Here is a 55519-nt window from a genome sequence, read left to right on the forward strand (position 1 = left end):
TGTGACTTCTAACGGTAAAAGCGCTAGCGCTAAGAGCCTGTTCAAACTACAAACACTAGGCCTAGTAAAAGGTACTCAAGTTACTATTTCTGCTGAAGGCCCACAAGCTCAGCAAGCAGTTGACCACCTAGTTGCTCTAATGGACCAACTACACTAATCCGGTCTCCTACTCCAGAAGCCATTTTGTGAAAGCAAAATGGCTTCGTTGGAAATAGGCTCAAAACTAAGCTAAAACTATTCGTTAGCGCACCCATTATTCTCCCGTTTTATAAAGTTGACCAAACTTAAGGTAAGGCTATGATTTCAGGCATCCTAGCATCTCCTGGTATTGCAATCGGTAAAGCACTACTACTTCAAGAAGATGAAATTGTCCTAAACACAAACACTATTTCTGACGATCAAGTAGAAGCTGAAGTTCAGCGTTTCTTTGACGCTCGTAACAAATCTGCAGCTCAGCTAGAAACTATCAAGCAAAAAGCGCTTGAAACGTTTGGCGAAGAAAAAGAAGCGATCTTTGAAGGTCACATCATGCTTCTTGAAGACGAAGAGCTAGAAGAGGAAATCCTAGCACTTATCAAAAACGACAAGATGACTGCTGATCACGCTATCCACTCAGTGATCGAAGAGCAAGCATGTGCTCTTGAGTCTCTAGACGACGAATACTTAAAAGAGCGTGCAACTGACATCCGCGATATCGGTTCTCGTTTTGTTAAGAACGCACTAGGCATCAACATTGTTTCGCTTAGCGATATCAACGAAGAAGTAATTCTTGTTGCTTACGACCTAACGCCATCTGAAACTGCACAAATTAACCTAGACTATGTGCTTGGTTTTGCTTGTGACATTGGTGGTCGTACATCTCACACTTCAATCATGGCTCGCTCACTTGAGCTTCCAGCTATCGTTGGTACTAACGACATCACGAAGAAAGTTAAGAATGGCGACATGCTGATTCTTGACGCAATGAACAACAAGATTGTTGTTAACCCATCAGAAGCTGAGCTAGAAGAAGCAAAAGCGGTTAAAGCAGCATTCCTAGCTGAAAAAGAAGAGCTAGCGAAACTGAAAGACCTACACGCAGAAACGACTGACGGTCACCGTGTAGAAGTTTGCGGTAACATCGGTACAGTGAAAGACTGTGACGGTATCCTTCGTAACGGCGGTGAAGGTGTTGGTCTGTACCGTACTGAATTCCTATTTATGGACCGTACTGCGCTACCAACTGAAGAAGAACAGTACCAAGCGTACAAAGAAGTTGCGGAAGCAATGAACGGTCAAGCTGTGATCATCCGTACTATGGATATCGGCGGCGATAAAGATCTCCCATACATGGATCTTCCAAAAGAGATGAACCCATTCCTAGGCTGGCGCGCTGTACGTATCAGTCTAGATCGTCGTGAAATCCTTCGTGATCAGCTACGTGGCATTCTACGTGCTTCTGCACACGGCAAACTGCGTATCATGTTCCCAATGATCATCTCTGTCGAAGAAATCCGTGAGCTTAAGAAAGCGATCGAAGAGTACAAAGAAGAGCTACGCGCTGAAGGCCACGCGTTCGACGAAAACATCGAAATCGGTGTTATGGTTGAAACTCCTGCTGCTGCTGCGATCGCACACCACTTAGCGAAGGAAGTATCTTTCTTCTCTATCGGTACAAACGACCTAACTCAGTACACACTAGCGGTTGACCGTGGTAACGAGATGATTTCTCACCTATACAACCCACTATCACCTGCTGTACTTACTGTGATCAAGCAAGTTATCGACGCTTCTCACGCAGAAGGTAAATGGACTGGTATGTGTGGTGAACTTGCAGGTGACGAGCGTGCAACACTTCTACTTCTAGGTATGGGTCTGGACGAGTTCTCAATGAGCGGCATTTCAATCCCTAAAGTGAAGAAAGTAGTTCGTAACTCTAACTTCGCAGAAGTGAAAGCAATGGCTGAAGAAGCCCTTTCTCTACCGACAGCAGAAGAAATCGAAGCCGTGGTAGAAAAGTTTATTGCTGAGAAAGCTCAGTAATCGGTAGTACCAAGTAATTCAATACTTAATGGCCATTAGACGGCGAAAAAAGTCGTCTAATGAGCTATATTGGTATACTATAATTCGACAGAATAAAACCAAACCTTAGGAGCATGACACAATGGGTCTGTTTGACAAACTTAAGAAGCTTGTATCTGATGACAGCGCTGACGCTGGTGCTATCGAAATCATCGCGCCACTTTCTGGTGAGATTGTAAACATCGAAGACGTGCCAGATGTTGTTTTCGCTGAGAAAATCGTTGGTGACGGTATTGCTATCAAGCCAGCAGGCAACAAAATGGTAGCTCCTGTAAACGGTACTATCGGTAAGATCTTCGAAACTAACCATGCGTTCTCTATCGAGTCTGACGACGGTGTTGAGCTTTTCGTTCACTTCGGTATCGACACAGTTGAACTAAAAGGCGAAGGCTTCACGCGTATCGCTGAAGAAGGTCAAACTGTTAAAGCTGGCGACACTGTAATTGAATTCGATCTAGCTCTTCTAGAAGAGAAAGCGAAGTCAACGCTAACTCCAGTTGTTATCTCTAACATGGACGAAATCAAAGAGCTAAACAAGCTTTCTGGTTCTGTAACTGTTGGTGAAACTCCAGTTCTACGTGTAACTAAGTAATTTTTACTTAATCGAACACGAAAAAAAACGCTGCCAATGGCAGCGTTTTTTATTATCTGACTTTTTTCTGAGCGATGTGCATCGCTGAAACACGTTCAACTGAGCAAGCCTAGTGCTGAGCTCGGCCTTTGCTTCGCTTGAGCGAGTAATGCAGTTGTCGCATCTTGGAGCACTTGAGAACGCACCATTTCCGTAGATTCTCTTGCGAAGTCTGTATCTCTTATTCGACTCTTGGACTCTGTAACACTCCGATTCACAGTATTTAAGTTATCCATCGAGCCGTTTACACGGTTCTGAAAGCTGCCAATTTCACTTCGGTGCGAATCAACGTACTTAATTGCTGCATCAATCACCCCAACTGAAAGCTGAGCCTTACCTGCCGTCGACATATCAATGTCATCCATTGTGACTAATTGACCAGCGCTCACATCAAGCTCATCCGCTAAACTCCCTTCGAGAACCACACCCTCTGGCGCCTTCATCATAGAAGCGAAGAATTGCAGTTCGTTGTTTTCCGTTACTGAAGCATTCACTATCGATTGTTGAGCATTGATGTAAGTGGCGACCTGTTCTATACGGTCACCCAATTTGAGTCCAATGGATTCCGTTTGGGTTTGCCCTTTACTGTCTTGGTATTCGACTTTTAGGGTTTGGTTATCTTTAGTGACTCGCCAATCTTTATCGACCGCATCACCAACATAATGCTGCCCTCCCATCTCTGGGATATGGCTACGCATGTTACGTAACGTCAAAGAGATTGAATTAGCGTTCGCGCCAATATGGAAACTTTGTGAACCGTAAGATCCATCAAACAGGTTTTTATCCGCAAATGTTGTCGTGATCGCGACACGATCAAGCTCATCTTGCAGCGCTACGACCTCATATTGAATACTTTGCCGATCACTTGAGTCATAACTGCCGTTTGCTGCTTGAAGCCCCAGAGAGCGTAAGCGTTGCAATATTTCACTGCTTTCGTGCAATGCTCCCTCCGCTGTTTGAGCAACAGAAAAAGCGTCGTGCGCATTTCTTAAGGCGACATCAAGCCCTCTCGTTTGTACATGGAGAGTATTCGATATCTGTAAACCTGCCGCATCATCGCTCGCCGAGTTGATTCGAAACCCCGAAGTTAGGTTGCGTTGTGACTCAACATTTTGCGCAGCTGCTTGACTCAGGTGTCTCTGCGCCACCATCGCAGAAACATTGGAATTTAAAGAGATCATCTAATCGATATGAATGCCTTATCGAACATACTGTCAGGACACATCTGAATCGTTATAGCCAATAAGCAAAAAGCCAGGGATGAGCCTGGCTTTGGTTTCTTGCTTTGTTAAAGTGATTAACCTAGCAGACTTAGCGCTGAGTTAGGCGCTTGTTTCGCTTGCGCAAGGATTGAGCTTGACGCTTGCGATAGAATTTGTGATTTGGTCATTGCCGTTGTTTCTTTCGCGAAGTCAGTATCTTTGATACGGCTCTTCGACGCATTCACGTTCTCGTTAATGTTGTCCAAGTTGCTGATTGCGTGGTTGAAACGGTTCTGGAATGCACCCAGCTCTGCGCGGTGGCTGTCTACGTATTTCAGTGCCGCATCGATGATAGCAACAGATTCTTGTGCGCCACCAACTGAGGTTACGTCGATAGTATCTACCGTTACCTTTTTGCCTTCGCCCAAACCTAGTTCACCAGATAGACCACCTGAAAACTCGACCTCGCCCTCAACTTTGTTGTTGCCAGCGAAGATTTGCAGTTTACCGTCTTGGTCTACTGACGCTTTCACTAGGTCAGTTTGACCGTTAATGTAAGTCGCAAGCTCTTCGATATCGTCACCCGCTTTTGCGCTGATGTTGATTTCTTGCTCTTGGCCGTAGCTGTCCGTTAGGTTGATTTTTAGGTCGTTCTTACCTTCAGCAACGTTCCAGTCTTTACCTTTACCACTTTCAGCTTGGTAGCTCACACCGCCCATCATTTTGTTGTCTGAACGCATGTCTTTTAGCTCAAGCATCACTGCTTCACCGTTATCTGCACCGATTTGGAACGATTTCGCACCGTGTGTGCCGTTTAGTAGCTTGTTACCACCGAAAGAGGTGGTTTCTGCGATACGGTTTAGTTCGTCGTTTAGCGCGGTCACTTCTTCTTGAATCGCAACGCGCTCTGCTTTCGAGTTTGAACCGTTTGCTGATTGCAGAGACAAGTCACGCATACGTTGAAGAATATTAGTGGTCTCATTCATTGCACCTTCAGCAGTTTGTGCAATCGAGATACCGTCGTTCGCGTTGCGAACCGCTACATCCAAACCACGGCTTTGTACGTTCAAACGGTTCGAGATTTGTAGACCCGCAGCGTCATCTTTTGCGCTGTTGATTTTAAAACCTGAAGACAAACGCTCCATAGAAGTTTGTTGAGCTGAGTTTGCGTTGTTTAGGTAACGCTGAGCGGTCATCGCTGATACGTTAGTGTTTACATTCACTGCCATGGTGATTTCTCCAATTGATTTTCCGGTGTAGCGGTTTCCGACGTCTCGGAAAACCAAGTAGTTCTCTCAAAGTTACCTCTATTAACGACACCAAATTCAGAAGCTTTAGAAAAAAGTTTAAAAAAATAACATTGCGAGATTTAGCTAATAAAATTGAAGAAAAGTAAGAAAGAGTACTCAAGTTTCCACAAATCGAGCCGAGAGGGCCAAATTGTATAGAAAACCAGCAAAAGGAAACAATTAAAGGTTAGTTCGCAGACGATAGACGTGAAAATTAGAAAAGAAAAAGCCCCTTTTCCTTTGAGAGAACTGGGGCTAGGTTGGTCGCCAGAGCCTATGTGGAGATCAAGAGAAATGAACACATTTCCGGCATACCGAGTGCAACTTTACATTGAAAATGATTGGCAGGTGAGAGATGAGAGAGCCGCTCATTCTATTGTAAAGTTGCTTGCCAAAAGCCTGCATTCCCATCCACGTCTGAATGTATTGAGTACAGGCTAAGTAAACTACTGCAATAGTGACATTGCAGAGTTTGGCAACTGTTTCGCTTGAGCAAGAATCGATGTACCTGCTTGTTGCAAAATTTGTGCTTTGGTCATTTGCGTGGTTTCTTTCGCAAAATCTGTATCTTTAATTCGGCTGTTCGATGCGTCAACGTTTTCTTGGATATTCGCCAAGTTGTTGATGCTGTGACTCAAACGGTTTTGCTTCGCACCTAAGTCTGCACGTTGCGAGTCTACGTATTTCAGTGCCGAATCCAGCACAGAAATCGCGTTTTGAGAACCTTGTACCGTGGTCATATCAATATCTTGTACTGACGTTCTGATAGGTTCATCACTCAGGCCAAGCTCAGATGCTAATCCACCAGAAATAGAAATCTCACCCTGAACGTTTGGATGCGCGACAAAAACTTGCAACTTGCCATCTTCACTTACAGACGCATTAATCATATCAGACTGACCATTAATGTAAGTGGCAAGCTCTTCGATGTCGTCGCCCGCTTTGGCATTAATGTTGATTTCTAGATCATCAACATTGCCGTCTTCGTCTTCACCCATACCTGGTAGCGTGATCTTCAAGTCAGATTTAGCTGGGTCAACGCTCCAGTTTTTATCTTTACCATTTTCAGATAAGAAGGTCACACCGCCCATGCGAGTATCGTCCGCACGAATGCTGGTGAGTCCCATGATCATGGCTTCACCTGAGCTCGCACCAATCTGGAATGCTGCTTCACCGAATGAGCCATTCAATAGACGACGACCACCAAATGAAGTGGTTTCTGCAATACGGTTTAGCTCGTCAATCAATGCCATTGACTCTTCGTTGATCGCCTGACGCTCAGCCGGAGAGTTAGTACCGTTCGATGATTGAATCGCAAGGTCACGCATTCGTTGCATGACAGAGGTTGCCTCATTCATCGCACCTTCAGCGGTTTGTGCAATCGAGATACCATCGTTCGCGTTACGCATTGCGACATCTAGGCCACGAGACTGTGCAGTTAAGCGGTTAGAGATCTGTAGACCTGCCGCATCATCTTTTGCACTGTTAATCTTATGTCCTGAAGATAAGCGCTCCATCGACGTGTTTAATTCATCAGTCGCTTTGTTTAGGTAACGCTGCGCGGTCATCGCGGAGACGTTAGTACTAACTGTTACAGCCATTTTGCTCTCCTGTTGAGTTCGCAAGCTTTTGCGAAGCGGCCAGCTTTACTCTCATTTGGATAAGCACTGACCGTAAAAGTTACTTGCTAAATCTGCCTTAAACGCAGGGTTTAGAATCTCTAAATCTGTTCTGATATTTTCAATACAATTTGTGTGCCAACTTTCGTAAATTATTTAACCACTTTTAAAAGAATCAAATAAACAATAAGTTAGCTTTATCATTAAGCTATTTCCGGTTTGTCAGACTCATCTTAGCCCAAGGGTATTGAACGCTGCCCTGTTGCCGCCCGACTTGCCTCCCGCATCATTGCCGCTTTGGGTAAAATCGTGCCGCATGACATCTCAGACTCTCAGGTTACGTCGACTTATCGCGCTTAAGGCTTTGCACATAAGGCATCAAAATCAGACAATGTGTATGAGTGTCATACTAGATGTAGTTAAACAACGTTAGATCTTTGGTCTTACCGAATGCTTGTTGCGATGCCTGTAACGCTCGCGAGTTTTCACTGAACTCGATCACGGCTTTGGAGTAATCCAAGTCCTCAAAGTTGCTCTTCGCTTTTGCCAGAGACAAATTAAAGTCTTCATGATTTTGCTCTTGGATATCCAGCGTACTCAATCGAGCACCGGCATCTGTACGCGCTTTATTCAAATGGATAAAAGCAGCGTGGAATTCTTCTGTCATTTGGTGCAATTTAGCAGTCGCCGACGTATCCGAAACCGATTTGTCTGACCATGCCATTGCATCCTTGAAGGTATCGAAAATGCTGAACTCTGCCCGCTTTTCGATCTCAATACTGTCACCAGGCGTAATTTGGCCTTTTACGTGCACTTTCAGGCCTTTGTATTCAACCCCTTTCTCTGGAGAAAACTCATCGGCATCCACTACTTTGCCGTTACGCTCTAATTGGTAACCAAATTTGCCGTTATTCATATCGACAAATGTCACGCGATACGCCGCATCATCCTTAGCGTCAACGTTAGTAGCTTTGTTTAGCAACAGCTCAGAGCCGTTTTGTAGATCGTAATTCGGCTGATAGTCGCCAAATGGGTTTGGTATCTCCATAAACAGCTTGCTGCCGGGATCGTTCATTGGCATCTCAAGCATGCTGGAGACTTTCATTTTGCGCTGATAATCGTCCCCAGCGTATTGCACGCTACCATCTTTATCGCGATAAAATGGTTGGCTTTTTGGCTTAGTGCCAGCAAACACGTAGTTACCAGATTCATCTTGCGAGTTCACCAAGTTAAGGAAGTTGTTCGCAATCTCCTCTAGCTCACGCTTCTTTGCTTGTCGGTCTTCCGCAGAAAACGCACCGTTAATCATCTCCATCGTTAAACGCTTCGACTCGTCGGCAAAATTCTCCGCATTGGCGATATTAACTTCGTGGTTTTCTAGACGATTACGCACCAACACTATCGAGCTAAGATATTGTTGTAGCTGTTCTTGTTGCTGACTAATATTTTGAATGTAATGCGACGCAAGGGGATCGTCGCTAGGTTTCAGTAACTTTTTCCCTGAAGCAAGTTGCTCTTGGTTATGGTGAACCTTATTCTCTTGACGACGCAAATCATTTTGTACGGACTGATAGTTATGGAAACTAGAAATTCGGGTTAGCACTTATCTCTTCTCCTTACCTCAGTTGTAAAATGGTATTGAAGGTATCATTCGCCGCTTGCATCACACGTGATGAAGCCATGTACGCTTGTTGAAACTTCATCATGTTGGCCGCTTCTTCATCGAGGTTAACGCCAGAGATAGAAGCAACGCGCTCTTGTGCCGCCTCATGCTCTAAGCGAGCGACAGAGGCTAATCGGTTTGCTGTAGAAGATTTCAATCCGACTTCGGTATTGAGGTTGTGATAAACATCGATCAAAGTACTGGATTTTCCGTCCATCATCTTATCTGTTTGGATCTTCTGCATTTTTCTCAAGTTGCCATTACCACCTTCCGAAGGCACCAAGTTCGCGGTGAACTTGTCATTCATCAGCGCACCTTCGCTCAGCTCAAATACAGTCGCATCGCCATTTTTATACAGCGGATGACTTTTCGGCACTGAGATTTCAATCATCGGGTTATCTTTGTCTAGCGGGTATGAGTATTTGTCCGATAGCAAATTGCCTTTGTTGTCCGTGATCTTTAACCATGGCTTATCATGTTTCTCGTCGGCTGGTTGTACGGTGACCTCAAACTCTTTAACATCCCCCGCCTCACGAATTTTGAACTTGGCGTTACCTTGAGCAAAAGTGGTTGAAGCTTCATAACTTTGCGCGGCAATGGCTTTTGCATCATTGGTTTCCATCTTGATGATGGCTGCGCCACTTCGTGTTGGGCGCAATAATACGCGCTCACCAGCGGCAAGACCTTCACCGATTTGCACTTTCATACCATCCAGAACAAACGAAGAATCTGATTGATCAATGTTCAACGACATTTGCTCACCTTTCGGTGTTGTCACGCTGTATTGGTCGCCATCATAACGCAGCGAATATTCACCACCTTTGATCGCGGAAATATCCTCGATGTAAACCGCAACATCAGCTTGTGAGTCAGGTGCAGCAAAAACTCGAGATTTTGCCACCAGCTCAGAGTTCACGTCGGTAAATACGTCTTTACCTATCTTGCCGTTGAGATCCAGACCTTGAGATTGCAGCTGATTAATTTTGTAGGAGAAACCCGTCGCTAAACGGCCCATTTCATCTTGCAGTTGTGGGATGTGTTTGTCGCGCATTTCAAGTAAAGCGCCGATTTTGCCATCCATATCATCAGACTTGATCGCTTTAATGCCATTCCCTTCCACCATTGCTAATCGTCTTTGATGAACATCCGGATAGCCATCGATCATTTTGAGCTGGCTTGCTTCCGTGCCAGAAACAAGAGTGTGTCCATTGCCGATATGAACATTAAACCCTTCCGCATTTTTGCGTGGGGTTACGGTAACTTTGGTGTATTCTGACAGCTCAGTAACCAGCTTTTCATGCTGATCCATCAGGTCATTATGTGGACCGGGAGTACGCATCATCAGTCGATGAATATCGCGAATTTCCAACGCAAGTTGATTAACGCGCTCAATGCCCATATCCAATTTTTTATTGGTGACATCAGATTGCAGTCGCACGGTTTCGTGGAAATCATTTAATGTATCAGAGAAGATTTTTGCCTTTTCCAATACCACTTTTCGTGCCCCTAAATCGTTCGGGGTATCTGCCATGGTTTTTACCGCATCGAACCACTCATTCAGGTTCTCGGGAATTTTCTTCGATGCCACTGAACTCAACATGCTAGAGAGCATATCAAGATTGTCTTGGGTATCCGTTTTGTTGGCATTGTTGGTCGACGACAGGTTCAGTTCATTCACGGCAAACTGATCCCACGAGCGGCGAACATTTTCCACATGCACACCCATGCCGTAGGTAGAACCACCAAACATGCGCGGATCATTCGTGCCTTGGATAACAGACTGACGGCTATAACCCTCTGTATTAACATTAGAAATGTTATGACCAGTGGTGTTTAATTGTCTCTGAGCAGTAAGCACACTTTGAGTACCTACATTCAGAAGATCTGACGCCATACATGCCCCCGAAAACGAAATATAAATCGGCAAAACCGATCACCTAGACACATTAAAAGCAAAAGATGTGCCAAGTGATAGAAAGGCGTAGATGTTCAGATAAAGTGAAGGCTTGCACTATGGCAAGCCTTCGAGAACGTCATAAATTGTCGCAGAGACATTACATACTTTCGATTTTATCCTTCACCTGCAGGACTTTATCTGCGTAATTCGGATCGGTCGCGTAACCCGCACTGTGGATACCGCGAATAAACAACTCTGAATTCCCGCGTTTCTGCAATGCTGTCTCGTAACGTGGGTTGTCATTCAAAAATCGTACAAAGTCATTAAAGCTGTCTTCGTAACTTGAGTAGGAGCGAAACGCTGCCGTCTCTTTCACTGGCGTGTTATCGTGGAACTCTAAAGTTTGAGTCGTCACTTTGTCACCCTGCCAGCTTCGATCTGCTTTGATATTAAATAAGTTGTTGCTGCTGCCACGCGCGTTCTTCACGACCCTTTGTCCCCACCCCGTTTCCAAAGCGGCTTGCGCAAGTAGCAGAGATGGCTCGACACCTAAGGCTTTCGCAGCTTTCTCCGCGTATGGCTTCATCGAGTTAACAAAGGATTCTGGTGAATCGAATCGAGTGGGTTCATTGCTTGGTCGAGATAGCTGACCAGATTCAATCAAGCGCTGTTCAATCTCGCGCGCTTTTTTCGGGTCAACACGACGATATTCCGCAGCATTGTTTGCCGCATCACGCATAGCCGTTTCTTTTTTGTCGTTCCCTTGCCCAGCCGTTAATTGCTTAACAATCATATCGGCCAGTCCCATTGAACCAGACGAACTCAATTCACTCGCCATCTGTTCATCCAACATTTGTCGATAGAACTTCTCGTTTTGGCTGTTCATCATGTTGGACTCAAAGCCCTCATTGGCTTCTCGCATGGATTTCAACATCATGGAGGTGAAAATAGATTCGAACTGACGAGCTGCTGCACGCAGTGCTTCTTGCTCGCCATCTTTACCTTCCTTCACTGCTTTTTGACGCAAGGTATCCAGCGAACTGATGTCATGAATAAAACCAATGTCGTTAGGATTGTTCATTATACCTACCTCCTAACCATTAAATGATGATCAACTGGCCTTCAATGGCACCAGCTTGTTTCAATGCTTGCAAGATAGCCATCAAATCCGACGGCGCTGCGCCGACTTGATTCACTGCACGGACCAAATCATCCAACGTTAAGCCTGGCTCAAACTTAAACATCTTGCCCTGCTCTTCGCTGACTTCGATATCCGAGTCTGGTACGACAACGGTTTGCCCACCAGAAAAGCCGTTAGGTTGGCTAACATTCAGGTTTTCTTTGATCGCAACCGTCATGCCGCCATGCGTTACTGCTGCAGGTTTAAGACGCACATGCTTACCAACTACGATGGTGCCCGTTCGTGAGTTAACGATGATTTTGGCTGCACCATCTGCTGGGTCGAACTCTAGGTTTTCGATTGCCGATAAGAACGCAACACGCTGGCTGACGTCACGAGGAGCACGCACGCGCACTGATGTCGCGTCAACAGCGCTCGCCATTTGTGGGCCAAGGAAGTTGTTTACAGCATCCGCCATACGTTGAGCCGTTGTGAAGTCTGACTCAAGCAAGTTGAACGTGATGTAATCACCACGACCAAATGGGTTTGGAATTTCTCGCTCTACTGTCGCACCACTAGAGATAAGACCAACGGTTGGATTGTTACCTACGATTTTAGAACCGTCAGCGCCTTCAGCACTGAAGCCGCTCACTACTAAGTTACCTTGAGCAACCGCGTAAACTTGACCGTCGAGACCTTTGAGGAACGTTTGCAGCAAGGTGCCACCACGCAAACTTTTAGCACTTCCGATGGAAGAGACAGTCACGTCCACTTGCTGACCCGGTTTAGAGAAAGGCGGCAATTCTGCCGTAACCATGACTGCGGCAACGTTTTTAATTTTTGGCTTTGTGCCCGGCGGCATCTGAATGCCGAAGTTTTGCAGCATGGCGGCGAAACTTTGCTCTGTAAACGGGTTCGCTTCACCCGTACCAGGTAAGCCTGAAACCAAACCATAACCCACGAGTTGGTTGCTTCGTACACCTGCCACTTGCGCGACGTCTTTGATACGTGCGGCTTGGGCTACGGTAGAAAACAGAGCAACGCTCATCAGTACTAAAAGGAGTTTTTTCATGCTTACTTATCTCTTGCAGTCAAATTGCCGTCAGCACGGCGTGTTATAGCGCTACATTAAAGAATCGTGCCAAGAAGCCTGGCTCTTGCATATCTTGTTGCAAACCAGTGCCAGAGTACTGAATTCTTGCGTTAGAAACGCGATTTGATGCAATGGTGTTGTCGAAATTAATATCATCCGGACGAATAGTGCCACTTAAACGTATGTACTCATCACCCGTATTTAGCGTCATCCACTTCTCACCGCGGATCACGAGGTTGCCGTTTGCCAGTACTTCGATCACCTCAACAGTGATGTAACCACTGATGCTGTTGCTCTGCTTTGCAGAAGAGTCACCTGCAAATGAGTTGGAGTTGTTTAAGTCATAAGAGAAATTATATTTTCCGCCAATTTGCAGCTCTTCTCCGCCCACTTGAAGCGGGTCCATTTGCGCTTCATTGGTTTTCGATAAATCGGCATTTGCGCTTTTCGTCGCACTGGTTGTCTCATCCAGTGTTACGGTAATAATGTCGCCAATACCACGTGGTTTAGAATCGTCGTAGAGATCGGTAATGTGCTCGGCGCTAAACAACGAACCTGTTGCAGCAGCGTAATGCTCAGGCTTGTTTTTCGGATGAATTGGAGCCCAAGCAGGGTCGCCAGCAACCGGATCACTTCTACCACGTAAAGTATCTACAATACCGCTGCTCTCTTCTTTCGATTTATCGCCTTCTACTGCGTCGACCACAGTGGTTGCTTGTGTCACTTCATCCGTTTCAATCGGTTCCAACATGGCACAGCCCGACATCGTAGCAATCAAAGCGAGTAGGCAAATACGTTTCATCGTGAGCTCCTCAAATCTTGCTCTTAATCGTTACAATTGCTGGTTAACGAAGCTCATCATTTTATCGACTGACGAGATCACTTTTGAGTTCATTTCGTAAACGCGCTGGGCTTCGATCATGTTGACCAACTCTTCCGTTACATTCACGTTGGACGCTTCCAGCATGGATTGACGAATTTCCCCCAAACCGTCCAAACCAGGAACACCCTCTTGTGGATCGCCACTGGCACCCGTTGGTAAGTAAAGGTTCTGACCAATTGGCTCTAGGCCACCCGGGTTAACAAAATCTGTAATGGTTAGCTGACCAACGACTTGGTTGTCTTGCTGACCTCGGACGCGAACCGACACTTCACCATCCGTACCAACAGTAATAGAAATCGCATCTTCTGGAATCACAATTTCAGGCTCTACAGGGTAGCCAGAACCCGACGTGACTAACGTGCCTTCACCATTGAGCGTGAACTGACCGTTACGGGTATAACCGATGTTGCCGTCCGGCAATGTCACTTGGAAAAAACCGTCGCCTTCCACCATCATGTCCAGTGCGTTAGTCGTTGTCTGTGCATTGCCGTGCGTGTGCACTTTTTGCGTCGCAACCACTTTAGAACCCGAACCTAACATCAAGCCACTTGGCAGTTCCGTGTTCTGAGATGACTGGCCGCCAGGCTGGTTGATGTTCTGATAGAACAAATCTTCGAATACTGCACGGCTCTTTTTGTAGCCGACAGTAGAGGCATTCGCCAAGTTGTTCGAAATTGTGGCAATGTTGGTTTGTTGGGCGTCTAAACCTGTTTTACTTACCCATAGTGCTGGATGCATAGTGAACCTCTAACTCTGTTAACTCATACGAAGCAGTGAATCTGAAGATTTATCCATTTCTTCAGCTGTGCTCATCATCTTGACTTGCATTTCAAACTGACGTTGTAAGTCAATCAATGCGGTCATTTCACCTACGGCATTCACGTTACTGCCCTCTATCGCTCCCGTCTGGAGGCTAACAGTCGCGTCTGCTTCGTAAGGTTGGTTTGGAGTTTTATGGCGAAATAAGCCATTGGTGTCTTTAAACAAGCTTTGGTCATTAGGCTTAACAAGCTTAATGCGATCAACCGCTTGGAATTCTTCTGCCGGGGCACCTTGAGGAAGCACAGAGATGGTGCCATCCCGACCGATTTCAATTTTGGAGAGAGGAATAGGCAAAGTAATCGGCGCATCGTTTTCACCCAGCACCAAATGACCACTTGCGTTGGTAAGCATGCCATTTTGATCGACTTTTAGGTTGCCGTTACGAGTCAACCCTTCTTTCCCTGTGTGATCGAGTACCGATATCCAACCGCGGCCTTCAATCGTCACATCCAGATCACGCCCTGTTGTAATCACGCTACCTTGAGCAAAGTTATGCCCTGGACGCTCTGTCATGCTGAATACACGTGAAGGATGGCCTTCACCATAAGCCTGCATTGAGCGAGCCTGTGCTAAATCAGCCCGAAATCCGGTCGTGCTTACGTTAGCCAAGTTATTAGCGCGCAATTGTAGTGCCTGCATATTTTGCTTGGCGCCACTCATTGCGAGAAACAGTGCGCGATCCATAAATTACTCCAAAAATCTCTCTGAACACGGAGTAAAAGCAATAGTTATGCCAAAATAAAAATAGACTTATTAATCAATACCTTGAATTAATAACAAACTATTAAAAGAGGTCAATAGAGGCAGAAAACTGTAACGAGAGGCAAGGTTTTGATCCAGACGGCGGCAACAGCGGCAAATCGTAGATCAAAGCATGCTTAGCCTGAGTGAGGTGTATTCAGGCTAAGCATCAGATGAATGTCATGATGAAAGTGAACAAAGCGGTAATTACTAAGAAGCAATCACACGCCATTGCTTACTCAAGCAGAGTATCGAATGACCCAGCTAGTGCTCTAGCGGATCTGTAAGATATTCTGTTGTAGTTGGTTGTGTACTTCTAGCGAACGTGAGTTTGCTTGGAAGTTACGCTGAGCAGAGATCAGGTCCACCAACTCCTGCGTCATATCAATGTTTGACTGTTCCAGCATACCGTTATTGATGGTGCCGAAAGAGCCTTTATTTGATTCACCCCAGATCTTGTCACCAGAGAACTGCGTTGAATCCCATTGAGTGCCGCCTTTCTTATCCAGGCCTTGCTCATTTGGAACACGTACGAGAGCAACACGACCCAATGTAACGTTTTCACCGTTTGAGTAAGTTCCCAATACGCTGCCGTTTTCATCGAAGTCAACTTTGGTTAGGAAGCCCGTTGTTGCACCGTCTTCGTCAAACTTAGTCAGTTCGAACGGAGCCGCAAACTGTGTTGCTGAGCCTAAGCCGAAGTTAAGCGTCTGCGCAGGATCGGCACCATTCATATCGACTGGTGTCGTGTTCGTCGCCGGATCGCCCAGAGCCACAGAAGTGATTGGCTGACCATTGTTCAAGCTCGCCAACGTACCATCGTTGTTGAACTTCATGGTATGCCCCACATGACCTGTTGGCGTTTGCGCATCACCAGCCGCAACATTTAAAGGCTTTTCACCTTCTTTATCTGTCACGGTGTAGTAAGTGTTCCATGTATTTGGCTGAGTCTGATCTTTCAAGTAATACGTCGTTAGCTTGTAAGACTGACCCATCGAGTCATAAATTGTCGAAGAGGTTGAACGGTTGTATGTATCTGGGTCTGAAAAATCAAACTGCGTTGGATCTTTCAAATCGCCGTTCGCTGGCAAGTTCACACCCACTTCAATGTTTGCTGTTTGTTTTGGCTTACCAAATTCAGCAGGAATATTGATGGGTTGTGGCTCGTATGAAGAAACCTCACCAGAGCTTGGGTCCACTTGGTAACCTAATAAGAACTCGTCGTTCGCGGTCACCATGTAGTTTTCTTTATTTAAGTGAAATGCACCATTACGTGTCAGTTCATTCTGTTGTGGAGTTAGACGCTCTTTCGCTACAGCGAAAAAACCTGTCCCCGAAACACGCAAATCCATTGGGTTGTTGGTGTAAATGCTAGAGCCTTCATGGAACTGCTGTGCCACTTGGCTTGCTTGTGCACCACCACCCGGTGTGGTTTTTGCGTTAGTAAATAAAGAGTTAGAGTAGACATCAGCAAACTCAGCACGGGACTCTTTAAAGCCGTAAGTGTTGGCGTTCGCAATGTTGTTACTGGTGGTGTTCAAATCCAGTTGGGCGGCGGACAAACCGCTTAAAGATACATATGACATTCCAAAATCTCCTAATCTAGCGAGCTATGACTACGCTTTGCCGACTTCCAATACTTCTGCAAGTCGAACTGGCGATTCAAAACCAGCCAGATTGAGTAATACGTTTCCGTCACCTTTGCCAAGCAATACGCTGTTTACGTTGGCATACGTCGATACTGGGAACTCTTGCGACTCCCCCTCAACTAAGCCAGACGCTTTCACTTTGTATTTGCCAGCTGGCAGTGGATTTCCGCTTTCATCTTTACCGTCCCAAAGCACACGCGTGTCGCCGGCTGGTTTCGCCCCTACCTCAAAGGTACGAACCAGTTGGCCAGCTTCATCCTCTACACGAACAAACAGATTATCGATAGATTGTGAAAGCTTAACCATTGCCGCCATTGGTGCGTCGTCCTGCTTCACACCTGCTGCTCCTGGGACCAATACGTCACGCCCTACCAAAGAGGAAGCTTGTAACGCTTGATTTGATGTCATTGACGAATTCAAACTCTCAAACTGAGTGTTCATCTTGCCAATGCCATCAACGGTCGCAAATGAAGCCATTTGCGCAATCATCTGGTCATTACTTACCGGCTTAAAAGGGTCTTGCTGAGACAGTTGCTTCGTGAGCAATGATAAGAAGTCTTCCTGTTTTAGGTCCTGCTTACCCGTGCTCTCTTCCGCTTTCTTGTTACTCTCTTGTAGACTTTTAAGCTGGTCGATATAGGACAAGCCGCTTTGACCAACGTTGTTAATTCCGGCCATACGCTACCCCCTTATCCTTATTGACCCATCTGCAGCGTACGCAGCAGCATTTGTTTACTAGAATCAGCGACCTGTACATTAGTTTGGTATGCACGAGAAGCTGAAATCATGTTTGCCATTTCTTCCATTACATTGACGTTAGGCTTGTAAATGTAGCCTTCTTCGTTTGCAAGGGGATGGTCTGGGTTGTACTCCGCACTCAGCGGTTTATCACTTTCTACAATACCCATCACTTTCACTGGCACCGTATCACCGCCACGCATGGCGTTACTTAACTCTGCACCAAACACGGCATGACGCGCTTTGTAAGTGTCTTTCGCAGAGCTGCTGACACTGTCGGCATTCGCCAAGTTGCTTGAGGTAGTATTCAGACGAACGGATTCAGCGCTCATTGCGGAACCTGTCACATTGAAAACGTTAAATAAGCTCATCTAAATTATTCCCCTTTGATTGCTTTGGTTAAGTTCTTGAATTTGCTGCCTAGAAAGTCGAGTGATGCTTGGTGTCTGATTTGGTTTTGCATAAACAAGTTACGCTCTAAATCCAAGTCTACCGTGTTGCCATCTCCCGTATCTGGTTGCGTAGGAAGACGATATAACTTGTCCCCAACCAACGTCGTAGTGGCAGGAATATGCCGACCATCTGTGCGACTAAGACCAATGCTTGCCCCAGATGTTGCCGCTTGCAATTCCTTCGCAAAGTCTAAACCTCTTGCTTTGTAACCAGGCGTGTTTGCTTGTGCGATATTGGTGGAAATCACCTCTGCATTGCGCTCACGTACGCCCACCGTGTGCTGGTGGATGCCTAGTGCATTGTCAAAAGATATAGCCATGTTTGCCTCTACAATTAAGAACTGACCGTGATTGATAACCAAAAAGCAATTAGCATGCCAAGACCTAAAGCATTACACCAACCTAGTGGTTACCGTGAATTGAAATAGCAATAAGTGAGCCAAAGTAACTGGAATGTCATGTCGTATCACTTTGCTCACTTAATAAAGATACACCGTGTTGAGGGCACAAGGCAAAAACGCGCTTCAACTAATTGAGTGATACATGAAGCGCTCGGCACAGTAACAAACAAAAAAGCCTGACACGAAGTCAGGCTTTTCTATCAATGAAGAGATACCGCTATTTAAGCTTGTAAATGATGCCCGGATTACAGCGCACCATTTCAAATTTATCAGTCAGACCAGTTAGCGACTCTGATGCCCCTAACAGCAAGTAACCACCAGGGTTTAAACTGCTCGCCATTTGGTTAAGCACTTTAGATTTCATTTCTGGAGAAAAGTAAATCAATACGTTACGACAGAAAATGATGTCGAACTTACCCATCAGTGCGTAACTGTCCATCAAGTTTTGTGGACGAAAGTTCACCAAACGCTTGACGTTATCTTTGACTTTCATGCGACCACCGTCCGCATTTTCAAAGAAGGTGCGACGACGTTCTGGTGAAAGCCCGCGACCCAAAGCCAAGTTGTCGTACACCCCTGCACGACACATCTCGAGCATACTTGCCGAAATGTCTGTGGCTGTAATGGACACGTTTGGTAACAAGCCCGGCTTGCGCTGTTGCGTTTCCAGGATCGTCATTGCAATAGAATACGGTTCTTGGCCCGATGAACTGGCAGCAGACCAGATCTTAATTGGGCGCTTGCTTGCCGCTACTTCTGGCAATAATTTGTCAGCTAAAACCGTGAACGGATAAGTATCTCGAAACCACAAGGTTTCGTTAGTCGTCATCGCATCCACAGCGGCGACTCGTAATTCTCGATTACGCCCTGTAACAACATCACGTAGCAAATCTGATAACGATGCGAGCTTAAACTTCGTCACTAAAGGACTCAGTCGGCTACGCACGAGGTATTGCTTGCTATCACCTAACACGATGCCACATTGCGATTCTAGAAAACGGCTAAAGTCACGATACTCTTGATCACTGATTGTAATAGCAGTCATTAATGTCTCTTTTATTGTGTTAATGCAGATTTAACCGCGTTACCCAACTCATCTGGGTTAAATTTCGCAATGAAGGTGTTGGCACCTACACGCTCAACCATAGCTTGGTTGAATACACCACTTAATGAAGAATGGAGGATAACATAAAGGTCTTTCAAATCGGCATGTCTGCGAATTTCAGCCGTTAAGGTATAGCCGTCCATTTCTGGCATTTCAATATCGGAAATAACCAACGAAATTTGATCGTAGATATTGCCTTCTTGAGCCATTTCAATCAACTTATTGTACGCTTCTTTGCCGTCTTTGACAGATACGACCTCAAAACCGATGGATGTAATCGCACGCTCTACCTGTTTACGCGCGACCGTCGAGTCATCAGCAATCAGTATGCGGCGTACAATAGGCTTTTCTTGTTCTGCTTGTGCGATTTCTTCGCCAATAGCGGAATCCATCGTTTCATCAACTGGCGCAATTTCTGCCAGGATTTTTTCAACGTCAAGGATTTCAACCAGCTCATTGTCAATGTTTGTCACGGCAGTCAAGTAGTGCGCTTTACCTGCGCCGTCTGGCGGTGGCAAAATCGCTTCCCAATGCATATTGATAATACGCTCAACCGATGATACCAAAAATGCTTGGATCGTACGGTTAAATTCTGCAATAACAACAAAACATTTATCTAAATCAGTGGTTGGGCGGCCACCAATTGCCAGGCTCAAATCAATAACGGACACGGTATGGCCGCGGATATGAGCGATACCTTTAACCAGAGGGTGTAGATTTGGCATTGAAGTCAGCTTAGGGCACTGTAGTACTTCTTTCACTTTGAATACGTTAATGCCGTAGCGCTGTCGGCCCATCAGTCGAAAGGTCAATAATTCCAATCGGTTCTGACCGACGAGTTGCGTACGCTGATTCACCGAGTCAAGAATCCCCGTCATATGCTCATCTCCATCTCAAACTTTTTGTTTTTAAATGATACTCTACCACTGGCAAGCACGATACCAGGGAGACAGTATGGCGTATTTCACTTTCACTTCGACACCATTGACTATGACAATATGTAGAGCGCTAATTACAAAGTACGCTAAGTCTATCGGCATTTTGCTCAGTATGTTTAGCTTTTTTGTTCATTCAGCTTCAGATAATCAGATCGAGCAAATAAAAACAGCAGCAGAACAACATATTCTTGCTACGGTTGATCAGCCTGATGGTGGCGAGCTATCTGTTAATGCGGCAGAGATCGACTCGAGAATAAAAGCAACGGATTGCCCTGTTCCGTTAGATACATCTGCCTCTTCCACCAGCAGCACGAGAAGTAACATCAATGTGTTAGTGGAATGCCAACCGGATGACTGGAAAGTCTATGTCCCTGTGAGGATCTCGGTATCAGTACCAATGATCGTCGCGACACGAACATTAGGGAGAGGAGAAATCGTCAGCGCATCGGATGTTACCACTTCCATGATCGAGCTACAGCGCTTTCGTAAAGATGGATTTTCTAGCTACGATCAAGTGGTTGGGGCAAAGCTAAAGCGTAATGTTCGTTTAGGCGATGTCGTAGAGAGAAATGATGTTTGTGTGGTATGCCGAAATGAAAAGGTCATTATCAAAGCGGTGAATTCTGGCATGACGATCACAACGCAAGGCACAGCATTGCAGGATGGTTCAGCTGGCGATCAAGTAAGAGTGAAAAATGATAAGTCACAACGTATAATAGAAGGCATAGTGACTGACATTGCGGAAATCACTGTTAATTTTTAATACCCACTGGTAGCGTGTTTAAACTGATCAATAAAAATGCAAAAAATGACTAAAGTTATTTTTGCGCTGGTCGATAGTCTGGATACCAGTATTACGATACAAGGCAAAGGTTAAACATGGCAGGTATAGATAATATACGTTCAGGGCAAATGATGACGACAACAAGTCGCGCACCTGCACGTAACGATTCCAATGCTACCAGCACGACAGAATCAAAAAAGGCGCCAGCGCAACAAGACGCAGTATCACTCAGCCAGCAAAGTAAAGCCGTCAGTAAACTCCAGAAGGATATGGCAGCTTCTCCGGCATATGACAGCGCCAAAGTTGCAGCAATCAAAGAAGCTATCACAAACGGTTCATACAAAGTCGATCCTGAAAAATTGGCTGACAACATGATTAAGTTTGAAAACGAATTGCAAGGCAAAAGCTAACTGACTTAGGCCGAAGGTAAGTATTTTATGGCAGCATTAGTCGATCTCGTTAATTTCCAGCTAGAAAATGCTAAGGCACTTTCCGCTGTTTTACGCCAAGAAACACAAGCAATAACGGCGCGTGTCTCTACCGAGATTGAGAACATTGCCAAACAGAAGATGACGCTCATTGATCAGCTCAGAACAACTGATCAGCGAATCGCCTCTCACCCGCACGTCAATCAACTTACTGAAGATGAGCACCTAAGTCAGGTTGTTGCTCAGATCCAATCGATCGTCCTCGACTGTCAACAAGTTAACCAAGTAAATGGCGAATCGCTTAGTCGCGCACAGCTGAGCTTCAATAAACTCAACAACATGCTTCAGCGAACTCATGGCAAAGTTGGCATGACCTACAATGCGGGCGGAAAAACCCACACCATCTCGACGCTTGGCACCAATATAAAAGCTTAAACGTCACTCTTACCCTCAATTCCCGCGCTCACGTAGATATAAAAAAGCGACTCATTGTTACCAATCAGCCGCTCAAAAAGATTATCTGTCTAGTGAAATGGTTTAAAACAAGGTTTGCTGACGCTTCTCAGGCACCTGCTGAACTTCTCCATAATCACGTAGCTTATCCATCTTACGGATATCCAGACGCAGCTCAGTCACATAACTGTCTTCAACAAGATAACTACGCACAACTTCTGCACCACGAATTACACCATCGACGGCACCAGTGGTGCTTTCAATACCCAAACGCTGGTCTTGCAGCTCTGCTCGTCCACTTACACGCATGCCATAAACTTGCTCTGCTAGCTCACGATAAGCATCAATTTTTGATGCGCGCATTGCTCGTACACGCTTTTCTTCTACTGTGCGGCCTGTCTGCTCACTGACGCTGGCGTAACCCACCGCCACTAAGATTTCATCTTGACGCATCTGTTGTAATGGCTGACACCCCACCAATATCAGTGTGGCAACAATAAATAATAACTTCTTCATGCTTCTATCCTATGGACGGAGAATCACAGTGTACGGCTGACGAATGGTAGGGTCAGAACGAATCAACACACCATCTTGTGTACGGATGCTATTTAACGTATCTAAGTCACGCCCAATACGGTCAGCCGGAAGGAAACCTTGCGCTGTCGCTACAACTACACGGCTTTGCATGCCAACCACGCGTGCATTGACAAGCACTCCACCCTCTTGACGCAGCATTGTTCCGGTCAGTACATACTGAATTTGCTGCTCTTGAGCTAAATCTTGCCAATCACGACTTAAAGCAAAATCGCCCTGCTGCGTCACTTGAATAGAGCCCGTAGTTTTGAAATCAACCACTTTAAACCCTCGGCGCTGAAACTGATGGATAAAACCTTCAGAGACCGAGTTACCTAACCAGTTTGTTGCATCCATATTTTGTAGATCAACAAACGAGGTAATCGCAATCGGTGTCCGCGCTGATACTGCCACATTAGAAACCATCAGGTCTTCTGTCATGCTCTCAATGAAAAAGTCCATCGTATGACGCGGACTATCCATCAGCATGAACTGGCTTCCCGAGTACGGTTCTTTACCATTGTAAATCGGTGAGTACGCGCACGATGTCAGAAGCGTCATCATCGATGCGGCGACAAGCCACTTTTTCATGGTTTGATTCTCCAGATAATCTTAGGTGATACCGTTCTTTATTAATTCCTTTCCAAGAAAGTGAATATTGGAACAGTCTTTGCTTTTCTTTGTTTGCCTAACGAAGAAAAACCCACCAAACTTCACTGAATTTGTTAAAGCAATATTTATACCCGAACGGTTGTAACCAATGAAAAAAATATTAAACAGTCTGTTTTCAATCACTTTAGTGATGCTTGTGCCTTTTAAGGTCATGGCATCTTGGTATGAAGTCACAGGCGTTGCCACCATCGTTTCTTCAGAAGAGACGGCAAGGCTCCATGCGTTGGAAGACGCGCTGTTCAAAGCCGTCAATTTTTCGGGCGCAGATATTGGCAGTATTAGCAACTTGATGCCGCTATTAGAAGAAAGCCGCAACGAATACCAGTTTACCAATCATGAAGTCCGTTACATTTTGGTCGAGTCTGAACGCAAACGTCGCGGTAAAGTCGAGGTAAAAATCCGCGTTGATATTTATCCATCGGCAACGGGTTGCCACACCGATCAATACAAAAAGACAATGCTGGTCGGCAATATTGAGGTCGCATCACCACAACAAGCAGTGATGGGACAAATTTATCAAGTTGGTGACGATTTTAGCCACGTAGTGAACCGTCAACTTGATCAAACCTCACGCAGCTTTGTGTCTGTTGGTACAACGGACTACTCAATAAGCAGCAACTATCCTGCTCGCACTCAAATGATCGCGCAAGACAATGGCGCACAATACATCATTGGAGGGGTCATTACCGATCTCACTGCAACGGTCGAATCTCAACTATTGCAAGATGACATCATCAATCGTCAGTTTGCGTTAGAAATGAAAGTATTTGATGGTAAAACTGGCCATGAAATCTTCAACAAAGCCTACCGTGAGGTCGCGCGTTGGCCATTTGCTAAGACGAGTCAAGTGGACACTCGTAGTGCACGTTTTTGGGCATCGACCTATGGCGAGATGATGCTTCGCGTTAGTCGCAATATTATGTTGGATCTGGAGTCGGAGCTATCTTGCAAAATTACACTGCCAGAGGTTGTGGCAGTCTTCGGTAATACCGTAACGATGGATCTCGGCCGTATGCACGGCGTAAAAGAGGGAGACAAATTACAGCTTTGGCACACCGCGTCGTTTATCGACCAAAATGGATTGCCAAGAAACAAAGTCTCGCAAAGCGAAATTACATTAACGGTATCACGCATATACGAACACGAAGCGGAACTGACGATTGATCAGCCAAATTTAGCGTCTAGCGTTCAAATTGGCGACGTAATGAACAAGATCCTATAAAAGCAAACATTAAGTCTTGAGATATGCTCACTTTTGAATATCATAGGCAGCGCATCTTATTTGATTATACCAATGACCGTAGCGAATCGTTCAACGTGATGCTGATACAGATCTGGTAGATTGCTAGATTTGAACTCAGTAAAACAGTGCAATGAACTGCAACTATTGGTATTACGCCCCCATGGCACAGCTGGATAGCGCAGTCCCCTCCTAAGGGACAGGTCGTAGGTTCGAATCCTACTGGGGGCGCCATATCATAGCCTTAGCTCCCACTTGAGCTAAGGCTTTTTTGTATCTTCAATTTCAAGCCTCGCACTGCTCCCCCTAGTACACCGTGTTAGATAATCTTCCCAGTAATCAATATGATCGGATCGGGTGTTTCGGTTACGGGATAAACCCTTCTACTGATCTGACTTCTTCCCCTTGAAATCATTTCAACAAGCCCTATTTACAGTTTTGTATTTTATTACTTTAATTATCTATGAGTTTTGCTTACCCTTTTAGCTATTAATAAAATTATTAGTTAGCACTATGTCTAAGAGCAATTTAATAACTAACACTGGACACCGCTTTATTTCTAAAGGCAAGACAGCCTTTAAGATACATATACATACCCCCGAGGATACGGTACTACACCGCTCGGTAGGATTTGTTCGTATTGGAGAAAAGAAAGGCTTACAAAAAGCCATTAAGCTGAGAAACGAGTTAGGCCGGCAAATGTGGGGCAAATTCTGGCGACGTCTTTTGAAAGACCCTTACTTAATGACCAGGCTTCCACATAGCGTTGAGCCTAAAATCGTTCACAAGCCTAACCCTACTCTTGAAAGCCCTGACAACCGAGATACGTGTTACATCGCCAAGTGGCGAGAGTTCAATGGTGACGGTGAGTATAAATATAAAACGGTGGTTCGCTCTATTAGTAAGTACGGCAAACTTGCCGCCTACATGCAAACCAAAAAAGCGTTGTTAGAAGCACATAAAGATAACTTGGAGATCCTGACATTTATGGGGCGTTTAAACAGCATTGATCTTAAGTAATACCTAGCCACTTTGAACATTTCAGTCAGTTTTTAAAGAGAAATAAAAAGCCCCAAAGAGCGAACTCTTTGGGGCTTTCAGCTTCAGTCTTCTATACTACGGTCGAATAGGAGCTTATTGCTGAACTTGGTATTCAAATTCTGGAACAACGATTTCTACGCGACGGTTTTGTTGACGACCTTCACGAGTGTCGTTTGAAGCGATTGGGTTGTTTTCACCTTCGCCACGAGCTTGGATACGTGATGAATCAATACCTTTTTCAACGAGCGCGTTAGCAACAGACTCAGCACGTTTTTCAGAAACCTTTAGGTTGTAAGCTGCTGGACCAGACGTATCTGTGTAACCTACAACTTCAACGTTCGCTTGTGGGTGCTCGTTTAGGAAAGCAACTAGGTTATCAAGTTTTGCAGCGCTCTCTGGTTTTAGAGTTGTGCTGTTTAGATCGAAGCTACCTGTGCCAATTGTTTGAGTTTCGAATGTTTTCGTAACTACAACTGGCTCTTCTACCACTTCTTCTACAACCACTTCTTCAACAACAACTGGCTCTTCTACGATTACTGGCTCATCGTTGCCGCCGAATTTGAAAGAAACACCTAGTGTTGCAGTGTTACCTGTCGCACGAGTTACATCGTTGCTGATGTCAGTCAGTGTTTGGTATTCCGCACGAGCTGTTACGTTTTGGCTTAGGTTGAATTCAAGACCAGCCGCGCCTAGGTAAGAGTAATCATCTTTGCCATCAAACATTACGTAAGCGCCACCCACTTTACCGTAAAGTGCGATGTCTTCAGTGATTGGTAGGCTAAATTTAGGAGCAAGAGTGATTGCTTCTACGTGGCCACCGAAAGAAGTTTGGTTAAAATCACCGATGTTGTCGAAACCCGCTTCTACTGCGAAGTATTTATTCATTTCGTAACCAACAAAAGCGCCAAGAGTAGAATCGTCTTTGTCACAAGCCTGGCCCGCTACACACGCGTCTTCCATCCATGACTTACCCATCTTACCACCAACGTATACTTCTGCTTGTGCTGCTGAAGCCATAAGTAGAGACGCTGAAATTACCGCTGCTAATTTTTTCATTATTGATTCCTCTAAAGAAGTTCTTTTGTTAGATGCCGAAATGCGCCGTCTGACTGACATTGTATTTCAATTCTTTTTATTCATTCCTTGAGTGAGATACTTAGTCAGCTTCTTTTTATGCACATGCATTTTTTTTATGGAAGCAACTTACGTACATTTCCTGCTCAGTGATACATATCGCCATCTCGGTATCGCTGACGGGATGAACTATAACGCTAAGAAATCGCGAGAAAAATCCCAATTCTGTCAATTTATTGTCATCAAAAATCTCGACAACATGTGATCTTAAGCAAAAAAATCCCCACGCAATCACTACGCAAACGTTTGCTTTATTTTTTGGAACAACATAGCTAAAGCAAAGATTTTTCTTAAAAATGAGACAAACAAAATGGAACTTTAAGGAACATGGATAAAAATCAATCAGATATTTGATATATAATCGCTCGTTTTTTATTCATGCCAACGATATTTGGATTAAAAAATCTTATCCATATTGAGGTAAATTACAGGTGAAACCATCTCTTCATTCACCAATATGAGAGAAAGTTTCTCGTTATCTAAATTGAAGATACAAAAAAGCCGCGGTTGCTCACCGCGGCTTTGTGACTATTTATTCAAAAGAACGTTCAGTTCAAAGCAATTATGCGTTTGCTTCACGCTCAGCAATGAACTCAAGCGCCATCTTAATGCGAGCAATACAACGCTCTTTTCCAACCAGCTCCATTACTGCATCGACAGAAGGAGACTGACCGCCGCCTGTTACAGCAACACGTAATGGCATACCGATTTTGCCCATGCCGATTTCCAACTCTTCACATACTGCTGCGATAACGCCATCTTTGATGTTCGCTGTCGTCCACTCAGTTAGTGCTTCCACTTTCGCTAATGCAAGTTCTAGAGGCTCTTTAGCCACTCCACGTAGATGTTTCTTCGCTGCGCCCGCTTCAAACTCAGAGAAATCTTCATAGAAGTAACGGATTTGCTCAGCTAGCTCAACTAGCGTGTTGCAACGCTCACCCACTAGCTTGATCACGTCAGTGATAGCAGGACCATTCGTTACGTCTAGTTTTTGTTGATCTAGATGCCATTGCAGATGCTCAGCAACGTACGCAGGATCTGAGTTCTTGATGTAGTGGTTGTTCAACCATTGCAGTTTGTCAGTGTTAAAAGCAGACGCTGACTTAGATACTGCGTTTAGGCTAAATAGATTGATCATCTCTTCTTGAGAGAAGATTTCTTGGTCACCATGAGACCAACCAAGGCGCACTAGGTAGTTGTTTAGTGCCGCAGGCAGGTAGCCCATATCGCGGTATTGCATGACTGATACAGCACCGTGACGTTTAGACAGTTTCGCGCCGTCATCACCCAGGATCATTGCACAGTGTGCAAATGTTGGTACTGGCGCACCTAGTGCTTCGTAGATGTTGATTTGACGAGGCGTGTTGTTGATGTGGTCTTCGCCACGAACAACGTGAGTGATACCCATGTCCCAGTCATCCACTACTACACAGAAGTTGTAAGTAGGTGAACCGTCTGTACGACGAATGATTAGGTCATCCATTTGATCGTTGCGGATTTCAATGCGACCACGGATTTGATCATCAAATACTACGCTGCCTTCTTTCGGGTTACGGAAACGGATAACACATGGATCGCCATCTTTTGCCGCTTCGTTTGCTGCTTTGATTTTTGGATGGTTAGCATCGTAGCGAGGCATTTCTTTATTTGCTTCTTGCTCTGCACGGATTTCATCTAGCAGCTCTTTAGACGCGTAACATTTGTAAGCTTTGTCTTCAGCAAGAAGCTTATCAACCATTTCGTTGTAACGGTCAAAACGTTGAGTTTGGTAGTAAGGACCTTCATCCCACTCCAAGCCTAGCCATTCCATGCCTTCAAGAATTGCATCAACCGCTTCCTGAGAGTTACGCTCAAGGTCTGTATCTTCGATACGTAGAACGAATTCACCACCTTGGTTTTTAGCGTATAGCCAAGAGTAAAGTGCAGTACGCGCACCACCAACGTGTAGATAGCCAGTTGGGCTAGGAGCAAAACGAGTTTTAACCGTCATTTGAGTTCCTTAGGGGTAATGAGCAACGAGAGATCTCTCGTTGTAATGTCAAGGATAAAAGTGGCGACATTTTACCACCGTAAGTCAATTCTACAATCGGTTTGACAACAGAAATAAAAACAGGGCAGAACCAAAAAGGCACAGCCCTGCTATTTACTGTTAAAGCACGAGACGAAATTACTTCAGGTTACGCATTGCCCATTGCATAAATTCTTGCTGCTCTTCACGGCTCAATTCATTAAACGATGCTTTGATTGTTTTGGTTTCCGCTGGAGAAGACGCAATGCTTGCCTTAGTCGATTCTTTATTCATTGCGTTATTATAGTCGGCAACTTCTCGTTCGTAATCACGAAAACCTTGCAAACCACCTTTACGAAGTTGAACCATAGAGAATGCCACTTCTTTTCCGTTTTTGTCTTTCAATACCACTTTAGGATCGAGTTCGAAGGCTCTCGCCTCTTCAATAGTACGGAATGTTTGATAAGTCAGAGAAAGCTCGGTGTCTTTTTCTGCATCAAACTCTAATACCAGCGGCTGCGAATCGAATTTACGGCGCTTTCCATCTTCAAATACGATTTGTCCAACCGTTACCGCCAATTGGTTTTCCCCATCCTTTAACTCGATGCTGTTGTTCTTGGATATCCACTCAGGGTAGACGAACTCGCCGTTGAGAACGCGAGGAACTAATTCAGATTGCAGAGTGAGTTGAGCAGCAAAAGCTGGCGCTGAAAGCATTGCGCAAAGTCCGAGAAGTGTCGTTGTTTTTTTCATCATGGTTTCTCACTTTATACCAATTTAGATAAGCCTCTAAAATTTACAGGCCAGTCATTTCAAAGGCTTATTTGAATAAGTATCAAGATAAAAAGGGCGTTTCCGCCCTTTTAGCTGCTTCTTTAATTAGAAGTAGTATTCAACACCTACAGAGAACTCGTCGTAGTCAGCAGACTTCCAACGTGCTTCTGTTGGTTTATCTAATTGAGACGCACCGTCTCCAAAATCTAGAGTACGAGCACGCACGTACAGCACTGCCGATGGGTCTACGAAATACATAACTTGTGCTGATAACACATCATCCGCTGTATCGTTAATTTTCTTACCATCACGCTCTAGATCAAAGTTAGCGGCGTAAGCCAGTTTGTATTGCCAATCACCCGTGGTGTACATGATAGCGGCAGACATTGCATCTTGCTTTTCACTCACACCATTGCTTGCGTCCGCCTCCATGTATTTGTATTGCGCGAAGAAAGAGATTCCGTTATCAAACCAGCCTTGTGCCCCTACCAAGTACGTGTTGTTTTCCCACGTTTGGCTTTCCATCTTGATATTACGGTTACCTTCATATGCCGCATCTAACTGGATAGGACCAATTTTGTAGTGTGCAGCGATACCACCCCAGTAGTCATCCCCTTCACCTAGACCTGCTTTATCACCTGCACCAGCTGCGATATCTAGGGAGAATTTGTCAGCAAACATTGGAGAGTCCCAGCGGATAGTGTTTGATTGACGGTCTTGGTACTTGGCGCCACCAATAGCACCACCCCAGTCGTATACATCGCCCAGGCCAGGGTTAGATGCTGGCCAGTCAACCAATTCGTACATAGGTGTCAAAACGCGACCCAGGCGAATTTGCCCCCAAGATGCACTTTCAAAACCGACGAATGTGTCACGTTCACCAAGACCTGCGCCCTCGCCACCAAAGCTAGGGTCTACATAACCGCCTTCGATTTGCCAAATAAAAGTAGGGTCGAAGTTAGCAAATTGTTTCTTACCACGGAAACCGATACGAGATTCGTTGTTTAGCTGCATGCCACCCAAGTCATCGTCCGTTGCTTTGCTGCCAGAATCGTAATCGCGGTACGCGGCCTGCATCGCGATGATCCCGTAAACTTCATAAGAAAATGAATCTTTGGTTAGAAACTCTTTTGCTGCGTCACTGTTTGCACCATCAGCAAATGCAACACCACTGAACATCATGCCGGTAATTGCCGTGGCAAGTAGGCTTTTCTTTAGGTAAGACATTATAAACCCCTATATTTTTAGTTTTTTCCATTTTCAAATTCACTAACTAGGACATGGCAGGAACTTGAAACAGTGTTTGGACGGGGCAAATATGACAAACTTTTTTCGCACTAAAAAACTTTCCCTACAGCAATCTGAGCGGCTTCAAAATGAGAAGATCAAAAATAAAATAAATCAATAAAAAACAATTAGTTAAAATCAAATATAAAAAATAAAAAACGTTAAAAGTACGTTTTGACACTGAACTGACATTGAGAGCATCTAAAAAACGTGAGCGACTTCATTCATCTTTTAGGTGTTTTAACGGAACTTTATATTCAAAGAGAAAAAACCTTGAGATCACTCGCAAGTAAAATGACCGTGCACTTGTGGGATTCGAGAGATTTTGACGAAATTGTTGTGAGTAGCAAATGGGTATTGACCTTACCCTTGCAGGAAGGTTTAAGCTCATAGCATCACTACTATTGAGGTGCAGATTATGTATCAGTTAGTTATACCTTTATCAGGGCTCAACTGCATGGGCTGTGCGAGAAAAGTTGAGAATGCTTTACATGCGAATCACGATGTGGAGATCCTCAATTTGTCCCCGACGCAAGTAGAGGTCAAAACCGAGTCTTCTCTTAAAGAGCTCGTCTCGTCGATTGAATCTCTTGGTTACCAAGCAGGAAATCACTACGAACTAAACCTTTCAGGCTTAAGCTGTGGCGGTTGCGTCAAAAAACTTTCATCTTTATTAGAATCTAATCAAGACGTTATTTCTTTTGAGGCTTCAACAACGCACTTAGAGATTCGTACCCTCCTCTCCGAGCAACAAGTGATCGACTTAATAGCAACACTCGGCTATACCGCCAACCTTGATTCTGTTGAAGTAGAGAACGAAAGCTCACCAGAGACCGAACAGGTAGAAAAGCAAAGCAATATTAAAGATACGCAGGTGCCACCAGCGAGTATTCAATTGCAAATGCTGATTCAAGGCATGACGTGTGCGAGTTGCGTATCTTCAGTAGAGAAAGCACTTACTAACGTAGAAGGCGTTGAGAAAGCACAGGTCAACCTTGCAGAACAAAGCGCACTAATATTCGCAAGCCAAGACTCTGATGACCTCCTTAACGCAATTGTTGAATCGGTAAAACAAGCCGGTTACCAAGCAGAGATCCTACAAGGCGCCGCAACCCAGCAAGAAAAGCAAGCTCAGCAACAACGTCAGCAGCAAAAACGCTTCAAACTGGATGCTATTGCTGGCCTTGTCGTCGGTGCCCCTTTAATGATTTGGGGCGTTGCTGGCGGCAATATGATGATTCGCAACACCAACGACCAATTAGCTTGGGGCGCGATCGGTATCGTATGTTTACTCCTTCTTGCCACAGCGGGGAAACACTTCTTCAGTAACGCTTGGTTAGCAGCTACTCACAAGCGCGCCACCATGGACACGTTAGTCGCGCTCGGTACTGGCGCAGCGTGGTTCTATTCGATGCTTGTGGTGATTTTCCCAGACTGGTTCCCTCTTGCTTCACGCCACGTGTACTTTGAAGCGAGTGCAATGATCATCGGCTTAATTTCTCTTGGTCACTATATAGAAGCAAAAGCCAAAGCAAACACAACACGCTCATTGCAAGCTCTGATTAACCTGCAACCTCAGCAAGCTACGGTAATCACGGAACAAGGCGATCAACAAATCGCGGTTGAGCAAATCACGCTAGGCATGAAACTGCGTATCAAACCAGGCGAGAAAGTGCCTGTTGATGGTGTTGTGATTCAAGGTGAATCATACATTGATGAGTCGATGCTCACTGGTGAACCAGTACCAGTGTTAAAAGCGCAAGAGGCTCAAGTGTCTGCTGGGACATTAAATACCGATGGTGGATTAGTCATTGAGGCAACGGGCATTGGCGCAAATACCATGCTGGCTCGTATCATCCGCATGGTGCGCACAGCGCAAAGCAGTAAGCCAGCCATCGCGAAACTGGCAGACCAGATTTCATCGGTGTTTGTCCCTGTCGTTGTTGGCATAGCAATACTGGCCGCACTCGTTTGGTTTGCCGTTGGCCCAGAGCCAAAAGCGAGTTATATGCTGGTGGTCACCACAACCGTCCTGATCATCGCCTGCCCTTGCGCTCTAGGCTTAGCAACCCCACTTTCTGTCACGGTGGGAGTGGGTAAAGCCGCAGAGCTCGGCATTCTGATCAAAGACGCCGACGCCCTTCAATTGGCAAGCAAAGTCGACACGATTGTATTCGACAAAACTGGCACGCTTACCCAAGGTAAACCTAGCGTTCAGCAAGTGTTTACTCACGCCACCAGCCAAGAAGATCTATTGGCTTTAGCGTATGCAGCAGAGCGTCAGTCTGAGCACCCACTGGCAAAAGCGGTATGTGATTACGCCAAACGACACGACGCAAAGGATGTCTCATTAGACAAGTTTGAGAACGTTCGCGGGCGCGGCATTTTGGCGACGTATCAAGATAAACCGCTGCTCATTGGTTCGCTTCAATTTATGCAAGCAGAGAACGTCGAGACTAGCGCACTAAAATCTGCCATCGATGAATGCGCAAAAAATGCGTGGACTCCGGTAGCTGTGGCATTGAACGGCGAACTGATCGGTCTGATCGCCATTGCCGACCCGATCAAATCAGATGCGAAACAAGCGCTCTCTGCATTAAAATCGCAAGGCATCAAAACGGTAATGCTGACGGGCGATAACCAACACGTTGCCAATGCTATCGGCCAAGAACTTGGTATTGATGAAGTGATTGCCCAAGTAATGCCAGATGAGAAAGCTCAGCACATTGAGCAACTTCAATCTCAAGGACATGTCGTGGCAATGGTGGGGGATGGCATTAACGACGCCCCTGCTCTCGCGTTATCCAACCTCGGTATTGCTATGGGTAGCGGCAGTGATGTCGCCATTGAAAGTTCGCAAATGACCATCCTGAACACGTCACCAATGGCGGTAGTACATGCGATTGAACTCTCTCGCGCTACACTTAAGAACATGAAGCAAAACCTATTTGGAGCCTTTGTTTACAACTCGTTGGGTATTCCAGTTGCCGCTGGTGTGCTTTATCCAGCGTTTGGATTTTTGCTCAGTCCTGTTGTCGCAGGAGCGGCAATGGCACTGTCTTCAATTACTGTCGTTAGTAATGCAAATCGACTACGACTGTTTTCAGTAAAATAACCACTTCTTTTTGAGGGTATTATGAAGTTGAAACTATTGACCTTTGCAATGCTTGCGACCGTGTCCGCCAACGTATTGGCAGCCGATGTCATTAACCATAAATCGCCATACTGTGGCTGTTGTGGAGAATGGACAAAACACATGGAAGAGAACGGCTTTACGGTCGAAGAAAAATTGCACGATGGCATGAACGCCATCAAACGCGATCTAGGCATCAAGAACGAACAGCTTTACTCTTGCCACACGGCAGAGATCAACGGCTATCTGTTCGAAGGTCACATTCCAGCCGAAGACATTAAAGCGTTTTTGAAAAATCCACCACGTAACGCAAAAGGCCTATCAGTACCGGGCATGCCAATGGGCTCCCCTGGTATGGAATATGGCGACAAAAAAGACAGCTACACCGTTTACGCCTTTAACGAAAAAGGCCAAGTGTTCGAATATAGCCACCACGAAGGCAACGACCAATAAAAACAAAGCCCAGCGAGATAAACCGCTGGGCTTTTTCTTAATGGACAGTTAAGACAAATATAAAATTAGAAGCCGTAAGAGGCACCAAATACAAAAGCGTTATTCACTAGGCTGTCACCACTCGCGTTTTCTGCACCGTGTGCTTGACTACGGAACTCAAAGTAAGGTTGAACACCTTTACGAGTCCACGTTGCACGAAGCTCGTGGTCCATGGTTTCCGCTTCAATCATGTAGACGTTGTTGTAGCTTAGCGTCACATCCTCATTCATCACGTAACCGATGCGGTTGTCCATGCGGTAATCTGTATCCGCATCTGCGTCTGTCGCATCAATGTGCGCACGAGTACGGTTACTTAAGGAGATGCCGTTATCGAAGTTGTAACCGATCTTAACCAATGGACGGTACTGTACATTCTCGCCAGCAGAGAACAGGTGTTGGTAACCCGCGGCAACCCATAAATGATCGGTAATATTAAATGACTGCTCACCACCCACAGTGATTGCTGGTGTTGTGTTACCTGCGCCACCGTTTTCTGTTTCCAGTTTACCCAACTGAATACCATCAAATTCGGTGTAAACCGTAAAGCCGCCGAATTGGTTATCAAAAGTATGACCAGCTTCCAGTGTAGACGTAACGTCCGAACCATGAATTCGACCATCATCGTGGAATTGAACATTACCTGTTACGTAAGAAGAACCAGCAAAAGCGCTAGAAGCGAAAGCGAGAGAAAGAGCACTCAGTGCAAAAATGTTTTTCATAATTACTGCCTTTATTTATTCACGTTATGCGATAGTTTTAGAGGGCATCTCTTCCCTTTTATCGCAAACTTTGGAATGTGCCTCCTTGGCGTTCGCAATATTGTTTTAATTAATTCGCGATGGAAAATAAAACATTTTAAAAAGTGATCTTGTTCAAACCGAAGCTCAACAACCCTGATAAAAACATGGGAAATACAGGCACTTATCGTATTTTTATAAAATTATTCAAAAAATAGAAGTGTGATCATAAACAGGTTGTTTATTGATATTTAGCAGATTAAGTCGATCCAGTTCACAATAACCTTGACCATTGCAACCAAAAACTTATTTATCAATGAAAAATAATTAGACATCGATCACGCTTAATTTCCTCAAAAAATAAAGAAAGCCCCAACATGATGTTGAGGCTTTGCCAAAAAATTAACTTACAAGAATTGAGTTATTTCACGCTGGTCACTCGACTTGCTTTCTCACCGGTTGCTGACACGGAACGGATAAACACTTCACCTTTCACATTTGGACGAGCACTATCTGCGTAAGTTAGCCAGTTCTTGCCGTCTAGAGAGTATTGAAGCTTCACACCCGGGAACTGAACGTTCATTGCCAGTTTACCCTCTTCAACTTTCGCGCCTGGTACAGGTAGGCGGTAGTCGATACCCGCTTTTTCTAGCTTAGCCAGTTCGCGTTGGCCAAGTACGTTCGCAAAGCGGTTGTAGTCTTGGTTTAGCGCAGCTTTGTTTACTAGGTTAGAGTTTTGCGAGTATTCAACACCCACTTTGTAGTCGTTTTCCCAATCAGCACGGTGCCATGCACGTTCAGCGGCTGCCAGTACGCGAGGGAATACCATGTACTCGTATTGCTCGTCGTTACGTACTGTCTCAGACCACAGCTGTGCTGATAGACCATAGAAAGGTTTCGCTTTGATTTCACCTTTACCAGTGAAGCCGTTACCATCGCGGTCTACAGAGGTTTCTGCGTTCTGAGGCATGTTCTCTGGTGCAAAACCAAACATCTTACGAGTATCTGTTGCACGCGTCGCCCAGTAGTAACCACGCTCTTTCGGGTCAACTTCGTACGGCATGTCCATGTATACGTAGTCTGGGTTAGAAACGATAACGTCGTAACCTTTCTTAGACCATTCGTACACTGATGATGTGCCACCCCAGTAAAGAACGTCCCAGAAGTTAACACGCGTGTTTTCTGTTGCGAACGCTTTCTCACCTTCACTGTACTTAAGGCCATCTTGCCAAGCTTGGAAGTTTGGAATGCCTTTCTCTGCCACCATCTTCGACACTTCTTCTGCAAAGTGGCTTGGTAGATGAGCAAAATCGCTTACCGTACCGTCTGCAATTAACGTCTGACATTGTGGTGACTGTGCGAATGGCTTGTCTTGCTTAGACAAATCAATGTTACCCTTCCAGCTTACTTTGTCTTCTGCGTTGATGTCTTGCAGACCAGCGCCTAGCTTGATGTTCTTCGCTTCGTCACCACCAAAGTGCCATGTTGTTAGCGGCGTGCCCGCTTCTTGGTGCATTGCTGCTACTTCTGAAATCACTTTATCAACAAAGCGAGTTGAAGATTCCATACATGGGTTGATGAAGCTTTGCTTGTTGTAGAACTGAACCGTCGTTACGTTCGATGTATCTTGAGGATCCATCAGGCGGTACTCGTTCGCTTCTGCTTCTTTACCTTCTTCCATTAGACGGTCGTAACGTGCTTCCATTGATACCACTGCTGCACGAGCGTGTGCTGGCATATCGATTTCAGGAATCACTTCGATGTTACGCGCTTTCGCGTACTTCAAGATGTCCACGTAGTCTGCTTTGCTGAAGAAGCCAGAACCAAAGTTGTCTGTCGTTGCACCTGAGCCAAGCTGAGGCAGTAAACAGCTTTTCTCTTCCAAATCGAAACAACGGTTAGCACCCACTTCAGTCAGCTCTGGCAGACCCGGGATTTCTAAACGCCAGCCTTCATCATCCGTTAGGTGAAGGTGTAGTTTGTTCATCTTGTACGCGGCCATTTGGTCAAGCGTTGCAAGAATCGCGTCTTTAGAGTGGAAGTTACGAGCCACGTCCACCATCACACCACGGTAATCAAAACGCGGCGCATCTTTAATAGACAGTTGTGGTAGAGAATCAGCATTTTGGCTATCTACCAGGCCAAAGATAGATTGTACTGCGTAGAAAGCACCTGCTTGGTCAAACGCTTTAATCGCAATACCGTCGCCTTTGATGCTCATTTCGTAAGCACCAGATTTTGCCAATTCACCGGTGAAGTCTGCAGGAACAACAGTGATGCTTACAGGAAGATCACCACGAACATCCACACCTACCACTTCTGCACGACCTTGAATTGCTGCGTATTGAGCCGCATCGAATGCGTCTTTAGGCAGCGCAATACCCGCCGCGATATCTACCGTACCTTTACCTGCTTCAACAGACATTGGCGTTGGTAGTAACGTGGTTGATACGTCTTGTTTTGCTAGATCTTCGTTCTTCTCGAAACGAGACACAGCGCTCGCAAATACGTTGTTGTCATCTGGCGTACGTTTTAGGTTGTTACCCTCAAGGCCAGTCACGAAAGATGCAACGTCTTCTGTGTTAAGAGAAGCGATCATCTTAGGCTCTGCATTTGGTGCAGCAACGAAAGCGCCTGGCATGAAGTCAGTTTCAAATAGCTGCCAGTATTCAGCAACAAGAGGAAGCACAACCTCTTCACCCGCAGCAAAACCATCAAACTTATCTGTTGGTTCTAGTTTGTGTAGATCACCCGTTACGCGAGAGATTTTAAACTGTTCGTTTTCAACATCCAGAATCAGACGAATGCTATGGAAGTAAATAGCCCAATCTTTTGAGTCAACCGCTTCACCTTGGTTAACCAGCGTCATGTTTACCTTGTTACAAGACGCCCACTCAGCCCCTAAGTCCTGACAAGCAAGACCTTCGTTTGCACCGTGGTTAGTCAACACTTGGTATTGAATATCAAGATTATTAGCCAACGAATTTACAACTTGTTGTTCAGAGCTTTGCAGCGCAGAGCAACCTGCTAATGTAGTGATAACAGAAACAGCAATCAGACTAGGTTTAAACATCTTACTTCCCCAAAAAAGTCAGTGGTTCAAAACGACAATGATAAAAATCTCGGCCCCTCAAATGCGAGGTGCCTAACCGTTACATTCAACATACAACCTGTTATTTCTAAGCGTAAAATAAATAGAAATAGGAAGTGATCCAGTTCAAAAAATGACACTCAGAAAAAATAATAAAAACCTAATTTTCATGGAGTTACAATACACGTCAAAATCGAACAACTTGTTTTGACGAGTTTGCTGCGATCTAGGTCACTTATATTCATGAGTTACGACTGATTTTGTAAGATTTGGATCACGCCTAATTATTTTGTGAGCCATTAGTAAGCGAATTACCTATTTACCTTTCGTGAAGTGACTCTCATTTATTCGTCGTCAAAACTCGTCAATATTTTTAGAAATGACGATTTTGTCGAATACCCCACTGGAGAAATTGCACTTAACCTCACGCTATTTTGCGTATAAAGTTTAAAGGTATCTTATCTGAGGACCATTCTATGTTTCGTCTCTTGACGCTCATATCATCTCTACTTGTTACTTTGACTCCTTTTTCATCTTATGCAGAGCCACAGCATTGGTTAGCAAAAAAAGGGGAAACCGAACTTATGATTATTGGCTCGGTACATGTGGGGGATAAAACGATGTACCCACTCCCTAGAACGGTCATCCAGCATTTAAGCCAAAGCACAGGGTTGATTATTGAAGCAGACGTCAGGAATTCTGAAGGCTTGGTTTACCCACAAACAACCATTCTTTCTAAAGATGTTTTAGACAGAGCTCAACGTCGCCACTTAATTGAAATTGCCCAAGATTTAGGTTTGCCAGAAACTCAACTCCTAAATTCCCCACCTTGGATGGCCGCATTCACCATCCAACTCGCTTTAGTCAACAAACTGGGGTATGTCTCTGATAAAGGGGTCGACATGCACTTAATAGGACTCGCTGATAAAAAGCAAATCCCGGTCATTCCACTAGAGTCCGTGCAATTCCAAATCGATTTAATCGCAGGTCAATCAGAAGGCGGTAAAGAGATACTTCTCTCATCAATTGAAGAATATGATGGCGGAGAAGAGTTGGTTCAATGCTTGATAGAGAGTTGGAAGAGTGGTGATGGTAGCATGTTGGTCGAAGCCTCTTTGACCGATCATACAACAGAAGAGTTTAACCAAGCCTTTTTATACGAGCGTAATCGAGATTGGGCTAAAAAACTCGACACTGGCAGTGTTCTACCTCAGCAATCGGGTCGTTACACCGTTGTTGTTGGTGGCTTGCATTTAGTAGGTAAAGATAACCTGATTGAACTGCTTAAAAATCGGGGATTTAACATCAAACCACTGGGTAAGACGCGCCAAGCAAATTGTGATATCTAGTGATTGTTTGAAAAATGCCATTTAAATATAATTATTTAAATACAACCATTTAAAATTCATTCAAACTTTCTTATAAAACGCCGTTAAGCTAAGTGGATACAAAACAACTCATATGAAATTTAAATATTTATTCCTATACACGATTGGAATTATGCTCACTTCTTCGCTGTCTTATGCTAAACCGCCATGCAACGTAGAAGCTTTTCAAGCTATTGATATAACTCCGGAAGTAAAAGGCGGTGTTTTAGATAAAGAGAGTGGTCAATTTCTTATTACCGAAAAACCAATGATGCGTTGCGCGAACATCACGTTTTCAACAGCCCACACTCGAAATCGCGTTGCACATATGATGAACCAAGGCTTTGAAGCGGTTTACTATGATGGAAATACAAGCAAATCTCACTCAGTAACGTTTGATGAAGACGATTTAAAAGCGGGTTACGTCAAGATTGGTCCAAATCACCCAAAGACCGCTTATGTCTGCTTCACTACTTCTGAAACTCCTATCAATACTATCTCGTGTGACATCAAGTAATAAATTTACTCACTCTAAAAAATGAAAAGGCCCTACATTTCTGTAGAGCCTTCCTCTCAATACGTGTCGGTGAAGTGCCATATTCGAACATCAGGCGAACCCCAATTTGATTCGATACTATTGAAGTCTAAAATTACTAGCGCTAAAAACGACGAAAGCCTGCTCATTGAGCAGGCTTTCTAAAAGTGGTCGGTGAAGAGGGATTCGAACCCCCGACCCTCTGGTCCCAAACCAGATGCGCTACCAAGCTGCGCTATTCACCGAGATGTTTAACTGAGGAATTGTCCCCGTCAACGAATGCGTATATTACGGATTCTGAACTGTGGCGCAAGTGCTTTTTACAAAAAAACCTTAGGTCTTAATTCGTTTGATGAATAACTGAACACTAGCACGTAAAATGTGACTGATAACTCACAACAAAATACAGTTTATTAACCTTAGCAACATAATTGATCCAGATCAGTGTGCAACAAGACACCGCCATTTAGTTTATTCCTGTCGGGAACATCTTGGAGGAAACGTATGGACTTTTGGCTTGATCTCCTATTTGGTAATGCAGTGGGTCTATCGTCAATGATAGTAATTTTTGGGGCAATTGGTCTGATGTTATTTTACGGCGGTTTCTTCATATACAAGATCATGAACGACAAATCTCCTCACTAGATCTCGCTTAGCTCTAGAAACGCTTTGCACCGGAGTCGGTTACTTGCCTACTCCGGTTTTTTATTTGATCTCAATGCACCACTCATTGATATAATCCTATTATTCTTCCCTGTTCTTAATGAGATTACTGCTATGTCTCACGACGACGATTTTGATCTATTTCAACAGATGATGGGCGATGTAAAGCCAATCACTCAAGACACCACCGAACACAAAAAAGTACACCAAGTAACAGAAGCACAGCTCGCAAAACGCGAAGCAGCAATCTGGTTAACGGAAGATGACCCAGAATACCTATCACTTGATCACGCTGAAATGCTCAAGCCAGAGGACTTTGTTGAGTTCAAACGTGATGGTGTACAGGACGGGGTTTACCGCAAACTTCGCCTTGGTAAGTATCCAATCCAAGCTCGCTTGGATTTGCACCGTAAAACATTGAAAGAAGCACGTGATGAAGTCGTGACGTTTTTAAAGCAATGCCTATCAATGGACATTAGAACGGTCGTTATCGTCCATGGTCGAGGAGAACGCTCAAATCCACCTGCAATGATGAAAAGCTTTGTTAGCAGTTGGCTACGACAAATAAAGGAAGTCCAATGCGTCCATAGTGCGCAACGCTTTCACGGTGGAACTGGAGCCGTTTACGTCCTACTTAGAAAAAGTGCGGAAAAGAAATTAGAAACCCGCGAACGTCACCAAAAACGGTTAGGCTAAATTTCACCCTAATGCTAGAATGCCCGCCCTTATTCTTCCTTCCCCTTAAAGGAAGGGAGCTTCATTCGCCGTTGTGAAACGTTAGGAGACAAAAATGTCACAAGACAACGCTAAACGATTAAATAAATTCATCAGTGAAACGGGGTTTTGCTCACGCCGTGAAGCAGACAGACTGATTGAGCAAGGCCGTGTCACCATTAATGGCAACAAACCTGAAATGGGGACAAAAGTGCTACCTGGTGATGATGTTTGTGTGGATGGTAAGCCAGTGGCAGCAAAAGAGAAGCCGATTTATATCGCTCTCAATAAACCAACAGGCATCACCTGTACAACTGAGAGAGACGTCCCTGGAAACATCGTTGATTTCATCGGCCACCAAAAACGTATCTTTCCGATCGGCCGCTTAGACAAACCCTCTGATGGTCTGATCTTTTTGACCAACGATGGCGACATCGTGAACAAAATCCTTCGCGCAGGCAACAGCCACGAAAAAGAGTACGTCGTACGCGTGGACAAGCCAATTACAGGCGAGTTTCTCAAACAGATGTCGAGTGGCGTTAAGATTCTCGACACAGTCACCCTACCTTGTAAGGTAACGAAAGAAACTAAATTCTCTTTCCGTATTGTGCTCACTCAAGGACTTAACCGTCAGATCCGTCGCATGTGTGAAGCGCTGGGCTATGAAGTATTCAAGCTGCGTCGCGTACGCATCATGAATATCTCTCTTGATGGTATTCCCAATGGGAAATGGCGTTATCTAAGTGACGAAGAAGTGGCAGAGATCCTAGCAATGTGTGAAGGCTCGGTAGGTACAGAAGAAGCATCAAAAACAGACTCTAGAGGTCGCAACATTCGTAAAGCGACCGACGCGAAGCTGTTTGATAGCCGTGAAGAAAACCAAGATTCTACTGCTCGTCGTAACCAGAAGACACGAACTTTCCGCGGTAACAATGCTGATGAATTCCGTCATGCACCAAACTCGAAAAAAGGTCAACAAAAGCGTCGTCAGCGTGATGATGAAGGCGGACGTCCAGCTAAAGAACATTACAAAGCGAAATCACAAGGTGAACGCAGCAGACCGCAAGGCGAGCATGGTAAATCGCACCGTAAACCAGATGCATCGAGCAATACGCATTCAGCAAACAAGCCTCAATCACTGAGTAAGCCTAAGCAGCATTACATGAACCCAAATGCCGCGAAACCAAGCAAACCAGCTAAACGCACTGGTGGTACATTGAGTCTGAAGAAGTAACGCTTCACTGACAGGCAAGATCAAAAAAGGACGCTCATGAGCGTCCTTTTTATTTGTCATGAGTTTACAAACAAAGAGGTGCAAACTGACCACGAGTTAAGCTCAGCAAATCTCTCGGGGCTAACTCAATTTCTAAACCACGTTTACCAGCACTCACACAGATTTTGTCTTGCTCTGCTGCGCTTTCGTGCAAAAAAGTAGGTAAGGCTTTCTTCTGCCCTAGTGGGCTAATTCCACCAACGACATAACCTGTGGTCTTTTGGGCGATTTCCGGATCAGCCATATCGGCCTTTTTGCCCTTCGCTGCTTTCGCCGCCAGTTTTAGGTTCAGCTTTTGGTCAACAGGGATAATCGCAACCGCAAGGTTCTTTGGCTCCCCGTTCAAGCAGAACAGCAAGGTTTTAAATACTGTTTTCGGATCCTGCCCCAGTACTTCAGCAGCCTCCAAGCCATAACTATCGGCTCTAGGGTCATGCTCATACTGATGAATCGTGTGTGGAATTTTTTTCTTTTTCGCAAGATTAATGGCCGGAGTCATCAAGATTCTCCTCATAAAAACAAAAAGCGCAGATTGAATTGGATCTGCGCTTTTAGTTAATGATATCAGCGAGTTTGAGTCAATCGCTTTTTCTCTGTTGGGTTACTGATCAATCGCCGTATCAACTAAATACGTGATTTCACCTGAAGGGGCATACTCATTAACATCAATAGGGCTATGTGTTTCTAAATAATCCTTCAAAACCTCAGCATCGGTAAAACCTGTATTTACATACCCTGGATGATCGTCGATTTTAGGGTAACCATCTCCACCAGCAGCATTATAGCTTGGTACGGTAAAGCGGTAATTACCATCTAAGCGAAGTTGCTTATTACCAATAAACACATTGGTTACCTCACCATTATTGATACTCATCGCAATGCCGGCAAACTGTGCATAAGCACCAGAGTCAACAGGCTTAGTTGCAACGACATTTAGATAATCTAATACCTCTTTACCCGTCATATCAACGTAAGAAACCATATTGCCAAATGGCTGAACAGTGAGCACGTCTTTATAAGTAATATCACCCGCAGCAATCGAATCTCGAACACCACCAGAATTCATTACGGCGAAATCTGCTTTCGCACGTTCCATGTGAGCCGTTGCAATTAATCGGCCTAAGTTTGTTTGCTGGTAACGAACCACATTGCGGTCACCCTCAAGCTTACCGTTAGATTCTGCAATCTTCACGTTTAGTTTGCCCTGACCTTTTTCTTGATAAGGACGAAGAAACTCAAGCATCATTTCGTCTTGTTTAATCTCTTCTTGGATCAAGACTCGTTGCGACTGACCATCAACTTTAACTTTCTTTTTCAAGTTTACAGGGATTAGATCGTAGCTCACCATCGAGAGTTCGCCATTACGAAACTCGTAATCGGCGCGTCCCACATATTTCCCCCACTCATGTGCCTGAACAATAAAGGTACCATTTTGTTTATCGGGCTGACATTCATCACCTGGTTTAAAGTTCTTTTTGATAACGTTTGGACCTTCCATGCACACAGGTTCTTGTGAGTGTCCTCCAACGATCATGTCGAGATCGCCGTCATTCAAATAACGAGCTAACGCCACATCGCCAGGAGCATTGATGCCTCTATTACCATTTTCATAGTGTCCCATATGCGTGACAGCAAAAATCAGATCTGGATACTCTGTTTCTTTCAGTTCTGCAATCAGCTTCTTGGCTTCTTCTTTTGGGTCACGGAAGTCAATTTGTTCAATGAATTCAGGGTTGCCAAGTTTCGCTGTGTCTTCGGTTGTAAGACCAATGACCGCAATTTTAATGCCCTGCTTGTTAAACATCGCGTATGGTTGGAATAAACGCTTGCCAGTATTTTTATCGTAAATATTGGCAGACAACATCGGAAAGTTTGCCCACTCTTGCTGCTTGAATAGCACGTCCAATGGATTATCAAACTCATGATTACCTAGAGCCATCGCATCGTAACCAATTTTGCTCATGCCTTTAAAATCCGGCTCGGCATCTTGTAAATCAGACTCAGGTACTCCTGTGTTGATGTCACCACCAGAAAGCAATAACACGCTCCCCCCCTCAGCCTGTATTTCTTCGCGCAAATCATCGATTAACGTTTTACGCGCCGCCATGCCATATTCACCGTATCGATTTTGCCAAAAGCGACCATGATGATCGTTAGTGTGCAACACGGTCAATTTATAGGTTGTATCGGCATTCCATTCTGGTGCAGGTTGCGTAGCACACCCAGCTAACGAGGCCAAGATAGCGGCACTCAAAACAGTTTTGATCATCAGACGCTGATTCATTTATTTACCTTTTTCTTATTGGGATTACTGACGCACATTTTAAGCATTCGATCTATTTGAAAACCACGTGCACCCTAACACATTGATTTAATAATTATGATGCATTGTTTAGCAATAACAAATTCATCAGTAACAAGTTTGAGAATTTACAGTTTTTCAGATAAAAAAATAGCCAACACTCGGTTGGCTATAGTATTTGTTACCACCAGTCATCTGGCGTTTACTTGATATCGATATCTGCAAAGCTCTTGATTAGATCATCAAGCGATTTCATTTGTGCTAAGAATGGCTCTAACTTGTCTAGAGGCAGTGCAGATGGGCCATCACAACGCGCTTGGTCTGGGTTTGGGTGCGCTTCGATAAATAGACCTGCGATGCCTGTCGCTAGACCCGCTTTTGCAAGCTCAACTGTCTGCTCACGACGGCCGCCAGATGCTGCGCCTGATGGGTCACGCATTTGTAGTGAGTGCGTTACGTCAAAGATGATTGGGCTACCTTTCGAAGCATTTTTCATCACACCAAAACCAAGCATGTCTACAACTAGGTTATCGTAACCGTGGCAAGAACCGCGCTCACATAGGATGATCTTGTCGTTACCGCATTCTGCGAACTTCTCAACGATGTTACCCACTTGACCAGGGCTCATAAATTGAGGTTTCTTCACGTTGATAACCGCACCTGTTTTGGCCATAGCTTCAACAAGGTCAGTTTGACGAGCTAGGAATGCAGGAAGCTGAATAACGTCTACCACGTCAGCGACAGGTTGAGCTTGCGCTTCAGTGTGAACGTCCGTGATGATCTTTACACCAAAAGTGTCTTTCAGCTCCTGAAAGATTTTCATACCTTCTTCCAGACCTGGACCACGGTATGAATGAACAGAACTGCGGTTTGCTTTGTCAAACGACGCCTTAAATACGTAAGGAATACCAAGTTTTTCCGTTACTTTTACGTAGTGCTCACAGATCTGCATCGCAAGATCACGAGACTCAAGAACGTTCATACCTGCAAATAGGGTGAATGGCTTGTCGTTAGCAACCTGAATGTCGCCGATATTAACGATTTTCTGTTCCATTTTGATTCTCTTTTTCTGTCCACGATACGCCACAGTTCGGCACATCGATAAAATTAGTGAAGTGTGACGTGCGTTTCACTCATCACATTAACTTGTGATTTTAGTAGCTCAGAAGCCGGATCGTCAGGGCATTGGTCAATAAAGTACTGAAAATCTGATACCGCTACTTGAGGGCACTCTAGCTGTTGGAAAATAAAACCACGGTCACGAATTTCGTATGGGTCATCTGGCACAAACGTTAGAGCAAGATTCGTACAACGTAATGCCAGCGTATAATGCTCTTCGCGCAACATCGCACTTTTAATCAACGCCAACCAGCGACCAATAATTGTTGGGTTGTCAGCTTCCTCAAAATGTTCAGGCTTTAGCTGAGCTAGCGGTCCTTCCTGGCCAATAAGCCAAGCTTGAAGAATCCTTTCACCTACATACTCACCATTAAATGGGTTGATGTAGTCTGGCTTCTTATGCATCCAGTCGACTTTTAACAGGAACTGAGTAGGGAAAGTAACTCCCTTCAACGGGAACCCCAGCTTTTTGCCTAGGTATAACAAAATCGAACCTAAGCTCACAGGAATACCTTTTCTGCGCTCCAACACTTTATCGATGAAGCTGTTGTCCGAAATAAAGTATTCCTGCTCGTCGCCTTTGAACCCCCACTCGTGGAAAAACAGTCGTAGGAATGCATCAAATCGTTGCTCTTCATCGGTTTCATGAACAAGCGTGGCTTCTGCATCTTTGTAAAGACGCTCTAACTCTTGTTTCGCCCAATGTACTTTGGTTTCTGGGTTAATCGCTTTGTTGAGCTCAAGCGCACCTTCCACCAACGGTATATTGTCAAAATCTTCGTCAAAAAACTCTAACATGACGTCTATCCAAATAACGTAGGGCTCTTAGACACAGCAATGTTTGCAGCCATGACCAACCAACCCAATGCGCCGAAAAAGCCAAATATCTTCAGTAGGTTGTTTTTCGCAAGTTTCAATGAGAAGAATCCAAGCGCAATGTACGCCAGTACGCAGGTGATTTTGTTTGTTAACCACGGTGCGGCATCGGTAAACGGGATGAAACCAGTAATGAAAATAAGCGCGATACCTGACACTAGCAATGCAGTATCAACGATGTGGGGAAACACTTTCAAAAAGCGATTATTTCGCTTCGGTGAGTTCATCATCATTAACACGAATCGGATCGATAATAGTGTCGCGCTGAGCGCAATCGTCACTAAGTGTATGTGTTTTAGAGCTACGTACATTTTTCTTCTCTTTTTAGTTAGTGTTTGCTGACTTCCGTGATTAACAGGCAAAACAACCGAGCGTTACTCGATCGTTACCACCGTAATCTTTTTCCGTAACGACCTGTTGGTAACCAAAGCCACGCATTATCTCACGCACCGCCTCACCTTGATCATAACCATGTTCAAATGCCAGCCAACCGCCCACTTCAAGATACTGACGAGCAAGATCCGAGATATAACGAATATCAGCTAAGCCATTCTCTTTAGCAACTAATGCAGATTTTGGCTCAAAGCGCACATCACCTTGGGATAAATGTGGATCTTTTTCATCAATATATGGCGGGTTGGAGACAATTAAAGCAAACTTCGTACCTTCTGTAATAGGCTCAAACCAACTGCCTTGAGCAAAGGTCACATTTTTGATGTTTAGCTGCTCAGCATTGTACTCTGCAAGTGCTTTCGCTTCTTGCTTAAGGTCTACGCCCGTCACTTGACGCTTTGGCATTTCAGATGCAAGCGCGATGGCGATAGCTCCCGTACCCGTTCCAAGATCTAAAATAGGCCCAGTTTGCTCGTAGGTTTTATCGAGTGCAACCTCGACCAAACGTTCTGTATCCGGTCTTGGGATCAAGGTAGAGGGAGAAACTTTGAACGGTAGAGACCAAAACTCTCGCTCACCAATAATATAAGCGACGGGTTCACCAGTTAAACGTCGTTCAAGTAGAGCGTCAAACTGAGATTTTTGCTCTGCTTCTAATGCTTTTTCTGGCCAGGTCAGCAGGTAAGTTCGTGGTTTGCCAAGGACATGGCAAAGGAGTACAGCTGCATCGAGAGAAGGCGACTCTTTGCCGCCTTCTGCCAGTTTCGCCGTCGCACTTTTCAGTGCTTGCTCAATCGATTGAACTTGGCTCATCGATTAGCCGTTCTCTGCGAGCGCCGCAAGTTGGTCTGCTTGGTGCTCTTGAATCACAGGATCAATCAAGCTCTGCAGGTCACCTTCCATCACTTCGTTCAAACGATAGATGGTCAGGTTGATACGGTGATCAGACACACGACCTTGTGGGTAGTTGTAGGTACGAATACGGTCACTACGGTCACCAGAACCTAGAAGGTTACGACGTGTATCAGACACTTCTGCGGCACGACGCTCTTCTTCCGCTTGAACGATACGAGCAGCAAGAACCGCCATTGCTTTCGCTTTGTTCTTGTGCTGTGAACGCTCATCCTGACACTCTACTACCGTACCCGTTGGTAAGTGGGTAATACGGATTGCAGAATCCGTGGTGTTAACGTGCTGACCACCCGCGCCAGATGCACGGAACGTATCGATTTTCAGGTCTGCGGCTTTGATTTCTGGCAGATCCGCTTCAGGGATTTCCGCCATTACTGCTACTGTACAAGCAGAAGTATGCACACGACCTTGAGACTCTGTTGCTGGAACACGCTGTACACGGTGACCGCCTGACTCAAACTTCAACACGCCGTATGCACCGTCGCCGCTTACTTTCGCGATCATCTCTTTGTAACCGCCGTGTTCTGCTTCGTTAGAAGACATCACTTCGATACGCCAACCACGCTTTTCTGCGTACTTGCTGTACATACGGAATAGATCACCCGCGAAGATACCCGCTTCGTCGCCACCCGCACCTGCACGAATTTCTAGGAAACAGTTACGATCATCGTTCGGATCTTTTGGCAGAAGAAGAATCTGTAACTCATCAGTAAGACGCTCAATCGTCGCTTTCGCTTCTTTGATTTCTTCTTGCGCCATTTCACGCATTTCTTCGTCGTCTTCGTTTGCCATCTCTTCAGCGGCGACAAGATCTTCTTGTGCTTGTTGATAAGCTTGGAAGCACTTGGTTACTTCTTCTAGCTGAGAGTACTCTCTTGATAGAGCACGGAATTTGTCCTGATTTCCAATTACATCAGGATCACCAAGAAGATGTTGAACTTCTTCGTAACGTTCTACTAGCGTTTCTAGCTTAGTCAGAATAGAGGCTTTCATAGTGTCGTTTTCTTAATAAAAAGCGTGAGTTATAGATCATCCAAGCCAAGTGTTTGGCGGATAATCGTTAATTTTGCTGGTTCGCCTTGCTCTGCTGCACTTTGCAATGCGCGAGTTGGAGCGTGAATCAGTTTGTTGGTGAGTTTATTACTCAGCTCGCGCAGCACTTTCTCCGGATCTGCGCCTGCCGCTAAAGATTGCAAACTTTTGCTCAGTAACTCTTCACGAATTTCGTTGGCTGATTTGCGATAGTCGCGAATACTATCGACGGCTTGCAGTGAACGCAACCATGTCATAAATGCAGCGCTTTCTTCACTAACAATCGCTTCAGCTTGAATCGCTTCGACTTTACGCTGCTCAATGTTGCTGTCGATGATAGATTGCAAGTCATCAACAGAATACAGATATGCGTCGTTCAGTTCACCGACTTCCGACTCTACATCTCGCGGCACCGCAATATCGACCAACAAGATAGGTTGATGCCGGCGCTGCTTTAGAGCCGTTTCGACCATACCTTTGCCAATAATAGGCAATGGGCTCGCCGTTGAGCTAATCACAATATCCGCTTTCGCCAAATGTTCAGGAATTTCGTTCAAACTGATCACTTCTGCGCCAAATTGGTCCGCTAAGCCTTGCGCGCGCTCTTTAGTGCGGTTCGCGACAATCATTTTTGTGCAACCGTTGGACGCTAAATGCTTCGCGACCAATTCAATCGTCTCACCCGCACCAACCAAAAGCACGGTTGAATCTGATAACGACTCAAAAATATGTTTTGCCAGTGTACATGCCGCATAAGCCACGGACACGGCATTACCACCAATATCTGTCTCTGTTCTTACCCGTTTGGCGACTGAGAACGTCTTTTGAAACAGTTTATCAATCGAGGCATCGACGGCTTGATGATCTCGCGAGTCAGAAAATGCTTGCTTTACCTGCCCCAAAATTTGAGGCTCACCCAACACCAGAGAGTCAAGACCGCACGATACGCGCATCAAATGCTTTATTGCTGCTTGCTCTTCATGAACATACAAACTCGGCATTAAATCTTCGCGGCTCACTTGATGAAATTGAGCAAGCCAATCGATCAACTTGTTTCGCGCTCCTTGCTTAACATCGCAGTACAACTCAGTTCGGTTACAGGTTGAAACAATCACACTGCCGTTAACTGCTTCGTGCTCTCTAAGTTGCTCGAGTGCAGGGCCGAGTTTATCCGGACCAAACGCCACCTTCTCTCGCAAGTCGACAGACGCTGTATTGTGATTAATTCCAATAGCAAGCAAGGACATCTAACGTGGTATCTCTGGGATAGGTTATAAAATAGGTCCAGAATTTTACTGTAAGCACGCATTTATTGAAAGGGTAAGCCGGATTTGTTTTCCTAAGTGCGACTTTTCAATGCTATAGTTGTGAGCGATTCCCGATGAAACTGATTAATAAGCCATCAAACATGACGTTACGCTCCTTTATTCTTTTTTTCTTGTCGAGCTTACTGCTCGCTGGTTGTTCGTCCGTTCCTGAAAGTGTTACCAGCGTTGAATGGCAAGCTCATGAGCAGCGACTCGAAACCATCCAAGATTTTCAAGCAACGGGGAAACTTGGTTATATTGGCCCAGACCAAAGACAAAATTTAAACTTCTACTGGAAACATTCTTCAGCACTAAGCCAGTTGCGTTTAACAACGATTCTCGGACAAACGGCATTAAAGCTCACCATCACCCCACAAGGCGCCACAGTAGAAACTTACGATGATCAGGTCCTTTCTTCTCGCAGTGCTAACCAGCTGATTTACCGTCTTACAGGGTTGATGATGCCCGTCGATCACATGCCTGACTGGCTATTAGGTCTACCGACCGATGCCGACAAATTCCAACTGTCTCCAACCAATACACTGCAAGCGTTAAACAAACAAATTGGTTTAAATGATTGGAGCATTGCATATCAACGATATGGCGACGTTCAATGGCATGAACAGTCTCTCCCTCTGCCAAATAAGCTGAAACTCACCACAGCTGATGTCAAAATAAATCTAGTGATCACAAAATGGAACATCACCCAATGATTGAACTTTCAACACGCTGGCCATCACCAGCGAAATTGAATCTCTTTCTATATATCAACGGCCGTACAGAGAATGGCTACCACGAGTTACAAACCTTATTCCAATTCGTCGATCACGGCGATGAGCTCACCATTCAAGCGAACCATTCTGGTGATATTACGATTTCTCCAGACATAGAAGGTGTGCCCCTTCAAGACAATTTAATTTGGAAAGCAGCAACCGCGCTTCAAACTTACTCAAACTGCCCTTTTGGCGCGCATATTGAGCTACAGAAAGTGCTGCCTATGGGTGGAGGCATTGGTGGGGGCTCATCGAATGCAGCTACAGCATTAGTGGCACTGAATTACTTATGGCAACTGAATCTAACTGACGACGAACTGGCTGAAATAGGTTTAAAACTAGGCGCAGACGTGCCCGTATTTGTGCGCGGATTTGCAGCTTTTGCTGAAGGTGTTGGTGAAAAACTCTCTCCTGCTTATCCCGAAGAAAAATGGTATTTAGTCGTCAGACCGAATGTATCTATTGCAACCGTCGACGTTTTTTGTCATCCAGATCTGACGCGAAACACCCCAAAACGAGATCTAGAAACACTTTTAAATACGCCAAGCGTAAACGATTGCGAAAAAATTGTACGAATGCTCTACCCAGAGGTTGATAAGCAACTTTCTTGGCTGCTACAATACGCGCCGTCAAGATTGACGGGGACAGGATCTTGCGTTTTTGCTGAATTTTCGAGCAAATCTGAAGCAGAAACTATCCTTGCACAACTCTCTGATAAAGTCTCGGCATTTATCGCTCAAGGGCGCAATATTTCGCCATTAAAAGAGACTTTGGCTGAATACCAATCAGCCTCACACCGACCTATTTAAACTGGACGCAAACCCGAGGTTTCCACCGTGCCTGATATGAAGCTATTTGCTGGTAACGCAACACCTGAACTAGCCCAACGTATTGCTGATCGTCTTTACATCTCTCTTGGTGATGCATCTGTTTCTCGCTTTTCTGATGGCGAAGTTGCAGTTCAAATCAATGAGAATGTTCGTGGTAGCGATGTTTTCATCATTCAATCCACTTGTGCACCGACTAACGACAACCTAATGGAATTGGTTGTTATGATTGATGCAATGCGCCGTGCTTCAGCAGGCCGTATCACTGCAGTTATCCCTTACTTCGGCTACGCTCGCCAAGACCGTCGTGTACGTTCTGCGCGTGTGCCAATTACTGCAAAAGTTGTTGCTGATTTCCTATCTAACGTTGGTGTTGACCGCGTTCTAACTATCGACCTACACGCAGAGCAAATTCAAGGCTTCTTCGATGTACCTGTAGACAACATCTTCGGCACGCCAGTGCTACTTGAAGATATGCAGGCTCGCGGTCTAGATAACCCTGTAGTGGTATCTCCTGACCTAGGTGGCGTTGTTCGTGCTCGTGCAACAGCAAAAGCACTAGGCGACATCGACATCGCAATCGTAGATAAGCGTCGTCCACGTGCAAACGTTTCTGAAGTAATGAACCTAATCGGTGATGTTGAAGGTCGTGACTGTGTGATCGTTGATGACATGATCGACACAGGTGGCACACTATGTAAAGCAGCTGAAGCACTAAAAGAGCGCGGTGCTAAGCGTGTATTCGCTTACGCTACTCACGCAGTATTCTCAGGCAACGCTGCGGATAACATCAAGAACTCAGTTCTTGACCAAGTTATCGTAACTGACTCTATCTCTCTGTCTAAAGAGATGGCTGCAACAGGTAAAGTGACAACACTAAGCCTATCTCGCATGCTGGCTGAAGCGATTCGTCGTATCAGCAACGAAGAGTCAATCTCTGCAATGTTCAACTAATACGAACATTTCAGTTACACTGATTTCAAAAGCACCCCTCTTTGGGGTGTTTTTTTATTTGTACTGATAACTAGAAAATCCCTTGGTCGCCCACCGCGAGTTTTCTGTGCTATCATACTGCGCTTTTTGAGATTCCAGAGAGATCCTAACCTTGAGTCAACAAATCAAACTTCTTGTTGGTCTTGCTAATCCAGGACCAGAATACGCCAGAACTCGTCACAATGCGGGCGCTTGGGTTGTAGAAGAATTAGCACGCGTTCACAACGTTACACTGAAGAACGAACCAAAGTTTTTTGGTCTAACAGGACGCATTATGGTCAATGGCCAGGATCTCCGTTTGCTTATCCCAACCACCTTCATGAATCTATCAGGTAAATCGATCGCAGCGCTTGCGAAATTTTATCAAATTAAACCTGAAGAGATCATGGTTGCTCATGACGAGCTAGACTTACCGCCAGGTGTCGCTAAGTTTAAAAAAGGTGGGGGTCACGGTGGACACAACGGTCTGCGTGACACCATTAGCAAACTGGGCAATAACAAAGATTTTTATCGTCTTCGTATTGGCATTGGTCATCCGGGACACAAAGATAAAGTGGCGGGTTTTGTATTAGGTAAAGCGCCAGCTAAAGAGCAAGAGCTTTTAGATGCAGCAGCTGATGAGGCTGTTCGTTGTCTAGATATCCTGATTAAGGATGGCCTATCTAAAGCACAAAATCGCCTCCACACGTTCAAAGCTGAATAAGGTTACTATCATGGGTTTTAAATGTGGCATCGTTGGTCTACCTAACGTAGGTAAATCAACTCTGTTCAACGCACTAACTAAAGCGGGTATCGAAGCAGCAAACTTCCCGTTCTGTACCATTGAACCAAACACTGGTGTGGTTCCTGTGCCAGATCTACGTCTAGACGCACTAGCTAAGATCGTTAACCCACAGAGAGTTCTTCCAACGACGATGGAGTTCGTGGACATCGCTGGTCTTGTTGCTGGTGCATCACGTGGTGAAGGTTTAGGTAACAAATTCCTAGCTAACATCCGTGAAACAGACGCGATTGGCCACGTTGTACGTTGTTTTGAAAACGAAAACATTGTTCATGTTTCAGGTAAAGTTTCACCTATTGAAGATATCGAAGTGATCAACCTTGAACTTGCAATGGCTGACCTAGATTCTTGTGAGCGAGCGATTCAACGTAACGCGAAGAAGGCAAAAGGCGGCGATAAAGACGCAAAATTTGAACTAACCGTACTAGAAAAACTGTTACCAGTACTAACTGAAGGCGGCATGGCACGCACGGTTGAGCTATCTAAAGAAGAGTTAGCAGCAATCGGCTATCTAAACTTCCTAACACTGAAGCCAACTATGTACATTGCAAACGTAAACGAAGATGGCTTCGAAAATAATCCATATCTAGATGCGGTTCGTGAGTTCGCAGAAAAAGAAAACAATGTCGTTGTACCTGTATGTGCGGCTATCGAATCTGAACTATCTGAACTGGAAGATGAAGATCGCGAAGAATTCCTAGCAGATATGGGGATCGAAGAGCCGGGCCTAAACCGTGTAATTCGCTCTGGTTACGAACTACTGACTCTACACACCTACTTCACAGCAGGTGTTAAAGAAGTACGTGCTTGGACAATCCCTGTTGGTGCAACTGCACCTCAGGCGGCAGGTAAGATCCACACTGACTTCGAGAAAGGCTTTATTCGTGCAGAAGTAGTCGGTTACGACGATTTCATCCAATTCAATGGTGAAAATGGCGCAAAAGACGCAGGTAAATGGCGTCTAGAAGGTAAAGACTACATCGTAAAAGATGGTGATGTTGTACACTTCCGCTTCAATGTTTAATTAAATGAATGAATTCTAAACACTTCATTTACACTAAAAGCCAGCTGCTAAGCTGGCTTTTTTAATACCTTAAGTAAATGAGCAAAAATAAATTACCTAACTGCAAGCTAATTTATTTCCAGTTTTAGATCATAAACACGCCTCTTTGTTTAAAAAGGAAGCGAACGAGGTTTTTTCCGAAATTTATTAAAAAAAACTGTTGACGGATCTCACTCAACTTCGCATAATGCGCGCCGTTCCCAACGACAAGGCAACAAAGCGTTGAGAACAAAAAATACGGTTTTGGCTACGTAGCTCAGCTGGTTAGAGCACATCACTCATAATGATGGGGTCACAGGTTCGAATCCCGTCGTAGCCACCATTCCTAAATGTTCTTTTTATCAGAGCAGTTAGGAATAGATGCGGAAGTGGCGGAATTGGTAGACGCACCAGATTTAGGTTCTGGCGCCGCAAGGTGTGAGAGTTCAAGTCTCTCCT

At 45.0% G+C, this 55519-nt stretch carries 52 protein-coding genes and 3 tRNA genes (1 of these 55 running past the window's edge); 22 read left to right on the forward strand and 33 right to left on the reverse strand.

The genetic code is table 11. The features are described from left to right. From R7Z49_RS15855 to crr, 3 genes are all read left to right on the forward strand, one after another. Positions 1 to 157, forward strand: the 3' portion of a protein-coding gene (locus tag R7Z49_RS15855; RefSeq protein ID WP_005382043.1) for an HPr family phosphocarrier protein. 101 nt of this gene lie to the left of the window's left edge; the window shows 157 of its 258 coding nt (coding positions 102–258); the start codon falls outside the window, past its left edge; its stop codon occupies positions 155 to 157. Positions 158 to 297: 140 nt separating this feature from the next. Continuing rightward, positions 298 to 2022: a phosphoenolpyruvate-protein phosphotransferase PtsI gene (gene ptsI, locus R7Z49_RS15860; protein ID WP_005389298.1), complete on the forward strand. Its 1725-nt coding sequence runs from the start codon at positions 298 to 300 to the stop codon at positions 2020 to 2022. A 121-nt stretch (positions 2023 to 2143) separates the two neighbouring features. Further along, positions 2144 to 2653 carry a PTS glucose transporter subunit IIA gene (gene crr / locus R7Z49_RS15865; protein ID WP_005382041.1) on the forward strand — a complete coding sequence of 170 codons (510 nt, stop codon included), beginning with the start codon at positions 2144 to 2146 and terminating at the stop codon, positions 2651 to 2653. A 95-nt stretch (positions 2654 to 2748) separates the two neighbouring features. Here crr and R7Z49_RS15870 read toward each other — a convergent pair whose 3' ends face one another. From R7Z49_RS15870 to R7Z49_RS15945, 16 genes are all read right to left on the reverse strand, one after another. Continuing rightward, the gene (locus R7Z49_RS15870) at positions 2749 to 3873 is read right to left on the reverse strand and encodes a flagellin (protein WP_132936482.1); all 1125 of its coding nucleotides are present in this window, start codon (positions 3871 to 3873) and stop codon (positions 2749 to 2751) included. Between the two features lie 116 nt (positions 3874 to 3989). Further along, positions 3990 to 5123 (reverse strand): flagellin, encoded by a 1134-nt coding sequence (locus R7Z49_RS15875; protein ID WP_005380447.1) that lies wholly within the window; start codon positions 5121 to 5123, stop codon positions 3990 to 3992. Positions 5124 to 5629: 506 nt separating this feature from the next. After that, positions 5630 to 6784 (reverse strand): flagellin, encoded by a 1155-nt coding sequence (locus tag R7Z49_RS15880; RefSeq protein WP_005382038.1) that lies wholly within the window; start codon positions 6782 to 6784, stop codon positions 5630 to 5632. 427 nt (positions 6785 to 7211) lie between these two features. After that, the gene (flgL, locus tag R7Z49_RS15885; RefSeq protein WP_186584432.1) at positions 7212 to 8405 is read right to left on the reverse strand and encodes a flagellar hook-associated protein FlgL; all 1194 of its coding nucleotides are present in this window, start codon (positions 8403 to 8405) and stop codon (positions 7212 to 7214) included. A gap of 13 nt (positions 8406 to 8418) precedes the next feature. Continuing rightward, entirely contained in the window at positions 8419 to 10359 is a 1941-nt protein-coding gene (gene flgK, locus R7Z49_RS15890; protein WP_186584433.1) for a flagellar hook-associated protein FlgK, read from the reverse strand. A gap of 160 nt (positions 10360 to 10519) precedes the next feature. Next, complete coding sequence (gene flgJ / locus R7Z49_RS15895) at positions 10520 to 11446, reverse strand: flagellar assembly peptidoglycan hydrolase FlgJ (RefSeq protein ID WP_182016997.1); 927 nt, start codon at positions 11444 to 11446, stop codon at positions 10520 to 10522. Positions 11447 to 11462: 16 nt separating this feature from the next. Beyond that, positions 11463 to 12554 (reverse strand): flagellar basal body P-ring protein FlgI, encoded by a 1092-nt coding sequence (locus tag R7Z49_RS15900; protein WP_005393118.1) that lies wholly within the window; start codon positions 12552 to 12554, stop codon positions 11463 to 11465. A 43-nt stretch (positions 12555 to 12597) separates the two neighbouring features. Then, the gene (gene flgH, locus R7Z49_RS15905; RefSeq protein WP_005382033.1) at positions 12598 to 13377 is read right to left on the reverse strand and encodes a flagellar basal body L-ring protein FlgH; all 780 of its coding nucleotides are present in this window, start codon (positions 13375 to 13377) and stop codon (positions 12598 to 12600) included. 30 nt (positions 13378 to 13407) lie between these two features. Then, the gene (gene flgG, locus R7Z49_RS15910; protein ID WP_213903853.1) at positions 13408 to 14196 is read right to left on the reverse strand and encodes a flagellar basal-body rod protein FlgG; all 789 of its coding nucleotides are present in this window, start codon (positions 14194 to 14196) and stop codon (positions 13408 to 13410) included. An 18-nt stretch (positions 14197 to 14214) separates the two neighbouring features. Next, positions 14215 to 14964, reverse strand: coding sequence for a flagellar basal-body rod protein FlgF (gene flgF / locus R7Z49_RS15915; protein WP_258489529.1), 750 nt, complete (start codon positions 14962 to 14964; stop codon positions 14215 to 14217). 329 nt (positions 14965 to 15293) lie between these two features. Next, a complete protein-coding gene (gene flgE, locus R7Z49_RS15920; RefSeq protein WP_005382030.1) occupies positions 15294 to 16607 on the reverse strand; it encodes a flagellar hook protein FlgE in 1314 nt (437 codons plus the stop codon). A 30-nt stretch (positions 16608 to 16637) separates the two neighbouring features. Further along, the gene (gene flgD / locus R7Z49_RS15925) at positions 16638 to 17348 is read right to left on the reverse strand and encodes a flagellar hook assembly protein FlgD (protein ID WP_005382029.1); all 711 of its coding nucleotides are present in this window, start codon (positions 17346 to 17348) and stop codon (positions 16638 to 16640) included. 17 nt (positions 17349 to 17365) lie between these two features. Beyond that, the gene (gene flgC / locus R7Z49_RS15930; protein WP_005393132.1) at positions 17366 to 17779 is read right to left on the reverse strand and encodes a flagellar basal body rod protein FlgC; all 414 of its coding nucleotides are present in this window, start codon (positions 17777 to 17779) and stop codon (positions 17366 to 17368) included. 5 nt (positions 17780 to 17784) lie between these two features. Next, the gene (gene flgB, locus R7Z49_RS15935; RefSeq protein WP_005382026.1) at positions 17785 to 18180 is read right to left on the reverse strand and encodes a flagellar basal body rod protein FlgB; all 396 of its coding nucleotides are present in this window, start codon (positions 18178 to 18180) and stop codon (positions 17785 to 17787) included. Between the two features lie 298 nt (positions 18181 to 18478). Continuing rightward, on the reverse strand, positions 18479 to 19306 hold the full coding sequence (locus R7Z49_RS15940; protein ID WP_005382024.1) for a CheR family methyltransferase: 828 nt from the start codon (positions 19304 to 19306) through the stop codon (positions 18479 to 18481). Positions 19307 to 19317: 11 nt separating this feature from the next. Continuing rightward, positions 19318 to 20244, reverse strand: a complete 927-nt coding sequence (locus R7Z49_RS15945; protein WP_005382022.1) for a chemotaxis protein CheV — start codon at positions 20242 to 20244, stop codon at positions 19318 to 19320. 76 nt (positions 20245 to 20320) lie between these two features. On the opposite strand from R7Z49_RS15945, the gene flgA reads away from it, so the two are divergent. From flgA to R7Z49_RS15960, 3 genes are all read left to right on the forward strand, one after another. Beyond that, positions 20321 to 21067 (forward strand): flagellar basal body P-ring formation chaperone FlgA, encoded by a 747-nt coding sequence (gene flgA, locus R7Z49_RS15950; RefSeq protein WP_005382020.1) that lies wholly within the window; start codon positions 20321 to 20323, stop codon positions 21065 to 21067. Positions 21068 to 21183: 116 nt separating this feature from the next. Further along, positions 21184 to 21498 carry a flagellar biosynthesis anti-sigma factor FlgM gene (gene flgM / locus R7Z49_RS15955; RefSeq protein ID WP_005382018.1) on the forward strand — a complete coding sequence of 105 codons (315 nt, stop codon included), beginning with the start codon at positions 21184 to 21186 and terminating at the stop codon, positions 21496 to 21498. 27 nt (positions 21499 to 21525) lie between these two features. Further along, positions 21526 to 21951 (forward strand): flagella synthesis protein FlgN, encoded by a 426-nt coding sequence (locus tag R7Z49_RS15960; RefSeq protein WP_005382015.1) that lies wholly within the window; start codon positions 21526 to 21528, stop codon positions 21949 to 21951. Between the two features lie 102 nt (positions 21952 to 22053). Here the strand turns inward: R7Z49_RS15960 and flgP are convergent, their stop codons facing one another. Further along, positions 22054 to 22485: a flagellar assembly lipoprotein FlgP gene (flgP, locus tag R7Z49_RS15965; RefSeq protein ID WP_005382014.1), complete on the reverse strand. Its 432-nt coding sequence runs from the start codon at positions 22483 to 22485 to the stop codon at positions 22054 to 22056. 9 nt (positions 22486 to 22494) lie between these two features. After that, complete coding sequence (locus R7Z49_RS15970) at positions 22495 to 23133, reverse strand: FlgO family outer membrane protein (RefSeq protein ID WP_005382013.1); 639 nt, start codon at positions 23131 to 23133, stop codon at positions 22495 to 22497. Positions 23134 to 23302: 169 nt separating this feature from the next. On the opposite strand from R7Z49_RS15970, the gene R7Z49_RS15975 reads away from it, so the two are divergent. From R7Z49_RS15975 to R7Z49_RS15985, 3 genes are all read left to right on the forward strand, one after another. Then, entirely contained in the window at positions 23303 to 24436 is a 1134-nt protein-coding gene (locus tag R7Z49_RS15975; RefSeq protein ID WP_005382012.1) for a flagellar assembly protein FlgT, read from the forward strand. A 175-nt stretch (positions 24437 to 24611) separates the two neighbouring features. Further along, positions 24612 to 24688: transfer RNA gene (locus tag R7Z49_RS15980), tRNA-Arg, on the forward strand. A gap of 279 nt (positions 24689 to 24967) precedes the next feature. Beyond that, entirely contained in the window at positions 24968 to 25474 is a 507-nt protein-coding gene (locus R7Z49_RS15985) for a Fe3+-citrate ABC transporter substrate-binding protein (protein WP_318111823.1), read from the forward strand. Between the two features lie 114 nt (positions 25475 to 25588). Here R7Z49_RS15985 and R7Z49_RS15990 read toward each other — a convergent pair whose 3' ends face one another. From R7Z49_RS15990 to chiP, 4 genes are all read right to left on the reverse strand, one after another. Beyond that, on the reverse strand, positions 25589 to 26551 hold the full coding sequence (locus R7Z49_RS15990; protein WP_006743033.1) for an OmpA family protein: 963 nt from the start codon (positions 26549 to 26551) through the stop codon (positions 25589 to 25591). Between the two features lie 640 nt (positions 26552 to 27191). Further along, entirely contained in the window at positions 27192 to 28619 is a 1428-nt protein-coding gene (gene gltX / locus R7Z49_RS15995) for a glutamate--tRNA ligase (RefSeq protein WP_005384075.1), read from the reverse strand. A 177-nt stretch (positions 28620 to 28796) separates the two neighbouring features. Beyond that, a complete protein-coding gene (locus R7Z49_RS16000) occupies positions 28797 to 29393 on the reverse strand; it encodes a DUF2057 domain-containing protein (RefSeq protein ID WP_005382008.1) in 597 nt (198 codons plus the stop codon). Between the two features lie 123 nt (positions 29394 to 29516). Then, positions 29517 to 30638, reverse strand: coding sequence for a chitoporin (chiP, locus tag R7Z49_RS16005; protein WP_017819978.1), 1122 nt, complete (start codon positions 30636 to 30638; stop codon positions 29517 to 29519). Positions 30639 to 31116: 478 nt separating this feature from the next. Here chiP and R7Z49_RS16010 point away from each other — a divergent pair, with 478 nt between their 5' ends. After that, positions 31117 to 33813 carry a heavy metal translocating P-type ATPase gene (locus R7Z49_RS16010; protein ID WP_186584435.1) on the forward strand — a complete coding sequence of 899 codons (2697 nt, stop codon included), beginning with the start codon at positions 31117 to 31119 and terminating at the stop codon, positions 33811 to 33813. Between the two features lie 21 nt (positions 33814 to 33834). Next, on the forward strand, positions 33835 to 34284 hold the full coding sequence (locus tag R7Z49_RS16015; protein WP_318111824.1) for a DUF411 domain-containing protein: 450 nt from the start codon (positions 33835 to 33837) through the stop codon (positions 34282 to 34284). A 65-nt stretch (positions 34285 to 34349) separates the two neighbouring features. On the opposite strand, the gene R7Z49_RS16020 is transcribed toward R7Z49_RS16015, so the two are convergent. Then, entirely contained in the window at positions 34350 to 35042 is a 693-nt protein-coding gene (locus R7Z49_RS16020) for an oligogalacturonate-specific porin KdgM family protein (RefSeq protein ID WP_005382004.1), read from the reverse strand. A 439-nt stretch (positions 35043 to 35481) separates the two neighbouring features. After that, complete coding sequence (locus R7Z49_RS16025) at positions 35482 to 38133, reverse strand: beta-N-acetylhexosaminidase (RefSeq protein ID WP_186584436.1); 2652 nt, start codon at positions 38131 to 38133, stop codon at positions 35482 to 35484. A gap of 494 nt (positions 38134 to 38627) precedes the next feature. On the opposite strand from R7Z49_RS16025, the gene R7Z49_RS16030 reads away from it, so the two are divergent. Further along, the gene (locus tag R7Z49_RS16030) at positions 38628 to 39500 is read left to right on the forward strand and encodes a TraB/GumN family protein (protein WP_054576682.1); all 873 of its coding nucleotides are present in this window, start codon (positions 38628 to 38630) and stop codon (positions 39498 to 39500) included. A 151-nt stretch (positions 39501 to 39651) separates the two neighbouring features. After that, the gene (locus R7Z49_RS16035) at positions 39652 to 40035 is read left to right on the forward strand and encodes a hypothetical protein (protein ID WP_005384085.1); all 384 of its coding nucleotides are present in this window, start codon (positions 39652 to 39654) and stop codon (positions 40033 to 40035) included. 186 nt (positions 40036 to 40221) lie between these two features. Here R7Z49_RS16035 and R7Z49_RS16040 read toward each other — a convergent pair. Then, a tRNA-Pro gene (locus R7Z49_RS16040) sits at positions 40222 to 40298 on the reverse strand. A gap of 259 nt (positions 40299 to 40557) precedes the next feature. On the opposite strand from R7Z49_RS16040, the gene R7Z49_RS16045 reads away from it, so the two are divergent. The 3 genes from R7Z49_RS16045 to rluF all read left to right on the forward strand — a co-directional run bounded on the left by R7Z49_RS16045 (position 40558) and on the right by rluF (position 42664). Further along, positions 40558 to 40698: a DUF3149 domain-containing protein gene (locus tag R7Z49_RS16045; protein WP_005382236.1), complete on the forward strand. Its 141-nt coding sequence runs from the start codon at positions 40558 to 40560 to the stop codon at positions 40696 to 40698. A 132-nt stretch (positions 40699 to 40830) separates the two neighbouring features. Continuing rightward, positions 40831 to 41412, forward strand: a complete 582-nt coding sequence (gene smrA / locus R7Z49_RS16050; RefSeq protein WP_005382233.1) for a DNA endonuclease SmrA — start codon at positions 40831 to 40833, stop codon at positions 41410 to 41412. 94 nt (positions 41413 to 41506) lie between these two features. Beyond that, a complete protein-coding gene (rluF, locus tag R7Z49_RS16055) occupies positions 41507 to 42664 on the forward strand; it encodes a 23S rRNA pseudouridine(2604) synthase RluF (protein ID WP_017634839.1) in 1158 nt (385 codons plus the stop codon). Between the two features lie 64 nt (positions 42665 to 42728). On the opposite strand, the gene ybaK is transcribed toward rluF, so the two are convergent. The 8 genes from ybaK to hemA all read right to left on the reverse strand — a co-directional run bounded on the left by ybaK (position 42729) and on the right by hemA (position 50584). Beyond that, positions 42729 to 43202 (reverse strand): Cys-tRNA(Pro) deacylase, encoded by a 474-nt coding sequence (gene ybaK / locus R7Z49_RS16060; RefSeq protein ID WP_005384092.1) that lies wholly within the window; start codon positions 43200 to 43202, stop codon positions 42729 to 42731. Between the two features lie 102 nt (positions 43203 to 43304). Next, on the reverse strand, positions 43305 to 44987 hold the full coding sequence (gene ushA, locus R7Z49_RS16065) for a bifunctional UDP-sugar hydrolase/5'-nucleotidase UshA (RefSeq protein ID WP_132937040.1): 1683 nt from the start codon (positions 44985 to 44987) through the stop codon (positions 43305 to 43307). Positions 44988 to 45207: 220 nt separating this feature from the next. Further along, positions 45208 to 46059: a 3-deoxy-8-phosphooctulonate synthase gene (gene kdsA, locus R7Z49_RS16070; RefSeq protein WP_005384095.1), complete on the reverse strand. Its 852-nt coding sequence runs from the start codon at positions 46057 to 46059 to the stop codon at positions 45208 to 45210. Between the two features lie 53 nt (positions 46060 to 46112). Further along, positions 46113 to 46922, reverse strand: a complete 810-nt coding sequence (locus tag R7Z49_RS16075) for a SirB1 family protein (RefSeq protein WP_005384098.1) — start codon at positions 46920 to 46922, stop codon at positions 46113 to 46115. 5 nt (positions 46923 to 46927) lie between these two features. Next, positions 46928 to 47311, reverse strand: a complete 384-nt coding sequence (locus tag R7Z49_RS16080) for a SirB2 family protein (RefSeq protein WP_005382225.1) — start codon at positions 47309 to 47311, stop codon at positions 46928 to 46930. Between the two features lie 40 nt (positions 47312 to 47351). After that, the gene (gene prmC, locus R7Z49_RS16085; protein WP_115385795.1) at positions 47352 to 48206 is read right to left on the reverse strand and encodes a peptide chain release factor N(5)-glutamine methyltransferase; all 855 of its coding nucleotides are present in this window, start codon (positions 48204 to 48206) and stop codon (positions 47352 to 47354) included. Positions 48207 to 48209: 3 nt separating this feature from the next. Continuing rightward, a complete protein-coding gene (gene prfA / locus R7Z49_RS16090) occupies positions 48210 to 49298 on the reverse strand; it encodes a peptide chain release factor 1 (RefSeq protein ID WP_005382222.1) in 1089 nt (362 codons plus the stop codon). A gap of 29 nt (positions 49299 to 49327) precedes the next feature. Beyond that, complete coding sequence (gene hemA / locus R7Z49_RS16095) at positions 49328 to 50584, reverse strand: glutamyl-tRNA reductase (protein ID WP_005384104.1); 1257 nt, start codon at positions 50582 to 50584, stop codon at positions 49328 to 49330. A gap of 134 nt (positions 50585 to 50718) precedes the next feature. Here hemA and lolB point away from each other — a divergent pair, with 134 nt between their 5' ends. The 6 genes from lolB to R7Z49_RS16125 all read left to right on the forward strand — a co-directional run bounded on the left by lolB (position 50719) and on the right by R7Z49_RS16125 (position 55403). Further along, a complete protein-coding gene (gene lolB / locus R7Z49_RS16100) occupies positions 50719 to 51357 on the forward strand; it encodes a lipoprotein insertase outer membrane protein LolB (protein WP_017634843.1) in 639 nt (212 codons plus the stop codon). Further along, the gene (gene ispE, locus R7Z49_RS16105; protein ID WP_064369040.1) at positions 51354 to 52226 is read left to right on the forward strand and encodes a 4-(cytidine 5'-diphospho)-2-C-methyl-D-erythritol kinase; all 873 of its coding nucleotides are present in this window, start codon (positions 51354 to 51356) and stop codon (positions 52224 to 52226) included. The genes lolB and ispE overlap by 4 nt, the downstream gene beginning before the upstream one ends. 27 nt (positions 52227 to 52253) lie before the next feature. Next, the gene (locus R7Z49_RS16110; RefSeq protein ID WP_005393176.1) at positions 52254 to 53198 is read left to right on the forward strand and encodes a ribose-phosphate pyrophosphokinase; all 945 of its coding nucleotides are present in this window, start codon (positions 52254 to 52256) and stop codon (positions 53196 to 53198) included. Positions 53199 to 53349: 151 nt separating this feature from the next. Beyond that, entirely contained in the window at positions 53350 to 53940 is a 591-nt protein-coding gene (gene pth / locus R7Z49_RS16115; RefSeq protein ID WP_005384112.1) for an aminoacyl-tRNA hydrolase, read from the forward strand. 10 nt (positions 53941 to 53950) lie between these two features. Further along, on the forward strand, positions 53951 to 55042 hold the full coding sequence (gene ychF, locus R7Z49_RS16120; protein ID WP_005393178.1) for a redox-regulated ATPase YchF: 1092 nt from the start codon (positions 53951 to 53953) through the stop codon (positions 55040 to 55042). A 284-nt stretch (positions 55043 to 55326) separates the two neighbouring features. Next, positions 55327 to 55403: transfer RNA gene (locus tag R7Z49_RS16125), tRNA-Met, on the forward strand. Positions 55404 to 55519 lie beyond the last annotated feature (116 nt).

Source organism: Vibrio sp. 1562, assembly GCF_033340155.1.
GTDB lineage: Bacteria > Pseudomonadota > Gammaproteobacteria > Enterobacterales > Vibrionaceae > Vibrio > Vibrio alginolyticus.

Coding starts and splice junctions, on each gene's coding strand:
- R7Z49_RS15975 (WP_005382012.1), top strand. CDS start 23,303: ATGAAAAAAATATTAAACAGTCTGTTTTCAATCACTTTAGTGATGCTT.
- R7Z49_RS16080 (WP_005382225.1), bottom strand. CDS start 47,311: ATGTACGTAGCTCTAAAACACATACACTTAGTGACGATTGCGCTCAGC.
- R7Z49_RS15945 (WP_005382022.1), bottom strand. CDS start 20,244: ATGACGGGGATTCTTGACTCGGTGAATCAGCGTACGCAACTCGTCGGT.
- R7Z49_RS15960 (WP_005382015.1), top strand. CDS start 21,526: ATGGCAGCATTAGTCGATCTCGTTAATTTCCAGCTAGAAAATGCTAAG.
- ybaK (WP_005384092.1), bottom strand. CDS start 43,202: ATGACTCCGGCCATTAATCTTGCGAAAAAGAAAAAAATTCCACACACG.
- R7Z49_RS15990 (WP_006743033.1), bottom strand. CDS start 26,551: ATGAAAAAATTAGCAGCGGTAATTTCAGCGTCTCTACTTATGGCTTCA.
- smrA (WP_005382233.1), top strand. CDS start 40,831: ATGTCTCACGACGACGATTTTGATCTATTTCAACAGATGATGGGCGAT.
- R7Z49_RS15880 (WP_005382038.1), bottom strand. CDS start 6,784: ATGGCTGTAACAGTTAGTACTAACGTCTCCGCGATGACCGCGCAGCGT.
- flgD (WP_005382029.1), bottom strand. CDS start 17,348: ATGGCCGGAATTAACAACGTTGGTCAAAGCGGCTTGTCCTATATCGAC.
- R7Z49_RS16020 (WP_005382004.1), bottom strand. CDS start 35,042: ATGAAAAACATTTTTGCACTGAGTGCTCTTTCTCTCGCTTTCGCTTCT.
- hemA (WP_005384104.1), bottom strand. CDS start 50,584: ATGTCCTTGCTTGCTATTGGAATTAATCACAATACAGCGTCTGTCGAC.
- flgM (WP_005382018.1), top strand. CDS start 21,184: ATGGCAGGTATAGATAATATACGTTCAGGGCAAATGATGACGACAACA.
- lolB (WP_017634843.1), top strand. CDS start 50,719: ATGAAACTGATTAATAAGCCATCAAACATGACGTTACGCTCCTTTATT.
- R7Z49_RS15970 (WP_005382013.1), bottom strand. CDS start 23,133: ATGAAAAAGTGGCTTGTCGCCGCATCGATGATGACGCTTCTGACATCG.
- rluF (WP_017634839.1), top strand. CDS start 41,507: ATGTCACAAGACAACGCTAAACGATTAAATAAATTCATCAGTGAAACG.
- ispE (WP_064369040.1), top strand. CDS start 51,354: ATGATTGAACTTTCAACACGCTGGCCATCACCAGCGAAATTGAATCTC.
- R7Z49_RS15870 (WP_132936482.1), bottom strand. CDS start 3,873: ATGATCTCTTTAAATTCCAATGTTTCTGCGATGGTGGCGCAGAGACAC.
- R7Z49_RS16045 (WP_005382236.1), top strand. CDS start 40,558: ATGGACTTTTGGCTTGATCTCCTATTTGGTAATGCAGTGGGTCTATCG.
- kdsA (WP_005384095.1), bottom strand. CDS start 46,059: ATGGAACAGAAAATCGTTAATATCGGCGACATTCAGGTTGCTAACGAC.
- prmC (WP_115385795.1), bottom strand. CDS start 48,206: ATGAGCCAAGTTCAATCGATTGAGCAAGCACTGAAAAGTGCGACGGCG.
- flgC (WP_005393132.1), bottom strand. CDS start 17,779: ATGAGCTTATTTAACGTTTTCAATGTGACAGGTTCCGCAATGAGCGCT.
- R7Z49_RS16010 (WP_186584435.1), top strand. CDS start 31,117: ATGTATCAGTTAGTTATACCTTTATCAGGGCTCAACTGCATGGGCTGT.
- flgG (WP_213903853.1), bottom strand. CDS start 14,196: ATGCATCCAGCACTATGGGTAAGTAAAACAGGTTTAGACGCCCAACAA.
- flgK (WP_186584433.1), bottom strand. CDS start 10,359: ATGGCGTCAGATCTTCTGAATGTAGGTACTCAAAGTGTGCTTACTGCT.
- prfA (WP_005382222.1), bottom strand. CDS start 49,298: ATGAAAGCCTCTATTCTGACTAAGCTAGAAACGCTAGTAGAACGTTAC.
- flgE (WP_005382030.1), bottom strand. CDS start 16,607: ATGTCATATGTATCTTTAAGCGGTTTGTCCGCCGCCCAACTGGATTTG.
- R7Z49_RS16035 (WP_005384085.1), top strand. CDS start 39,652: ATGCTCACTTCTTCGCTGTCTTATGCTAAACCGCCATGCAACGTAGAA.
- flgH (WP_005382033.1), bottom strand. CDS start 13,377: ATGAAACGTATTTGCCTACTCGCTTTGATTGCTACGATGTCGGGCTGT.
- flgP (WP_005382014.1), bottom strand. CDS start 22,485: ATGAAGAAGTTATTATTTATTGTTGCCACACTGATATTGGTGGGGTGT.
- R7Z49_RS16015 (WP_318111824.1), top strand. CDS start 33,835: ATGAAGTTGAAACTATTGACCTTTGCAATGCTTGCGACCGTGTCCGCC.
- gltX (WP_005384075.1), bottom strand. CDS start 28,619: ATGACGGTTAAAACTCGTTTTGCTCCTAGCCCAACTGGCTATCTACAC.
- flgF (WP_258489529.1), bottom strand. CDS start 14,964: ATGGATCGCGCACTGTTTCTCGCAATGAGTGGCGCCAAGCAAAATATG.
- R7Z49_RS15940 (WP_005382024.1), bottom strand. CDS start 19,306: ATGACTGCTATTACAATCAGTGATCAAGAGTATCGTGACTTTAGCCGT.
- R7Z49_RS16030 (WP_054576682.1), top strand. CDS start 38,628: ATGTTTCGTCTCTTGACGCTCATATCATCTCTACTTGTTACTTTGACT.
- flgB (WP_005382026.1), bottom strand. CDS start 18,180: ATGGCTATATCTTTTGACAATGCACTAGGCATCCACCAGCACACGGTG.
- R7Z49_RS15985 (WP_318111823.1), top strand. CDS start 24,968: ATGTCTAAGAGCAATTTAATAACTAACACTGGACACCGCTTTATTTCT.
- ptsI (WP_005389298.1), top strand. CDS start 298: ATGATTTCAGGCATCCTAGCATCTCCTGGTATTGCAATCGGTAAAGCA.
- ushA (WP_132937040.1), bottom strand. CDS start 44,987: ATGAATCAGCGTCTGATGATCAAAACTGTTTTGAGTGCCGCTATCTTG.
- R7Z49_RS16000 (WP_005382008.1), bottom strand. CDS start 29,393: ATGATGAAAAAAACAACGACACTTCTCGGACTTTGCGCAATGCTTTCA.
- R7Z49_RS16025 (WP_186584436.1), bottom strand. CDS start 38,133: ATGTTTAAACCTAGTCTGATTGCTGTTTCTGTTATCACTACATTAGCA.
- R7Z49_RS15900 (WP_005393118.1), bottom strand. CDS start 12,554: ATGAAAAAACTCCTTTTAGTACTGATGAGCGTTGCTCTGTTTTCTACC.
- crr (WP_005382041.1), top strand. CDS start 2,144: ATGGGTCTGTTTGACAAACTTAAGAAGCTTGTATCTGATGACAGCGCT.
- R7Z49_RS16075 (WP_005384098.1), bottom strand. CDS start 46,922: ATGTTAGAGTTTTTTGACGAAGATTTTGACAATATACCGTTGGTGGAA.
- R7Z49_RS15875 (WP_005380447.1), bottom strand. CDS start 5,123: ATGGCAGTGAATGTAAACACTAACGTATCAGCGATGACCGCTCAGCGT.
- flgA (WP_005382020.1), top strand. CDS start 20,321: ATGGCGTATTTCACTTTCACTTCGACACCATTGACTATGACAATATGT.
- ychF (WP_005393178.1), top strand. CDS start 53,951: ATGGGTTTTAAATGTGGCATCGTTGGTCTACCTAACGTAGGTAAATCA.
- chiP (WP_017819978.1), bottom strand. CDS start 30,638: ATGTCTTACCTAAAGAAAAGCCTACTTGCCACGGCAATTACCGGCATG.